Annotated in this window: 50 protein-coding genes, 1 tRNA gene, 2 pseudogenes and 1 riboswitch (1 of these 54 cut by a window edge); of the genes and pseudogenes, 21 read left to right on the top strand and 32 right to left on the bottom strand. The window is 73.8% G+C overall.

Going from position 1 to position 55,807, the window contains the following annotated elements:
• The 3 genes and pseudogenes from ACWFQ8_RS20160 to ACWFQ8_RS20150 form a co-directional block, all read left to right on the top strand.
• On the top strand, positions 1–1,293 hold the 3' end of the coding sequence (locus ACWFQ8_RS20160) for an alpha/beta fold hydrolase (protein ID WP_453787606.1). It extends 1,473 nt beyond the left edge of the window; 1,293 of the gene's 2,766 nt are visible here — the last part of the coding sequence; its start codon lies beyond the left edge, outside the window; it ends in the stop codon at positions 1,291–1,293.
• On the top strand, positions 1,290–2,156 hold the full coding sequence (locus tag ACWFQ8_RS20155; protein ID WP_453787605.1) for an ABC transporter permease: 867 nt from the start codon (positions 1,290–1,292) through the stop codon (positions 2,154–2,156). The genes ACWFQ8_RS20160 and ACWFQ8_RS20155 overlap by 4 nt, the downstream gene beginning before the upstream one ends.
• Before the next feature lie 97 nt (positions 2,157–2,253).
• Positions 2,254–2,571 (top strand): annotated as a pseudogene (locus ACWFQ8_RS20150) (aldo/keto reductase); the annotation flags it as partial.
• A 49-nt stretch (positions 2,572–2,620) separates the two neighbouring features.
• Here ACWFQ8_RS20150 and galK read toward each other — a convergent pair.
• From galK to ACWFQ8_RS20110, 8 genes and pseudogenes are all read right to left on the bottom strand, one after another.
• A complete protein-coding gene (gene galK / locus ACWFQ8_RS20145; RefSeq protein ID WP_453787604.1) occupies positions 2,621–3,778 on the bottom strand; it encodes a galactokinase in 1,158 nt (385 codons plus the stop codon).
• Positions 3,775–4,821, bottom strand: coding sequence for a galactose-1-phosphate uridylyltransferase (galT, locus tag ACWFQ8_RS20140; protein WP_453787603.1), 1,047 nt, complete (start codon positions 4,819–4,821; stop codon positions 3,775–3,777). Before galT ends, galK begins: the two co-directional genes overlap by 4 nt.
• 252 nt (positions 4,822–5,073) lie before the next feature.
• The gene (locus ACWFQ8_RS20135) at positions 5,074–5,880 is read right to left on the bottom strand and encodes a sugar phosphate isomerase/epimerase family protein (protein WP_453787602.1); all 807 of its coding nucleotides are present in this window, start codon (positions 5,878–5,880) and stop codon (positions 5,074–5,076) included.
• Positions 5,877–6,041: a hypothetical protein gene (locus ACWFQ8_RS20130; RefSeq protein WP_453787601.1), complete on the bottom strand. Its 165-nt coding sequence runs from the start codon at positions 6,039–6,041 to the stop codon at positions 5,877–5,879. The genes ACWFQ8_RS20135 and ACWFQ8_RS20130 overlap by 4 nt, the downstream gene beginning before the upstream one ends.
• A 213-nt stretch (positions 6,042–6,254) precedes the next feature.
• On the bottom strand, positions 6,255–7,157 hold the full coding sequence (locus ACWFQ8_RS20125) for an ABC transporter ATP-binding protein (RefSeq protein WP_453787600.1): 903 nt from the start codon (positions 7,155–7,157) through the stop codon (positions 6,255–6,257).
• Positions 7,154–8,176: a FecCD family ABC transporter permease gene (locus ACWFQ8_RS20120; protein WP_453787656.1), complete on the bottom strand. Its 1,023-nt coding sequence runs from the start codon at positions 8,174–8,176 to the stop codon at positions 7,154–7,156. Before ACWFQ8_RS20120 ends, ACWFQ8_RS20125 begins: the two co-directional genes overlap by 4 nt.
• A gap of 89 nt (positions 8,177–8,265) precedes the next feature.
• Positions 8,266–9,255, bottom strand: coding sequence for an ABC transporter substrate-binding protein (locus tag ACWFQ8_RS20115; RefSeq protein ID WP_453787655.1), 990 nt, complete (start codon positions 9,253–9,255; stop codon positions 8,266–8,268).
• A 36-nt stretch (positions 9,256–9,291) separates the two neighbouring features.
• Positions 9,292–9,431: riboswitch (cobalamin riboswitch) on the bottom strand.
• An 82-nt stretch (positions 9,432–9,513) separates the two neighbouring features.
• A pseudogene (locus ACWFQ8_RS20110) lies at positions 9,514–9,852 on the bottom strand (HD domain-containing protein); the annotation flags it as partial.
• Here ACWFQ8_RS20110 and ACWFQ8_RS20105 point away from each other — a divergent pair.
• Both ACWFQ8_RS20105 and tgmC read left to right on the top strand, forming a co-directional pair.
• Positions 9,806–10,687, top strand: a complete 882-nt coding sequence (locus tag ACWFQ8_RS20105) for an ATP-grasp ribosomal peptide maturase (RefSeq protein WP_453787599.1) — start codon at positions 9,806–9,808, stop codon at positions 10,685–10,687. The pseudogene ACWFQ8_RS20110 and the gene ACWFQ8_RS20105 sit on opposite strands and share 47 nt — an antisense overlap.
• Positions 10,684–11,850 (top strand): ATP-grasp peptide maturase system methyltransferase, encoded by a 1,167-nt coding sequence (tgmC, locus tag ACWFQ8_RS20100; protein ID WP_453787598.1) that lies wholly within the window; start codon positions 10,684–10,686, stop codon positions 11,848–11,850. The genes ACWFQ8_RS20105 and tgmC overlap by 4 nt, the downstream gene beginning before the upstream one ends.
• Positions 11,851–12,076: 226 nt before the next feature.
• Here tgmC and ACWFQ8_RS20095 read toward each other — a convergent pair.
• Positions 12,077–12,153 (bottom strand) — tRNA-Trp (locus ACWFQ8_RS20095).
• A 315-nt stretch (positions 12,154–12,468) separates the two neighbouring features.
• On the opposite strand from ACWFQ8_RS20095, the gene ACWFQ8_RS20090 reads away from it, so the two are divergent.
• Positions 12,469–13,803, top strand: a complete 1,335-nt coding sequence (locus ACWFQ8_RS20090) for a glycoside hydrolase family 18 protein (protein WP_453787597.1) — start codon at positions 12,469–12,471, stop codon at positions 13,801–13,803.
• A gap of 222 nt (positions 13,804–14,025) precedes the next feature.
• Positions 14,026–14,949, top strand: a complete 924-nt coding sequence (locus tag ACWFQ8_RS20085) for an aldo/keto reductase (protein ID WP_453787596.1) — start codon at positions 14,026–14,028, stop codon at positions 14,947–14,949.
• Between the two features lie 85 nt (positions 14,950–15,034).
• Here ACWFQ8_RS20085 and ACWFQ8_RS20080 read toward each other — a convergent pair whose 3' ends face one another.
• The 6 genes from ACWFQ8_RS20080 to ACWFQ8_RS20055 form a co-directional block, all read right to left on the bottom strand.
• Positions 15,035–15,322: a hypothetical protein gene (locus ACWFQ8_RS20080; RefSeq protein ID WP_453787595.1), complete on the bottom strand. Its 288-nt coding sequence runs from the start codon at positions 15,320–15,322 to the stop codon at positions 15,035–15,037.
• A gap of 276 nt (positions 15,323–15,598) precedes the next feature.
• A complete protein-coding gene (locus ACWFQ8_RS20075) occupies positions 15,599–15,934 on the bottom strand; it encodes a putative quinol monooxygenase (RefSeq protein WP_453787594.1) in 336 nt (111 codons plus the stop codon).
• Positions 15,935–16,098: 164 nt separating this feature from the next.
• Entirely contained in the window at positions 16,099–16,842 is a 744-nt protein-coding gene (locus tag ACWFQ8_RS20070; protein ID WP_453787593.1) for an IclR family transcriptional regulator, read from the bottom strand.
• A gap of 195 nt (positions 16,843–17,037) precedes the next feature.
• Entirely contained in the window at positions 17,038–17,931 is an 894-nt protein-coding gene (locus ACWFQ8_RS20065) for an SDR family oxidoreductase (protein WP_453787592.1), read from the bottom strand.
• 402 nt (positions 17,932–18,333) lie between these two features.
• Entirely contained in the window at positions 18,334–19,326 is a 993-nt protein-coding gene (locus tag ACWFQ8_RS20060; RefSeq protein ID WP_453787591.1) for a PfkB family carbohydrate kinase, read from the bottom strand.
• Positions 19,320–20,012, bottom strand: a complete 693-nt coding sequence (locus ACWFQ8_RS20055) for a bifunctional 4-hydroxy-2-oxoglutarate aldolase/2-dehydro-3-deoxy-phosphogluconate aldolase (RefSeq protein WP_453787590.1) — start codon at positions 20,010–20,012, stop codon at positions 19,320–19,322. Before ACWFQ8_RS20055 ends, ACWFQ8_RS20060 begins: the two co-directional genes overlap by 7 nt.
• A gap of 89 nt (positions 20,013–20,101) precedes the next feature.
• On the opposite strand from ACWFQ8_RS20055, the gene ACWFQ8_RS20050 reads away from it, so the two are divergent.
• Positions 20,102–20,905 carry an IclR family transcriptional regulator gene (locus tag ACWFQ8_RS20050; protein WP_453787589.1) on the top strand — a complete coding sequence of 268 codons (804 nt, stop codon included), beginning with the start codon at positions 20,102–20,104 and terminating at the stop codon, positions 20,903–20,905.
• A gap of 47 nt (positions 20,906–20,952) precedes the next feature.
• Here ACWFQ8_RS20050 and ACWFQ8_RS20045 read toward each other — a convergent pair whose 3' ends face one another.
• Positions 20,953–23,097, bottom strand: coding sequence for a hypothetical protein (locus ACWFQ8_RS20045; RefSeq protein WP_453787588.1), 2,145 nt, complete (start codon positions 23,095–23,097; stop codon positions 20,953–20,955).
• Between the two features lie 427 nt (positions 23,098–23,524).
• Here ACWFQ8_RS20045 and ACWFQ8_RS20040 point away from each other — a divergent pair, with 427 nt between their 5' ends.
• Positions 23,525–25,231 carry a sigma-70 family RNA polymerase sigma factor gene (locus ACWFQ8_RS20040; RefSeq protein ID WP_453787587.1) on the top strand — a complete coding sequence of 569 codons (1,707 nt, stop codon included), beginning with the start codon at positions 23,525–23,527 and terminating at the stop codon, positions 25,229–25,231.
• Between the two features lie 78 nt (positions 25,232–25,309).
• On the opposite strand, the gene ACWFQ8_RS20035 is transcribed toward ACWFQ8_RS20040, so the two are convergent.
• On the bottom strand, positions 25,310–26,701 hold the full coding sequence (locus tag ACWFQ8_RS20035) for a glutamate decarboxylase (protein ID WP_453787586.1): 1,392 nt from the start codon (positions 26,699–26,701) through the stop codon (positions 25,310–25,312).
• 305 nt (positions 26,702–27,006) lie between these two features.
• Here ACWFQ8_RS20035 and melC1 point away from each other — a divergent pair, with 305 nt between their 5' ends.
• On the top strand, positions 27,007–27,387 hold the full coding sequence (melC1, locus tag ACWFQ8_RS20030) for an apotyrosinase chaperone MelC1 (protein ID WP_453787585.1): 381 nt from the start codon (positions 27,007–27,009) through the stop codon (positions 27,385–27,387).
• On the top strand, positions 27,384–28,238 hold the full coding sequence (melC2, locus tag ACWFQ8_RS20025) for a tyrosinase MelC2 (protein ID WP_453787584.1): 855 nt from the start codon (positions 27,384–27,386) through the stop codon (positions 28,236–28,238). The genes melC1 and melC2 overlap by 4 nt, the downstream gene beginning before the upstream one ends.
• Here the strand turns inward: melC2 and ACWFQ8_RS20020 are convergent.
• Both ACWFQ8_RS20020 and ACWFQ8_RS20015 read right to left on the bottom strand, forming a co-directional pair.
• A complete protein-coding gene (locus tag ACWFQ8_RS20020; RefSeq protein ID WP_453787583.1) occupies positions 28,187–28,915 on the bottom strand; it encodes a response regulator in 729 nt (242 codons plus the stop codon). The genes melC2 and ACWFQ8_RS20020 overlap by 52 nt on opposite strands.
• On the bottom strand, positions 28,912–30,567 hold the full coding sequence (locus ACWFQ8_RS20015; RefSeq protein ID WP_453787582.1) for a sensor histidine kinase: 1,656 nt from the start codon (positions 30,565–30,567) through the stop codon (positions 28,912–28,914). The genes ACWFQ8_RS20020 and ACWFQ8_RS20015 overlap by 4 nt, the downstream gene beginning before the upstream one ends.
• A gap of 105 nt (positions 30,568–30,672) precedes the next feature.
• Here ACWFQ8_RS20015 and ACWFQ8_RS20010 point away from each other — a divergent pair, with 105 nt between their 5' ends.
• Positions 30,673–32,049, top strand: coding sequence for a cation:dicarboxylate symporter family transporter (locus ACWFQ8_RS20010; RefSeq protein WP_453787581.1), 1,377 nt, complete (start codon positions 30,673–30,675; stop codon positions 32,047–32,049).
• 276 nt (positions 32,050–32,325) lie between these two features.
• On the top strand, positions 32,326–34,083 hold the full coding sequence (locus tag ACWFQ8_RS20005) for a S8 family peptidase (RefSeq protein WP_453787654.1): 1,758 nt from the start codon (positions 32,326–32,328) through the stop codon (positions 34,081–34,083).
• A gap of 120 nt (positions 34,084–34,203) precedes the next feature.
• Here the strand turns inward: ACWFQ8_RS20005 and ACWFQ8_RS20000 are convergent, their stop codons facing one another.
• Positions 34,204–34,896, bottom strand: coding sequence for a (2Fe-2S)-binding protein (locus ACWFQ8_RS20000; RefSeq protein ID WP_453787580.1), 693 nt, complete (start codon positions 34,894–34,896; stop codon positions 34,204–34,206).
• A 426-nt stretch (positions 34,897–35,322) separates the two neighbouring features.
• On the opposite strand from ACWFQ8_RS20000, the gene ACWFQ8_RS19995 reads away from it, so the two are divergent.
• Both ACWFQ8_RS19995 and ACWFQ8_RS19990 read left to right on the top strand, forming a co-directional pair.
• On the top strand, positions 35,323–36,009 hold the full coding sequence (locus tag ACWFQ8_RS19995) for a GNAT family N-acetyltransferase (RefSeq protein WP_453787579.1): 687 nt from the start codon (positions 35,323–35,325) through the stop codon (positions 36,007–36,009).
• A gap of 295 nt (positions 36,010–36,304) precedes the next feature.
• Positions 36,305–37,447, top strand: a complete 1,143-nt coding sequence (locus ACWFQ8_RS19990) for an alpha/beta hydrolase (protein ID WP_453787578.1) — start codon at positions 36,305–36,307, stop codon at positions 37,445–37,447.
• On the opposite strand, the gene ACWFQ8_RS19985 is transcribed toward ACWFQ8_RS19990, so the two are convergent.
• Positions 37,425–38,933 (bottom strand): carboxylesterase/lipase family protein, encoded by a 1,509-nt coding sequence (locus ACWFQ8_RS19985; RefSeq protein WP_453787577.1) that lies wholly within the window; start codon positions 38,931–38,933, stop codon positions 37,425–37,427. The genes ACWFQ8_RS19990 and ACWFQ8_RS19985 overlap by 23 nt on opposite strands.
• Positions 38,934–39,032: 99 nt before the next feature.
• Between ACWFQ8_RS19985 and ACWFQ8_RS19980 the strand changes: the two genes are divergently transcribed.
• Together ACWFQ8_RS19980 and ACWFQ8_RS19975 are read left to right on the top strand one after the other, a co-directional pair.
• The gene (locus tag ACWFQ8_RS19980) at positions 39,033–39,383 is read left to right on the top strand and encodes a hypothetical protein (protein WP_453787576.1); all 351 of its coding nucleotides are present in this window, start codon (positions 39,033–39,035) and stop codon (positions 39,381–39,383) included.
• Positions 39,384–39,478: 95 nt separating this feature from the next.
• Positions 39,479–39,760 (top strand): chaplin, encoded by a 282-nt coding sequence (locus tag ACWFQ8_RS19975; protein ID WP_453787575.1) that lies wholly within the window; start codon positions 39,479–39,481, stop codon positions 39,758–39,760.
• A gap of 137 nt (positions 39,761–39,897) precedes the next feature.
• On the opposite strand, the gene ACWFQ8_RS19970 is transcribed toward ACWFQ8_RS19975, so the two are convergent.
• The 6 genes from ACWFQ8_RS19970 to ACWFQ8_RS19945 all read right to left on the bottom strand — a co-directional run bounded on the left by ACWFQ8_RS19970 (position 39,898) and on the right by ACWFQ8_RS19945 (position 45,219).
• A complete protein-coding gene (locus ACWFQ8_RS19970) occupies positions 39,898–40,761 on the bottom strand; it encodes a tyrosinase family protein (protein WP_453787574.1) in 864 nt (287 codons plus the stop codon).
• A 16-nt stretch (positions 40,762–40,777) separates the two neighbouring features.
• On the bottom strand, positions 40,778–41,143 hold the full coding sequence (locus ACWFQ8_RS19965) for a tyrosinase family oxidase copper chaperone (RefSeq protein WP_453787573.1): 366 nt from the start codon (positions 41,141–41,143) through the stop codon (positions 40,778–40,780).
• A gap of 59 nt (positions 41,144–41,202) precedes the next feature.
• Positions 41,203–41,730, bottom strand: a complete 528-nt coding sequence (locus ACWFQ8_RS19960; RefSeq protein ID WP_453787572.1) for a GNAT family N-acetyltransferase — start codon at positions 41,728–41,730, stop codon at positions 41,203–41,205.
• 167 nt (positions 41,731–41,897) lie between these two features.
• Positions 41,898–43,046 carry an acyl-CoA dehydrogenase family protein gene (locus ACWFQ8_RS19955; RefSeq protein ID WP_453787571.1) on the bottom strand — a complete coding sequence of 383 codons (1,149 nt, stop codon included), beginning with the start codon at positions 43,044–43,046 and terminating at the stop codon, positions 41,898–41,900.
• On the bottom strand, positions 43,043–44,239 hold the full coding sequence (locus tag ACWFQ8_RS19950; protein WP_453787570.1) for an acyl-CoA dehydrogenase family protein: 1,197 nt from the start codon (positions 44,237–44,239) through the stop codon (positions 43,043–43,045). Before ACWFQ8_RS19950 ends, ACWFQ8_RS19955 begins: the two co-directional genes overlap by 4 nt.
• Complete coding sequence (locus ACWFQ8_RS19945) at positions 44,236–45,219, bottom strand: NADPH:quinone oxidoreductase family protein (protein WP_453787569.1); 984 nt, start codon at positions 45,217–45,219, stop codon at positions 44,236–44,238. Before ACWFQ8_RS19945 ends, ACWFQ8_RS19950 begins: the two co-directional genes overlap by 4 nt.
• Positions 45,220–45,774: 555 nt before the next feature.
• Here ACWFQ8_RS19945 and ACWFQ8_RS19940 point away from each other — a divergent pair.
• The gene (locus ACWFQ8_RS19940; RefSeq protein WP_453787568.1) at positions 45,775–46,929 is read left to right on the top strand and encodes a hypothetical protein; all 1,155 of its coding nucleotides are present in this window, start codon (positions 45,775–45,777) and stop codon (positions 46,927–46,929) included.
• A 50-nt stretch (positions 46,930–46,979) separates the two neighbouring features.
• Complete coding sequence (locus ACWFQ8_RS19935) at positions 46,980–47,915, top strand: SDR family oxidoreductase (RefSeq protein ID WP_453787567.1); 936 nt, start codon at positions 46,980–46,982, stop codon at positions 47,913–47,915.
• 80 nt (positions 47,916–47,995) lie between these two features.
• Here the strand turns inward: ACWFQ8_RS19935 and ACWFQ8_RS19930 are convergent, their stop codons facing one another.
• From ACWFQ8_RS19930 to ACWFQ8_RS19910, 5 genes are all read right to left on the bottom strand, one after another.
• On the bottom strand, positions 47,996–48,829 hold the full coding sequence (locus tag ACWFQ8_RS19930; RefSeq protein WP_453787566.1) for an enoyl-CoA hydratase/isomerase family protein: 834 nt from the start codon (positions 48,827–48,829) through the stop codon (positions 47,996–47,998).
• A gap of 52 nt (positions 48,830–48,881) precedes the next feature.
• Positions 48,882–49,646, bottom strand: a complete 765-nt coding sequence (locus tag ACWFQ8_RS19925) for a PIG-L deacetylase family protein (protein WP_453787565.1) — start codon at positions 49,644–49,646, stop codon at positions 48,882–48,884.
• 81 nt (positions 49,647–49,727) lie between these two features.
• Positions 49,728–51,038 (bottom strand): alpha/beta fold hydrolase, encoded by a 1,311-nt coding sequence (locus ACWFQ8_RS19920; protein ID WP_453787564.1) that lies wholly within the window; start codon positions 51,036–51,038, stop codon positions 49,728–49,730.
• A 193-nt stretch (positions 51,039–51,231) separates the two neighbouring features.
• Positions 51,232–52,317: an S-(hydroxymethyl)mycothiol dehydrogenase gene (locus ACWFQ8_RS19915; protein WP_453787563.1), complete on the bottom strand. Its 1,086-nt coding sequence runs from the start codon at positions 52,315–52,317 to the stop codon at positions 51,232–51,234.
• A gap of 112 nt (positions 52,318–52,429) precedes the next feature.
• Positions 52,430–53,470: a LysR substrate-binding domain-containing protein gene (locus tag ACWFQ8_RS19910; protein WP_453787562.1), complete on the bottom strand. Its 1,041-nt coding sequence runs from the start codon at positions 53,468–53,470 to the stop codon at positions 52,430–52,432.
• 71 nt (positions 53,471–53,541) lie between these two features.
• Here ACWFQ8_RS19910 and ACWFQ8_RS19905 point away from each other — a divergent pair, with 71 nt between their 5' ends.
• Complete coding sequence (locus tag ACWFQ8_RS19905; RefSeq protein ID WP_453787561.1) at positions 53,542–54,549, top strand: dihydrodipicolinate synthase family protein; 1,008 nt, start codon at positions 53,542–53,544, stop codon at positions 54,547–54,549.
• A gap of 506 nt (positions 54,550–55,055) precedes the next feature.
• A complete protein-coding gene (locus tag ACWFQ8_RS19900; protein WP_453787560.1) occupies positions 55,056–55,715 on the top strand; it encodes a LysM peptidoglycan-binding domain-containing protein in 660 nt (219 codons plus the stop codon).
• Positions 55,716–55,807: the final 92 nt, after the last annotated feature.

The following is a 55,807-nucleotide window of genomic DNA, read 5'->3' as shown; positions in this document are numbered from 1 at the left end:
CAGCAGGTGCTGCCGCGTCAGCTGGTCGCCCCGGTGCGGGTGGAGAACGCGGCGCAGGGCGCGCGCGTGCGGCTCACCCTCCCCGCGATCGACCACTCCGTCGAGGCCGGGCACCGGCTGCGGCTGGTGATCGCCGCGACCGACCTCGGCTACGCGACTCCGGCCGCCCCGGCCACCTACACCGTGTCGGCGCGGGGCCCGCTCGCCGTCCCCGTCGCCGAGGGGGTGCGGACCGCCACGGCCGGCCTGCCCGCCTGGACCTGGGGGCTGCCGCTGGGGGCGGCGGCGCTGGCCGCCGTCCTGCTCGGGATCCGGCGTCCCCGGTCGGGCGGAGTCGGCGCCCGGGCCGGTACGCCGGCACCGGACCCCGCGTCGGCCGACGTACCGCTGGAGATCACGGGTCTGACGAAGCGGTACGCGAAGGCGCAGGACCGGTACGCGGTGCGGGACCTGTCGTTCCGTGTGGAGAAGGGGCAGGTATGGGGGCTGCTCGGACCCAATGGCGCCGGGAAGACCACGACCCTGCGCATGCTGATGGGGCTGATCTCCCCGGACGCCGGGGAGATCCGGGTGTTCGGGCACGCGGTGCGGGCCGGGTCGCCGGTGCTCTCGCGGGTCGGGGCCTTCGTCGAGGGCGCGGGTTTCCTGCCGCACCTGACGGGCCGGGCCAACCTGGAGCTGTACTGGCAGGCCACCGGCCGACCGGCCGAGGACTCGCACATGGCCGAGGCCCTTGAGATCGCCGGCCTCGGTGACGCGCTGGAGCGTGCGGTGCGCACGTACTCGCAGGGCATGCGCCAGCGGCTCGCGATCGCGCAGGCCATGCTCGGGATGCCGGACCTGCTGATCCTCGACGAGCCGACGAACGGTCTGGATCCGCCGCAGATCCGCGAGATGCGGGACGTGATGATCCGCTACGCGGCGGGAGGCCGGACGGTCATCGTCTCCAGCCACCTGCTGTCGGAGGTGGAGCAGTCCTGTACGCACCTGGTCGTCATGGACCGGGGCAGGCTGGTGCAGGCCGGCAAGGTCGCCGAGATCACCGGCGGGGGCGACACCCTGCTGGTGACCCTGGCCGGGCCGGTGGACGAGGTGAGCGTCGAGAAGGTGGCGGCGCTGGAAGGAGTGGGTTCCGTGGTGGCCGTTGACGACGGGCTGCTCGTACGCCTCGAAGGCGCGACGGCCTCCGGTCTGATCGCCGAACTCGTACGGCTGGAGGTGCCCGTGACCGGAGCGGGGCCGCACCGCCGGCTGGAGGACGCGTTCCTCACCCTGATCGGAGGTTCGGCATGACTGCCGTGCAGGAGGTGGCCCCGGGCTACCGGGCGAGCCGTACGCTGCCGCTGCGCGTGGAAGCGCTGCGGCAGTGGCGCCGGCGGCGGACGCTGGTGATGGGCGCGGTGCTGGCCGCGCTGCCGTTCGTCATGCTGATCGCGTTCGCGGTGGGGGGCGGGCCGGACGACGGACCGGGCGGCGGGAACGGCCGGATCACCCTGATCGACACGGCCACGGCGTCCGCCGCGAACTTCGCCGCCACCTGCCTCTTCGTCTCGGCCGGGTTCCTGCTGGTGGTGCCCGTGGCGCTGTTCTGCGGGGACACGGTGGCGTCGGAGGCCAGCTGGTCCTCGTTGCGCTACCTGCTGGCCTCGCCGGTGCCTCGGGCCCGGCTGCTGTGGAGCAAGCTGGTGGTGGCGCTGGGGTTCAGCCTGGCGGCGATGGTGCTGCTGCCGGTGGTGGCCCTGGCGGCGGGCACGGCCGCGTACGGCTGGGGTCCGCTGAAACTCCCGGCGGGCGGATCCCTCGCCGCCGCCGACACGGCGGCGCGACTGGCGCTCGCGGTCGCCTTCATCTTCGTGTCGCAGCTGGTCACGGCGGGCCTGGCGTTCTGGCTGTCCACCCGCACGGACGCACCGCTCGGAGCGGTGGGCGGGGCGGTCGGCCTGACGATCGTCGGCAACGTGCTGGACGCGGTGACGGCTCTCGGGTCGTGGCGGGAGTTCCTGCCGGCGCACTGGCAGTTCGCGTGGGCGGACGCCTTGCAGCCGCAGCTGGAGTGGGGCGGGATGATCAAGGGCGGCGCGGTCTCGGTGTCCTACGCCCTGGTGTTGTTCGCCCTCGCGTTCCGGGGCTTCTCCCGCAAGGACATCGTGTCCTGACCGGGGCCGGCGGGGGCTCGGGCGGCCGGATCGCCCGGGCACCCGAGTCACCCCGGCAGTCCTTACCCCTCAGGCGAAGGCGCCCGCGCGCGCGGCCGCGGCGAGCACCGATGCGCTCGACGAGATCGCCGCGGAGACGGAGCGGACGATCCCCCAGGTCGCCCTCAACTGGCTGCTGCGGCGCCCCACGGTGTCCTCCGTCATCATCGGCGCGCGCGACGAGGCGCAGCTGCGCCAGAACATCGGCGCCGTCGGCTGGGCCCTGACGCCCGAGCAGGTGGCCCGCCTCGACGCGGCGAGCCACCGTCCCGCGCCCTACCCGTACTTCCCGTACGAGCGCCAGGAGGGCTTCGCCCGCCTCAACCCGCCCCTGACCGCGGCGGCTCCTGCTCCGACCGCGACGGCCCGGCGCTGACCGCGACGCTGCGGCCCCGACCGCGGCGCCGAGGCCCCGACCGCCCGCCTCACCGCAGGCGGGTCGCCCCGGCCGACGGGGCCGCCGACGTGATGCGGGGCGGCGCGTACCCCTCCCGTACGAAGGCCTCGGTCACCGCCCGCGCCACCGCCCGCTCGGCGTCCGCGTCGATCAAGGTCAGCGCGGAGCCCCCGAAACCGCCGCCCGTCATCCGGGACCCGTAGGCCCCCGCCGCGTCGGCGACCGAAGCGGCCAGGTCGAGCTCCGGGCACGAGACCTCGTAGTCGTCGCGGAGCGAGGCGTGCCCCTCGGTGAGCAGCGGGCCCGTCTCCCGCAACCGCCCGGCGCGCAGCAGTTCCTCGGTCCGCCGGACCCGCTCGTTCTCGGTGACGACGTGTCGGACCCGTTTGCGGCCGACGGGGTCGTCGAGCCGCGCCAGCGCCCGTTCCAGGTCCTGGTACGGGACATCGCGCAGGGCGGGCACGCCGAGCGCCCTCGCCGCCCGGTGACAGGAGGCCCGGCGCTCGGCGTAGGCCCCGTCGGCCAGGGCGTGTGCGACCCGGGTGTCGATGACGAGCAGGCGCAGGCCCGCCGAGGCGCAGTCGAAGGGGATGTGCCGCTGTTCGAGAGTGCGGGTGTCCAGGTGGAGGGCGTGGCCGTCGACCGCGCACGCCGAGGCCATCTGGTCCATGACCCCGCACGGCACGCCGACGTACGCGTTCTCGGCGCGCCGCGCGAGAACGGCCAGTTCGGGGCGGGTGAGCCCCAGCCCGTACAGGTCGGTGAGGGCGAGCGCGGTGGCGACCTCCAGGGCGGCGGAGGAGGACAGTCCGGCTCCGGTCGGCACGTCGGACCGGACGTACAGGTCGGCGCCCCCGACCGGAAGGCCCGCGTCCAGCAGGGCCCACGCGACACCCGCGGGGTAAGCGGCCCATCTCTCGGCCCCCTGGGGCGGATGCGCCGGGTCGAGTTCGGCGAGGTCGAACCGCACCGCACCGGAAGCGGCGTCGACGGAGTGGACCCTGAGAATCCCGTCAGTACGGCGGGCGGCGGCCACCTCGGTGCGCCGCGGGAGGGCGATCGGCAGGACGAAGCCGTCGTTGTAGTCGGTGTGCTCACCGATCAGGTTGACCCGGCCCGGGGCCGCCCAGACCCCTTCGGGCGGATGACCGTACAGCTCCTGGAAGCCCTGCGCCGTGCCGCTCACGGGCTCGCCACCGCGCGCAGCCGGGCGGCCGCGTCCTCGGGCCGGACGTCGTTCATGTAGGCCTCCATGCCGGATTCGGTGCCGGCGAGGTACTTCAGCTTGTCGGCGGTGCGGCGGACCGTGAACAGTTCCAGATGGAGCGCGAAGTCCGCCCGGCCTGCGCCGAGCGGGGCCTGGTGCCAGGCGGAGATGTACGGGGTCGGACGGTCCGGCCGGTCGAAGAGCCGGTCGAAGCGGCGCAGCAGCTCCAGGTACAGGTGGGGGAACTCGGCTCGGGCCGCGTCGCCCAGCGCGGGCAGGTCGGGAACCCGCTGGTTCGGGTGGAGGTGGACCTCGTACGGCCAGCGCGCCGCGTAGGGCACGAAGGCGGTCCAGTGATCGCCTTCGAGGACGACGCGGGCGCCGTCGGCGCGTTCGCCGGCCAGGACCTCCTCGAAGAGGTTGCCTCCGGTGCTTTCGCGGTGGGCTGCGACGGTGGCGAGCATCCGCGTGGTGCGCGGGGTGATGAAGGGGAAGGCATAGATCTGGCCGTGCGGGTGCCCGAGGGTGACGCCGATGTCGGCGCCCCGGTTCTCGAAGCAGTAGACCTGGCGCACCCCGTCACGGCGGGAGAGTTCGGCGGTGCGGTCGGTCCAGGCGGCCAGGACCAGCGCGGCGCGCTCCTCGTCGAGGTCGGCGAAGGAGGCCCGGTGGTCGGGCGTGAAGCAGATGACCTCGCAACGGCCGGTGTCGCCCGCCAGGGAGGGGAAGCGGTTCTCGAAGACCGCGACCTCGTAGTCGGGGGCCGGGACCTCGCTCGCGCGCCCGTCGGTGGACGGGCACAGCGGGCAGGCGTCGGCGGGCGGGCGGTAGGTACGGTCCTGGCGGTGCGAGGCGATCACGACGGCGTCGCCCAGAAGCGGGTCCCGGCGGACCTCGGAGGCCGTCGCGGTGGCGGACGCGTCGAGGGGCCGGGTGTCGGGGAAGGCGCGGGCCGCGCCGTCGTCGGTGTCGTAATAGAGGATTTCGCGGCCGTCTGCGAGACGGCTGCTCGTGCGTTTCACCTGCGGGCTTCTCTCACTGGAGGATGACGACCTCGGGGGCGGCCGAGGTCGGGCCGGTCGCGCAGCGGCGGTTCGGTGCCGGGGCGGCCCGGTTCCAGGACGATGATCTCGTTCCCCGCGGTCCGCCACAGGGGCCGGGGCGCGTAGAGGGTGCGCTGCGGGCCGCGCGGGGTGTGTCAGCGGCCGGCGAGCCGGAGCGGTACGCCTTTCGGTCCTGGTTTCCGCCACGCGGTCGATCCGGAGCGCGGCTTCCTACTCCGCGTGACCGGTGGGGCCCGTGCCGGACACCAGTCCCGCCAGGTACGCGCGGCCCCGCGCGAGCTGTCCGGGGAGCTCGGCGGCCCCGGGGTACCAGCGCTTCTCGTACTCCCAGCAGAGCCAGCCGTCCCGGGGTGCGGCGGCCACCGCAGCAGCGAGGGGCAGCACTCCGGCACCGAGCCCGAGCGGGGTGAGATCCCGCGCCGACGCCACGTCCTTCACCTGTACGTAGCCCAGGTGCCCGGCCAGGGCCTGCCGCGACGCGGCCGGGGATTCGCCGCCGAGCCAGGTGTGCAGTACGTCCCACAGAGCGCCGGCGCCCCGATGCCCGACGCGGTCCAGCACCCGGGCGGTGGCGGTCGCGGTGCGGTGCGAGTCGTGGGTCTCCAGCAGGATCCGCACGCCGTGGCGCGCGGCGTACGGGGCCCCGGCCCGCAAGCGGCGTACGGCCAGGGCGTCCGCGGCCGCCTCGGGCAGGTCCCCGCCCCCGGGGAAGACCCGTACGTAGGGGGCTTCCAGGTCGTGGGCGAGCCGGACCAGGGCGCGCAGTCCGGCGAGGACCGGTTCGTCGGGGCCCGCGGCGGCCACCTGGACGTAGCCTGCGACACCGAGCACGGTGACGCCGGCGGCGGTGAAGACGCGCAGGCCCGCGGCCCGGTCGGCGGCGGCGCTGTCGGGGTGGAGCGGTTCCTCGGGGTGGGCCCGCAGTTCGAGGCCGGCGAAGCCGTGCTCGGCAGCGAGCGCGACGCTGCGCCCGAGCGGCGTACCGGGCAGCCCGAGCGTGGAGAAGGCGTACCTCACGACCGGCTCCCTCCGGCGGACGGCGGCGCGGTGGAGCCGGCTCCGCCGGCGCGGACGATCCCGCCGGCCCGTTGGCCTTCGAGGAGGGTGGGGCAGGCGCGCGAGATTGGCGCGGACGGGACTCCCGCGGGCGCCGCGACCTCGGCCTTGGTCACCGCCATGCCGCACCCCTCCCTCTCGGTTCCGGTCATCGTCCCATCGGGCGGACCGGCTTCCCCGTCTTGTCCTTCGCGAAGATCCGTGCCGCGGGCCTCGCCTACTACGCCGGGCGTCCGCTTCACCGACCGGCTGGCCGCAGGACGGAGTTCGTCGACCGGCCGTACGGCTACCGGGAGGGCGGCGCCGCGTAGGCCTCCGCCCAGCCCCGGGGCGTGTCAGCGCCGTACCGCGCGCTCCGGGGGTACGGGGAGGTAGACGATGTTCGGCGCGCCGGTCTCGGGGTGGACCCCGATCCGCGTGGCCACCCCGTAGACCTCGGCCAGCACCTCTTCCGTGAGCACCTCCGCGGGCGGGCCCGACGCCGCCACCCGTCCCTCCGCCAGGACGTACAGCCGGTCGCAGAAGGCCGCCGCCAGGTTGAGGTCGTGGAGGACCAGGAGGCCGGTGGCGGGCAGCCCGCGGACCAGGCGCAGGATCTCCAGCTGGTAGCGGATGTCCAGGTGGTTCGTCGGCTCGTCGAGGGCGAGCAGGCCGGGGTCCTGGACCAGGGCCCGGGCCACCAGGGCGCGTTGGCGTTCGCCGCCGGAGAGTTCGTCGAAGCGGCGCCCCGCGAAGGCGCCCGCACCGACCGTCTCCAGGGCCTCGGCGACCCGTCGTACGTCGTCCGCGCCGTCCTGCTCCCAGAACCGCTTGTGCGGGCTGCGTCCCATGGCCACGACCTCGCGGACGGTCAGCCCGGAGGCGCCGCCCGCGTCCTGCGGGACGACCGCCACGCGCCGCGCGCGCTCCTTGACGGTGAGCGCGCCCGCGTCCTTGCCGTCGAGCCACACCCGGCCGGCGGTGGGTCGCAGGGCGCCGTAGACGCAGCGCAGCAGGGTGGTCTTGCCGCTGCCGTTGGGGCCGACCACGCCGACCGTCTCGCCGGGACGGGCGGTGAGGTCGACGCCGCGGAGCAGGGTGTGCCCGTCGACCTCGTACCGCACGCCCTCGACGGCGAGTTGCGCAGGGAGCGCCGCGTACCGCACACGCTCCGTGCGTTCGGCGGGGCGCGCGCGTGCGGCGGGGTCCGTGGGCTTGGCGGGGCACGTGCGTGCGGCGGGGTCCGTGGGCTCCGTCATCCGGCGATCCCCTCGGTACGCGTGGAGCGGCGCAGCATCCACAGGAAGAACGGTCCGCCGACGAGCGCGGTGACCACGCCGACGGGGATCTCCTCGGGCGCGGCGGCCGTACGGGCGAGCAGGTCGGCCAGGGTCAGGAACACCGCCCCGCCCAGTGCGGACACCGGCAGCAGTGCGCGGTGCCCCGCGCCGACGACCATCCGGGCGGCATGCGGAACCATCAGGCCCACGAAGCCGATGGCCCCGCTGTAAGCGACGAGCACGCCGATGACGAGGGAGGTGAGGACGAAGACGGCCGCCCGGAAGCGCGCCGTGTCCAGCCCCAGCGTCTGCGCGCCCTCCTCCCCGGCGAGGAGCAGGTCGAGCGGCCGGGCGAGGGCGACCAGCAGGCCGGTGCCGAGGAGCAGCGCGGCGGCGGGCAGCGCCAGTTCGTCCCAGCGGGCTCCGCCGAGGCCCCCGAGGGTCCAGAAGAGCACGGTCCGCACCTGGTCCGGCTGCGCGGCGAGCACGAGCACCAGGCTGGTCAGCGCGGACAGGACGTACTGCACCGCGACTCCGGCGAGGATCAGCCTGCCGGTCGTCAGGGAGCCGCCGCGGCGGGCCAGCGCGTAGACGGCGACGAGCGCCGCCAGGGAACCGGCGAAGGCGGCGAGCGGTACGCCGAGTTGTCCGGCGACGGCGAGGACGCCGGTACCCGAGCCGAGGACGATCACGAGGACGGCGCCCGCCGAGGCCCCGGAGGAGGCGCCGAGCAGGAAGGGGTCGGCGAGCGGGTTGCGCACGAGCGCCTGCAGCACCGCGCCCGCGACGGCGAGCCCGGCGCCGACGACGGCGCCCAGGATGACGCGCGGCGCCCGTACGTCCCACACGATGGTGGCGAACGCCCCGGTGGGCCTGCGGCCCGACAGGCCGCCGAGGACGATGTCGACGACCTGGCCGGGAGCGATCCGTACGGGCCCCAGCGCCAGGCCCGCGACGGCGGATCCGAGGAGCGCGGCGGTGAGCAGGAGGAGGATCAGGACCGGCGGGAGGCCACCGCCGCCGCCCGCCGGGGCTCCGGCTCCGGGACCGGCGGTGGCCCCGCGGAGGGCCACGGACGGACGGGGCGTCACGCGGCGTCGGGGTGCAGCTGGCCGCCCAGCGCCTCGACGGCGTCGGCGACCCGGACGCCGAGGACGGCCGAGGAGAGCGGCAGGACGACGAACCGCCTGTTCTTGACGGCGGGAACCTCCGCCAGGGCCGGGTCGTTCAACAGCCGCTGCTTCTTGGCGTCGACGGTGGTGCCGCCGTAGTCGTAGATGAGGACGACCTCGGGCTTGCGCTCGATGACCTTCTCCCACGCCACGTCACCGAAGGTGTCGTCGAGGTCGGCGAACACGTTCGCGCCTCCGGCGAGGGAGATGATCTCGGTCCCGATCCCCCTGCCGCCCGAGGTGAAGGCGGATCCCTCGCCGGAGTCGTAAACGAAGACGGTCGGCCGGGCCTTGTCCTTGACCCGGGCGGCGACGGCGTCGACGCGCCGCTGCTCCTCCTCGATGAGCCGCGCGCCCCGCTCGGGTACGCCGAAGGTCCGGGCGACCTCGGTGATCTCGGTCTTGAGCACGTCGAGACCGACGGGGCCCTCGGTGCAGTACTCGACGTTGAGCCGGGTGTTGATCCCCGCCTTGCCGAGTCCTTCGCGGTCGCGGCCCTGCGCCTTGTCGAAGGCGCTCGCGTAGCCGCCGTACACGAAGTCGGGGTCCGCGCCCAGCAGCACCTCCTGGGAGGGGTACTCCCGGGCCAGCACCTTGATCTTGTCGTAGGCCGGACGGTAGGCGGGCAGCACCGCGTCGTCGAGGTAGGCGGAGCCGGCGATCCGGTCCTCCAGCCCGAGGGCGAGCAGCACCTCGGTGGCGTGCTGGTTCATGGTGACGGCGCGTCGCGGCGGAGCCTGATAGGTGGTGCTCACACCGCAGTTGGTGACGGTGTACGGGAATCCGGGCGCGGCGGCCGCGCCGGGGGCCGGCTTCCCCGCGTCCGGTGAGGCACCGCAGGCGGCCACGGGCAGCAGGAAAGCGAGGGGTACGAGTGCGCGCAGAGCGGCGCGGGAACGTGACATGGCGAAGCCTCTCCGGGGGATCCGCGTCCCCTGGTCGACGTGAAGAGGCGGTGCGTCAGTGTCTGACTTCCGGTTCCCCGCGCGGGGAATCCGGTCACAGTGGCGGGACCGCACCGGAATCGCACCGGTTTCCTGTCCTGCACCGCCTGGGCAATGCGCCCCAGCTTGCCACACGTTCCGCCGCCCCGACCCGCACGCCCCCGCCAAACGAGAAAGGCCCGCATCGGCGGGAGTTCCCGCGGGGAGGGGGCGCTTTCGCCCCTGGGCTCGGTACTCGATCCCTTGAAGCAAGCACTCCAGCTTGTCGGCGTCACGCGCGCAGATCGCCTCCGGCGAGTCCTTGGCTTCGTACTCCGCGACCAGATCCTGAATCGTCGATGCCAGAATCTCGGGCATACCCGCCGTCTGGTCGGCGGTCACCGCCGCCGGATCGGCTGCGGTCGAGTACTTCCTGCCCAGGTGGTTCACGTCGCCGGTGCGGGTCTCCTGGGTGTCGTGCCAGACGGCGAGGAACGCGGCCCGCGCGGGGTCCGCGCCTTCCAGTTTCGCGATGATCGAGGCGATGAGCGAGGTCCGCCAGGAGTGCTCGGCCGGCGAGGGCTTGACGGTCTCGGCTCGGTACGGCGTCCGCCCGGCCCACGCGGCCGGGCGGATGCTCACCCCGTCGAGAGCCGCCGACCTGGAAGACGTGGGAGCGGTGTACTGGCGCCGCCCGACATGGCCGTCCTTCACCCACCTGGGACCGGACGACGCCCGGTTCGCGGCCGCGCAGACGCGCTACGGGCTCGGCGGTGTGCTGCACGCGCTCCACGGCCCCCTCTGGGTGAACCACCCCATGCGGAACGCCGAAGCCGCCTACAAGCCGCACCAATTGGCCTGCACTCTTCGCCTGGGGCTGACCGCGCCACCCACCCTGATCACCAACGACCCGGCCGACGCGCGCGAGTTCGCCGCCGCTCACCCTGCAGTGATCCACAAGACGCTCCGGGCCACGCCCTACGAGCGGGACGGCGTCCCTGTTGTGTCGTGGGCGGAGCAGGTCACCGCAGACGAGATCGACGACCGGATCCGAGTCGTCCCGCACCTCTTCCAGGCACGGGTCGACAAGGTGTGCGACGTCCGCGTCACGATCGTAGGCCGCCAAGTCTTCGCTGTGCGCATCGATTCCGAACTCCTGGACTGGCGGCGGGACTACGCTGCCCTGGCGTACTCGGTGGCCACGCTTCCCGCCCCGCTGGAGGAAGCCCTGCTCGCCTTCCTCGATGCCTTCGGCCTCGTATCCGGAAGCTTCGACCTCGCAGTGGACCGTGCCGGCGCCTACTGGCTGCTGGAGCTGAATCCGAATGGTCAGTGGGGCTGGCTGGAGGAGCACACCGGGCTCCCCATGGCGGCCGCCTTCGCTGACCTGCTCTCCCGAGGAGGTACCCGGTGATCGATACCAGCCCCCAGCGGCAGGCCCTCGCCGATGGGCTCGAAGCCGCGGGCGCGATCCGCACCCCGGCCTGGCGGAAAGCCGTTGAAGCCGTCCCCCGTGAGGTGTTCCTGCACCCCGGCGTCTTCCTCCCCACCGGCGGGGGACTCTGGAAGCCCGTAACCGCGGCCGGCACGGACCCGGCCGAGTGGGCCCGGATCGCGTACACCGACGACTCCCTCGTCACGCAGCTCGACGGGCACCTCACCCCCGACCAGGCTCCCGGCCCGGTACCAGGCACCCCGAGCTCGTCATCCACGATCCCGCGGCTGGTCCTGGAGATGATCGAGGAGTTGGAGGTCGAGGACGGGCACCGCGTGCTGGAGATCGGCACGGGCACCGGGTACTCCGCTGCCTTGATGTGTCACCGCCTGGGCGAAGACAACGTCACGACGATCGAAGTGGATCCGGGCGTCGCCGCCCGCGCCGACACGGCCCTGGAGGCCTTCGGCTTCTCCACCTGGACCGTGACGGGGGACGGGCTCCTCGGTCTGCCCCGGCGCGCCCCCTACGACAGGGTGATCGCCACCTGCGGAGTCCGACGCATCCCCTACACGTGGGTACGGCAGACCCGCCCCGGCGGCGTCATCCTCGCCACCATCGGGTCGCTGCTCAGCGGGACCGGCCTCGCGAAGGTCACCGTGGGCGATGACGGGACGGCCGAAGGGCGGTTCATCGCCCACGCCAGTTTCATGCAGGCACGCTCCCAGGCTGTCGTGCCCATCGCCGGAGACCTGTCCTCCCGCGTGGCGTACCCCAGTTCGGAACGGCCGGCCTCGGTCGCTCCGACCGACCTCGACGAGCCGATGCAGGCCGTCCTGGCGCAGCTGGCAGCACCGACAGCCCAAGTCCTACGAGCCCGGACGGCGACGGGCGCACCGCTCTTCTACCTCTTCGACCCGGACCGGGAGGCCTTCGCCGAGCTGGTGAACGACGACGACGGATGGCTCGTGCGTCAGGGTGGCCCCGTATCCCTGTGGGACGACATCGAGCGCGCCCTTCTCGGATGGCACGACCTCGGCCGGCCCGGCATCGCCGAGTTGCGGCTGCGGGTGACCGAGCGCGCGCACACGTACTGGATCGACGGTTCGCCGAACCTGCACTGGCAGCACCCGCTTGGCTGACACCCGCTGACTGCCTCGGCCGGTCCCCTTCCAGCCTGGGCTTTTCTCGCGACTCCCCACCCGGCAGCCGACTCCAGCGTCGGGCAGGGCTTCCATGGCCGGATCGTCAGGCGTTCGGGCCGGCGGGGGGCCGGCTGGCGATCCTGAACGCAAGAGAGCCCCGCCGAATCATCGGCGGGGCTCGTACCTTTTCCCAGCACAGGAGGCTCGCGCGTCCCGTTCTGCGTGGCAGGGGCGGCAGGATTCGAACCTGCGGCCTTCGGTTTTGGAGACCGGCGCTCTGACCAGCTGAGCTACACCCCTTCGGCGAGACCAACCATGACACGGCTCGGGCCGAAGATCCACTCATTACATCGATCAACCGGGTGGAAGTTCCGATCCGCCACGGGCGCCGAATCCTTTCGGGCGGCCGATAGGTCCGGCGTCCGCTCCGGCCCGGCCGCGGCACCGCGGCCGGCTGCTCCCGCGCCCGGAACCCCGTTCCTGACGTGTCCGGGGCGGGCCGTCCGACCTGGCACTTTCCGCCACCCCCTTGACCACTCTGGTCCAGACCAATAGTTTCCGGCTTGCACCGCGCACGCGCTCACGCCCCACTCCCCGCATCCGCAAAGGAAGCCCATGCGCCGCAGCATGCTCGGCAGGCTGGTCATCGCCGCCTGCTCCCTCTCCCTGCTGACCGCCTTCGCACCCGCGGCCGGCGCATCGCACGACAAGGAGCCGGGCGCCCACGACCGTTCGTACAAGAAGGTCGGGTACTTCACCCAATGGGGCGTGTACGGCAGGGACTTCCAGGTCCAGGACCTGGATGCGAACGGCTCCGCCGGCAGGCTCACGCACATCAACTACGCCTTCGGCAACGTCAGCCCGGAGGGCAAGTGCTTCACCGGCAACGTCCCCGGTGAGGCCGACGCGTGGGCCGACTACGTCCGCCCGCTCGACGCCGAGAACTCCGTGGACGGGGTCGCCGACACCTGGGAGCAGCCGCTGGCGGGCAACTTCAACCAGCTGCGCGAGCTCAAGGCCAAGCACCCCGGCCTGAAGGTGCTCATCTCGCTCGGCGGCTGGAGCTGGTCCACCCACTTCTCGGACGCCGCGCTCACCCCCGCCTCCCGCAAGGCCTTCGTGGAGTCCTGCATCGACCTCTACATCAAGGGCAACCTGCCCCAGGACGGCACCCGCGGCGGCGCGGGCGCGGCCGCGGGGGTGTTCGACGGGATCGACCTCGACTGGGAGTGGCCCGGCTCCGCCGGTGACACCGACACGAAGTTCCGTCCGGAGGACCGGCGCAACTTCACCGAGCTGGTCAAGGAGTTCCGCACACAGCTCGACGCCTACGCGAAGAGCCGGCCGAAGAAGACCGCCTACGAGCTGACGGCCTTCGTACCGACCGCCCCGGCCAAGATCGACGCCGGCTTCGACGTCCGCCGGATCATGCGCGACCTCGACTTCGTGACCTTGCAGGGCTACGACTTCCACGTCTCCGGCGAGCCCGTCACCGCCCAGCAGTCCGCGCTCCGCGCCCGGGGCGACTTCAGCGTCCAGGGCACCGTCGAGGCCTGGCAGCGGCGCGGCGCGCCCGCGCACAAGCTCGTGGTCGGCCTGCCGTTCTACGGCCAGGGCTGGACCGGTGTCAGCGGCGGCGGCGACGGGATGGGACAGCCCGCCACGGGCCCCGCACCGGCCACCTGGTCCGCGGGGTACGAGGACTACAAGGCGCTGAAGAAGCTGGCCGAATCCGGGACCTACCGGCTCCACCGCGACGTGCGGGGCGGCCACGCCTGGCTCTTCGACGGCACCACCCTGTGGACGTACGACGACCCGCAGGTGCTGCGCGCCAAGACGCGCTACATCCGCGAGGAGGGCCTGGGCGGCGCCATGTTCTGGTCGCTGGACGCGGACACCGCCGACGGCGAGCTGATGACGGCCGTCGACCGGGGCCTGCGCGGCCGCTGACCGCACCGGTCACCACCCGCACCGGTCACCACCCGCACCGGTCCCTACCCGCACCACGCACACCCTCCGCACGACAAGCCCCACCCTGACCATCCACTCCACCGGCACCACCCGCACCACCCCCGACCGGCGCCGCCGGGCCGCGCCTTGTGATCCGGCCCGGCGGCGTCCCACCACCTACCGGCTGGCCTGTCCGGCCCATGGGCCGGATACGGTCGCGCCATGAGTACCGAAATGATCGATGCCGCGGCCGCGGGGACCTGGCGGCTCGGCGACCTGAGCGTCAAGCGGATCGGTTTCGGCGCGATGCGACTGCCGCAGAGCGGCCGGGCGTTCGCCGCCGACGCCGTGCCGCGCGACCGGGACCGCGCCGTGGGCGTGCTGCGCCGCGCCGTGGAGCTCGGTGTCGACCACATCGACACGGCCGCGTTCTACTTCTCCCGGCTGCGCTCCGCCAACGAACTGATCAACCGCGCGCTCTCCCCGTACGCGGACGACCTGGTCATCAGCACCAAGGTGGGACCCGGTCGCCATCCGGACGGGAGCTGGTGGTGGGCCGAACCCGGACAGCTGCGCGGGCAGGTGGAGGAGAACCTGCGCCAGCTGGGCCGCGACCACTTGGACCTGGTCAACCTCCGCATCCGTCCCGCCCGGGCGGACGGGCCGATCGCCGAGCACTTCGGGGCGCTGGCCGAGCTCCGCACGGCCGGCCTGATCCGGCACCTGGGCATCTCCTACGCCCGCCCGCAACACCTCGCCGAGGCCCGGGCCATCGCGCCGGTGGTGTGCGTGCAGAACCCGTACGGGATCGGCTCGCCGGCCGAGGACCACGCGTTCGTGGACGCCTGCGGGGAACAGGGCGTCGCCTTCGTCCCCTTCTTCGCCATCGCCGGCGCGGCCAAGGAGTCCGGGGCGGTCGCGGACGACAGCGGGCGGGTGCGCGCGGTGGCGCGGGCCCACGGCGTGTCCCGGGCGCAGGTGCGCCTCGCGTGGACGCTGAGCCGCGGGCCGCACGTGCTGGCGATCCCCGGTACGGGTGATCCCGACCACCTGGCCGAGAACATCGCGGCGGGGGCGCTGCGGCTGTCGGCGCGGGAGGTGGAACTGCTGGCCTCGCCCGACGGACAGGACGCCTGCGACGCGTAGGGCGTCACTTTCGGATCGTGCCGGTCAACAGGTCATCCCATGGGACGTGTTCGGCTTCGCCGCGGACCGCCCTGGGGGTGAGGAGTCACTCCTCACACTGCCTGATGCACCCCGCGCTGGGCTTCCATGCACAGCAGGCGCGGCGACGCGGCGTGGCGTCGTCTCGATCGTGGAACTCCGTGATGATGCGACCGTCCTCGATGCGCGACACCCCTTGCTGCTTGCTGAAGTCGATCTTCAGTGTTTCGAGCTCCATCCTCAAGCAGGTCACCGCATACCTGTCAGCGGCCTCGGGGTACTTGGCGAACACGCTGTCGAGTTCGCGGAAGAACTCGGGGTCGCGCTCCGGCCCGCATGCGGGCTTTGCCTTCATGGCTACGCTCCCAAGCGTCGAAGAATGCACAAGTCCCCCGATTGAGATGGTCTCGCAGCCTCAATACCGGCGCCACTCGGCCGGCACTCGCACCCGCGGGAAGAAGTGCGCCTCCGCAGCGGATGGCCCGCGCGGACTCCGGCCGGACCGCCCGGCGCCCTACCGTTCGCCGACCGCCGCGTTGCCGTGACGGAGCGGTGCCACGCCCATGGCCGGCTGAGGGCGGTCGAACTCCCCTTGAAATAAACGGAACAAAGGGAGGAGACGACCTCTGAGTCAACCTATCGGGGGCGGGGGGGACAGCTCGGCCATGGCGCTCCAGCCCTGGCCGGGGACCTCGACGTGGATGATCTCCGGGGTGGCGGCGATGGCACCGGCCAGCGTCTCCATACCGGCCTTGAAGTGCGCGGACGCGACGTGCGCGGCGCCCGCCTCCGCATCGGCGAAGGCCTCCAGCAGCGTGTACTTGTTCGGGTCGTCGACGCTGCGCGACCAGTCGTAGAAGAGGTTCCCGGGCTCGCTCCGGGTGGCGCGGGTGAAGTCGTCCACGAGGGTGAGCCAGTTGTCGCTGTGCTCCGGACGGACGTCGAACCTGACGGCAATGAAGATCATACGGACCAGCTTGGCACCGCGGCCCGCACCCCGCACGCCGGGTACGCGCCGATTCCGGCAGGGCCGGAAAACGCAGGGCCGGGAAGCGCCGGGAGGGGAAGCGCCGGGAGGAGAGCGCCGGGACGGCAGCGCCGGGACGGACAGCGCACCACGGCGCCGCGCCGTCAGAGCAAGCCGGCCGCCGCCCGGGACAGCGCGGTACGGATCTCCCCGGGACGCCGCCGGAACTCCGACGCCGGCAGGGCCACGGACAGGGCGTGCACCGCCGCGTCCTCGCGCGGCCGCTGCCCCGACAGGGCGACCGCCGCACAGGTGAACGCGGGGTCGGCCTCCCCGACGGAGACGGCGAAGCCCTGCCCGCGCACCCGGGACAGCTCCGCCTCCAACCGGTCGGCGCCGGTGATGGTGGCGTCGGTCAGGCGCGCCATGCCGTGCTCCGCCAGGTAGCGCCTGCGCGTCTGCCGGGGGAGCGCGGCGAGCAACACCTTGCCGTGCGCGGTGGCGTGCGCCCGTGTCTCCCGTCCCGGCGTGAAGGGGTTTGCGGTGTCCGTGACGGGCGCCGTCGTGTCGACGACCGTGATCAGCCCGTCCCGGTAGGTCGTGCAGTACGCCTCCCCGCCGGTGGCGCGGCGCAGCCGGACCAGCAGTTCGGCGGTGCGCGGCGCGGGCTCCAGCTGCCGCAGGAAGCTCCGGTGCAGCCGCGGCACGACCGGGCCCGGTACGTACCCCCGCGCCGTCCTGAGCAGGTAGCCGCGGCCCGTCAGCGGGGCCAGCAGATGGTAGGCCGTGGACAGCGAGCACCCCGTCCGGCGCGCCAGCACTTTGGCGCTGACGGGGCCGTCCGCCGCTGCCACGGCGTCGAGGAAGGCCAGCGCCCGGTCGACGGACTGCGGACCGGTGTGCGGCATGAGGGGATCCCCGGGGCGGCGAGTGCGGTACGAGACGTCCCGAGCCTACAGCGACAGACAGCGACACCGGCCCCCGCGGCATGCGTCCGCGCCCGCCGTACCGGAACCGTGGAATTCCCGACCGCCGCCGCCCGGTGCAGGGTCGGTACGCATCCTTTGACCGGCCGGTTCGAACCGCATCCGGTGGCGAACGCGTCAGTCCGCTTGGGACGTGGACCTCGTGGCGTGCCGGTCGGATCGTCCGCCGGCGCCCAGCAGGCCGGTGGGCTCCACCCGGCCGCGTTCGGCCAGGCGCGGCAGCGCCCGGCGCGAGACCGCGGTCACCACCATGGGCAGATAGGGCCGCAGCGGCTGGACGTAGCGCAGTCGGGGTGGCGCGTACACGGTGGGCGACCGGTGGTCGACGCTCCGCGCGATCCAGCCCGCGACTTGGGCCACCGGGTAGGTGCGGCGGGCCCCGGGTGGCATGTGGGCCCGCAGTTCCCTCAGCACGGTGTGTGCGTCGGCATCACGGATCATGTCCGTGTCCGTCCAGTGGACGTAGGCGATGCCGACGGCGACGTGCTGGTGGGCGAGCTCGGCTCGGAGGGATTGGGCGAACGATTCCACCCCGGCCTTGGAAGCGCAGTAGGCGCTCATGAGGGGGGCCGAGCCGAACGCGGCGGTGGAGGCGATCTGCAGGAAGTAGCCGCGCGTGGCGAGCATGCCGGGGAGGAAGGCGCGGGCGGTGACGGCGCTGCCCACCAGGTTCACCTCGATGACCCGTCTCCACGTGGCCGGGTCCGAGGTGGCAAAGGGACCGCCCTCGGCGATCCCGGCATTGGCGATCACCACGGACGGCGGACCCAGCGTGTCCGAGACTGCCCGTGCGGTGTGGTCCATCGCCTTGTCGTCCGTGACGTCGACCGCGTAGCAGCGGGTTTCGACCGGCAGGGTACGGGCGATCTCTTCGAGGCGCTCGCGTTCGCGCCCCAGCAGTGCGACCCGCATCCCGCGCGCGGCCAACTCGCCGGCCAGGCCCGCACCCAGACCCCGGGCAGCGCCCGTGACGACAGCCGTACGGCCCCGCAGAACATGTTTTCGACTCATGGACGTCCTCCCCGTGGGGCGCCCTCCTCATCGGCGCCAACAGATGCACATATCACCACGAAAAGACCCATAAAGCTTGCACGATGCGGTCGGCTGTCCCTGCCGGAAGTCGTCCAACGACAGCACGCTTGAGAAGCCGCCCGTCCCATTGAGGGCGTCTCGTCGCAAGAGGCGTCGCCGGCCGCACCAGGGCGAACACGCCAAGGAGCCGGCCGACGTCGAGGCCGGTCGTCGCTTCCGGTCCAGGTGATGTACAAGTCGCCGCCGGTGAGGGCAGGTGGGTGGCTCGATTCCTGAACCGGGTGCTCTCGGGGGCGAACGCTCCTGATCGATACACCTGGGACGGGCGCGTCAGGGCGGTGGCAGCACGGGGGCCGGGGCGGGGCCGGGGCGGGCCGCGGGTTACCGGGTGCCGTTCCGGTGGGCTGCGGCCAGTGCCGCCGTTTCGGTGAAGGAGGGGACGCGGCCGGTGCCGCCACGGCCGGAGACCGAGAGCGAGGCGGCGGCGGCGCCGTAGGCCACGGCTTCGGCGAGGGAGTCCCCCAGGACGAGCCGCGCCGTGGCGGTGCCGGTGAAGCAGTCGCCCGCGCCCGTCGCGTCGAGCGGCGCCGGGTTGACGGGCACGGGGTGGTGGGTGACCGCGCCCCCGTGGTCGAGGAGCAGCCGGTCGGCGCCCGAGGTGACGGCGACCGTACGGGCGCCGAGCGCGCGGAGCCGGACGGCCGCGGTGCGCGGGTCGTCGGTGCCGACCAGCGCGCGGGCGTCGGCGGGGCACGAGGCTTTGAGCAGGCCGGTGAGCGGGGCGATCCGGGTGAGCAGCTCCCTGGCCTCGGTCCGGCCGGACAGCCGGGGACGGAAGTTGGGGTCGTACGAGAGGTGCCCGCCCGAGGCGTGCACCGCCCGGGCGGCGGCCAGCACGGCGGCGCGGCTGCTGAGCGAGAGGGCTCCGGTGACGCCGCTGGTGATCAGCGCGCCGGAGCCGGTCAGCAGCTCCCGCCAGGATGCGACGTGGCGCGGGGAGAGCGTGGAACCTGCGCTGCGGGCCCGCCAGTAGACGAACTCGCGGTCGCCCTCGGTGTCGGCGGACAGCAGGTAGGCGCCGTTGGGGTGCGGGGCCCGGCGGACGTGGGAGACGTCCACGCCGAGCTCTTCGGCCCGGCGCAGGAGCGGCACGCTCAGCTCGTCGTCGCCCACGACCGCGAGCAGGGCGGTGCGGGCCCCGGCGGCGGCCGCGGCGGCCGCCGCGTTGAGGGCGTCGCCGGAGTAGGAGAGCCGGGCCGGGGTGCCGTCGGTGGCCTCGCGCAGGGCGGTACCGGCGTGGATCTCGACGAGCACCTCGCCGAGGACGAGCACGTCGTAGCGGTCCGCCCCGGGCCGGCCGCTGCCGTTCAGCACGCGGACCCCCGGGGCCGGGCGGGGTCGGCGCGGTCGGCGCCGTCGGCGCGGTGTGCCCTGTCGGCGCGGTCGGCGCGGCAGGGCCGGTCCAGGGCGGCGAACACGGCGGCCAGTTCGTCCGGTTCGGTCGGCAGGCCGTTGCCGATGCCCACGGCGTCCGCGCCGGCGGCGAGCCAGTCCCGGACCTCCGCGGGGCGGATGCCCCCGGTCGGCACGATCAAGGCCCCGGGCAGCACGGCCCTCAGGGAGCGGATGAACCGAGGGCCGCCGACGTGGGCCGGGAACACCTTGGCGGCGCCCGAGGCCCGGACGGCGGCGGCGATCTCCCCGGGGGTGAATCCGCCCTCGATGAAGACCGCTCGGCGGCGTTCGGCGACGGCGCGGACCTCGGCGGCCGGGTAGGGGGAGATCAGGAAGCCGGCGCCCGCATCCAGGGCGGTCTCGGCCTGCTCGGCGGTGGTGACGGTGCCGACGCCGATGAGGGCGGGGCGGCCGCGTGCGTCGGCCAGCGCGGTGGTGCGGGTGACGGCCCCGGCCCAGCCGGGGGTGGAGGTGGTCAGTTCGACGGCCCGGCAACCCGCGGCGAGCAGAGCGGTGGTCCGCCGGACGGCCGCGTCCGCGTCGGTGTCGCGCAGCACCGGCAGCAGCCGCTGGGCGGCTATCACCGCGTACGGGTGGCAGGACAAGGAACCCTCCTTATTTGTTCCACGTAGTGGAACGGAGTATCGTATGCCGGAACCAGCTGGTCTAGACCCTACACACCCGAGGAGACTCCGTGTCAACGAACGGGGCCGACGAGGCCGAGCAGTCGCAGGACGGCGGCGTCCGCGCCGGACGGACCTCGGCGGCCGGTTCCGCGCTGGAGAAGTCCCTGCGCGTCCTGGAGGCGGTGGCCGCCCCGGGCGGGCCCCACCGGCTGGCCGACGTGACCGCGGCGGCCGCGGTGCCCAAATCCAGCACCTACCGGATCCTCGCCTCGCTCGTCCAGCAGGGCTTCGTACGCCAGGAGAGCGAGAGCCGGTACGGGGTGGGGCCCCGGCTGCGCGGGCTGTCCGCGCTGGTCAGCGGCGGGGAACCGGCCAGCATCGAGCGGATCCTGGGCGACCTCCGGCAGGCCACGGGCCAGACGGTGCACCTCGCCCTGCACAGCGGGGAGACGATCACCTACATCCGGAAGCTGGAGAGCGAGCAGCCCTTCCGGACGGCCTCCCGGACCGGTATGCGCATGCCCCTGCACACGACGGCGATCGGCAAGAGCATCCTGGCGCACCTGCCGGCCGAGGAGGTGGAGGCGCTCGTCGCGGCCACCGGGCTGCCGCGCCGCACGCCGAGGACGCTCACCACCGCGCGGGCCCTGCGGGCGCAACTGGCCGAGATCCGCACCCGCGGCTTCGCGCTGGACGACGAGGAGAACGAGCCGACGATCCGCTGCGTCGGCGCCGCGATCCTCGCTCCGAACGGCCGGCCGGTCGGCGGGGTCAGCGTCACCACCGTCACCTTCCTCGTCTCCCGCGAGGAGATCGAGGCGTACGCCCCGGCCCTGCGCATCGCCACCGAGGCCCTGGCCCCGCTGCTGTGAACGCCCGCGCCGCCCGAACGGGCCGGGCGGCACCGCCCGGCACGGGATCACTCGGTCGTGGCCCGGAGTTCGCGCGCGCGGCGCAGGTGGCGGTGGCCGGGCTCCAGGAACCGGGCGGATTCCGTAAGGACCCGATCCAGCACGGCGGCGGCGTCCTCCCGACGGCCGCCGGCCAGCAGGGCGCGGGCCAGTTCCAGGCGGGTGTGCACCACGTGCGGATGTTCGGCGCCCAGCACCCGGGCACGGTCTGCGGCCAGGTCCGCCCAGGCCCGCCCCGCCTCCTCGGTGCGGCCCGCCCGGGCCGCCAGCGCGGCGCGGGTCGCCCGGACGGCCAGGGTGTGCGGGTGGTCGGGGCCGAGCTGCTCGCGCGTGTCCGCGAGGAGCCGGGCCGACTCCCGTTCGGCTTCGGCCTCTCCGGCCGATCCGTACCAGATGAGGCCGCGACGCAGGGCGAGCACGGCGGCGCGGTCCGCGGCCGGGTCGCCGCCCTCCCCCGGGCCGCCCGGCCGGCCGTCCGCCGGACGCGGGCGCAGCCGGTCGGACAGCAGCGCCGCCAACTGGCGGGCCGCCGTGCGACGGTCACCCGCCTCGCCGGTGAAGTAAGCGGCTTGGTGCCGAGCGGCGAGGGCGTCGGGATGGCCGGGACCGAGCGCCGCCGCCGCGTCGGCGGCGAGGTCGGCGAACCGCGCGGCGGCGGCCCGGAAGTGGCCCGCCTCGCCGGTGAAGAAGGCCAGTTGGTACCGGGCGGCGAGGGTGTCGGGGTGCCGGTCCCCGAGCCGGAGCTCGCACCGGCGGGCGAGGGCGGCGAGATCGGCGGCGGCCCGGCGCGGCCGACCCGCGTCACCGGTGGCGACGGCCAGGGGCAGCGCGGCGGCCCCCACCCCGCCGGCCAGCGCGCGGGAGAGGGCCTGGACCGCCCGGTCGGGTCGCCCGTCGCGGTGCGCGCGCAGTCCCAGGTCGTACGCGTCCTCGGGCGCGGCGCGAGCCAGCAGTCCCCGCCACAGGTGGTCCGGGGCCGGTCCCGCTCCGGGTAACCCGTGGAGCAGGTGGTCGCCGGCGGTGCAGCCCCGGTCGGCACTGCCCTCCAGCAGGCCGCCGGTCGTGGGCCCGGGTTCGGACCCGACCGCCCAGTCCCATGCCTCGGCGAAGGGTTCGGGGCGGATGTCCGCGCCGCCGCGGCCGGCCAGGTAGGGCGCGTGCAGGTCCCGCAGCCACGCCTGCGGTACGGGGCGCCGCAGCCCGGCGCGGCGGCAGTCCACCGCCGCCGCGACCAGGGCGGCGCCGCGCGGACGGGCGCCCGGAAGCCGGGCGTCCTCCCACCGGGACAGCGACCGCGGGCCGCCCGCGAGGACTTCGGCCACCCCGGCGTGGTCCCCGGCCCGCAGGGCGGCGCCGATCCGCGGGTCCGCGCGGTGCTCCCCGGCCCGGCGGCGTTCCCCGGGGGACCAGAGCCGGGCGACCTCGACCACGGCGGACGTGCGGCCGAGCAGCTCGTGCGGGGTCCGCCAGGAGTCCCGGTCGGAGCCGGTGAGCCGGGTCTCGTCGCGGCGGCGGTAGCTGCGGTAGGCGTCGGGCCGCATCGTGGCGAGCACCACGACCGCGCGCAGCTCGTCCAGGTGGGCGGGGGTGAGGCCGCGGGCGCCGAGGTGGTCCTCCAAGCCGTCCAGCCACAGCACGGCGCGCCGCCGGCGCGCGGCGACCCGCACGGCCTCGGGCAGCGCGGCGCGGGACAGCGGGCGCACGAACGCGTGGCCGGGGAAGCACGAGCGGGTCACCTCGTAGGCGAGCCGGGTACTGCCCGCCAGGGGCTCGCCCAGCAGCAGCACGAAATGGGGCCCGCGCCCCGACAGGGCTGCGCGCAGGGCCGGTTCGGCGTCGCGTCCGACGAAGGCCGGAGGCCCGCCCGGGGCTGCGGCAGGGCGGACTCCGGCCTGTTCGGGGTGCAACCGGCGCATCCGGGGGATCCGCCCGGACGGGGTGCGCGCGAGCCGCCCGTCCGCACGGTCGGCGCCGTCGGGTCCGATCGCCGTCCGCCCGGTGGACGGCGTCGCGGCCTCCGGTGTCCACGGTGGCGCCGACGCGGACCCCGTCGCGCCCGTCACCGCGCCGGCCCCGGTCGCGCCGGTCGCCCCGCCGGTCCCGGTCCCGGTGGCGCCGAGCGCGGCGGTCCACAGGGCGGCGACCCAGAGCATCGCGGTCCCGTTCCCGGAGTCCGGGGCGCCCGCGGCGCACGCACCCGCCAGTGCCAGGGTCAGGGCTCCCGCGCCCAGTCCGACCGCGACCGGATGCCCCGTCCGGGCGCGCGCGCGGCCGGACGCCCGTAAGAAGCTCGGCGGGAACCTTCGTGAGAACCGGACCGACATGTCGCCCCCAACACGCCCTTGTCGCTCTATTGTCCCCCGTGCGGGCGTTCGGGAACCGTGTCGCGGCCCGGGTCGCGCGCAGGCGGGGTGGGCGGGGAGGTGCCCCGCGCCGGGGGATGCGATGCTGGCGCCCCGGTGGCCGCTCGCCACGCGGACGTCCGGAAACGTCTTGCGGATAAGTGTTATCGAGGCTCCTCTCGACGGTCTCCCAGGTATTGGGCATCATCGACCGCCGGTACGGACAGGGAAACATCACATGAGTACTCAGCACACGGCAGCTCTGGTTGCAGCGGCCCGCGCGGGCGATCCCCGCGCGCAGGACGAGCTCGTCAGCACCCATCTGCCGCTCGTCTACAACATCGTCGGGCGGGCCCTGAACGGGTCCTGCGACGTGGACGACGTGGTGCAGGACACGATGCTGCGGGCGCTCGACGGGTTGGGCGGCCTGCGGGCGGACGAGAGCTTCCGCTCCTGGCTGGTGGCGATCACGATGAACCGGGTACGGGCGCACTGGCAGGCCCGCATGAGCGGCTCCGGCGAGAGCGGGCTGGAAGCGGCCGAGGACGTGGCCGACCCGGGAGCCGACTTCGCCGACCTCACCGTCGTCCGGCTGAACCTGTCGGGCCAGCGCCGCGAAACGGCCCGGGCCACCCGTTGGCTGGAGCCGGACGACCGGGCCCTGCTGTCGCTGTGGTGGCTTGAGTGCGCCGGGGAACTGAGCCGGGCGGAAGTGGCCGCGGCGCTGGAGCTGTCCCCGCAGCACACGGCGGTGCGCGTACAGCGGATGAAGGCGCAGCTGGAATCGGCGCGGGTGGTGGAGCGGGCGCTGGAGGCGCAGCCGCCGTGCGAGGGGCTGCGGACGGTCGTGGCGGGCTGGGACGGCCTGCCCTCGACCTTGTGGCGCAAGCGAATAGCCCGGCACGCGCGCGAGTGCGTGCGCTGCTCCGGCCTGTGGAGCGGGCTGGTTCCGGCGGAGGGGCTGCTCGCCGGGCTGGCCCTCGTCCCGGTCTCGGCAGCCCTGCTCGCCGGCGTACGGACGGCCGCCGCGGGCGGCTTCACCCCTGTGGGCTCCGCGCACGCCGCCGCTGCCCCCCACGCCGCAGACAGCGCCTTCGCGGACGCGGCGACGCAGCTCGCTTCGACCGTGTCCGGCCCCGACCGGGCGGCCCGCCGTCGCGCGGGCGACCTGGGCGCGGAGGCCGGGGCGGGCCCTGGCGGGCGGGGCGCGCTGCGCAAGCGGCGCCGGAACCGCCGTCGGGTGATCGGGGGCGCGGTGCTCGCCGCGTGCGTGGCGGGCGGCGGTCTCGCGTACCTCGGCACGCTGCCCGGTGCGGGCGACGCCGAGGCGGGCGGCGCGGCGCCGGCCGCCCCGCTGGCCGCGCTGTCGGCGACCGAGTCCGGTGCGCTTGCCTCCGGTTCGGCTTCCCCCTCGTCCTCCCCCTCCCCCGCGGCCTCGCCCTCGCCCTCCGCTCCGCCGAGCCCGACCGCGGCGAGCCCCACCGCGACCCCCTCCCCGACCCGTACCCGCGCCGGCTCGCCGACGCCGCGGACCTCCGCGCCCGCGCCGGCGCCCGCCCCGCAGGGCACGGCGGGTCAGGTCGTGGCCCTGGTCAACGCCGAGCGCGCGGCCGCCGGCTGCGGGCCGCTGAAGGAGGACGCCCAATTGCGGGCGGCCGCCCAGGGGCACTCGGACGACATGGCGCAGCGGGACTTCTTCTCGCACACGAGCCCCGACGGCTCGGATCCCGGTGGGCGCACGACGGCCGCCGGGTACCGGTGGTCGACGTACGGGGAGAACATCGCCAAGGGCCAGCAGACCCCGAAGTCGGTGATGGACGCGTGGATGAACAGCGAGGGGCACCGCAAGAACATCCTGAACTGCGCGTTCAAGGACATCGGGGTGGGGATCCACCAGGGTCCGGGCGGTCCCTGGTGGACGCAGAACTTCGGGGCCCGGCAGTAGCGTCGGTCGCGACGGCGAGGGCGGCGGGAACGGCGGCCGTCCGCACCTCCCCGCGGGCCCCGGCCCGCCGGACACCCCTCAGTGGTGGAAGCCGGAGCGGGGCTGCGCGGCGGGGACGGGCGGGGGCGTCGCCGCCAGGTGGTCCACGGCCTGCCGCAGATCGTCCGCGAGCAGCGCGATCTGGTCGCGGGTGACCCCGTGCCGGACCAGGACGCGCTGGATGACCGTTTCCTCGCGGTCGGCGGGCAGCGGGTACGAGGGCACCTGCCAGCCGCGCATCCGCAGCCGGTCGGAGAGGTCGTAGAGGCTGAACCCGGCTCCGGCCGGGTCGGTGAGCGTGTAGGAGACGGCGGGCAGGGCTCCCTGGCCGTCGTACAGGAGGGTGAAGGGCCCCATCTCCTCGATGCGGCCCGCCAGGTAGCGGGCGGTGTCGGCGCAGGCCTGCTGGACCTTCCGGTAGCCGCTGCGGCCGAGGCGCAGGAAGAGGTAGTACTGGGCGATGACCTCGCCGCCGGGGCGGGAGAAGTTGAGGGCGAAGGTCGGCATGTCGCCGCCCAGGTAGTCCACGTTGAAGACGAGGTCCGCCGGGAGGAGGTCCGCGGTGCGCCAGACGATCCAGCCGACGCCGAGGGGCGCGAGGCCGTACTTGTGGCCGGAGGTGTTGACGGAGGCGACGCGCGGGAGGCGGAAGTCCCACACGACGTCGGGGTGGAGGAAGGGCGCGACGAAGGCGCCGCTGGCCCCGTCCACGTGGATGGGGACGTCCCAGCCCCGTTCGGCCTGGATCCGGTCGAGTTCGGCGGAGATCTCGGCGACGGGCTCGTAGTCGCAGGTGTACGTGACGCCGAGGATGGCGACGACGCCGATGGTGTTCTCGTCGATGTGCGCGGCGAGCTGGTGTGCGCGCAGTCCGGTCGCGCCGGGCTCCAGGGGGACCTGGCGCAGCTCGACGTCGAAGTACCGGGCGAACTTCTCCCAGCAGACCTGGACGGGTCCGCAGACCAGGTTGGGCCGGTCGGTGGGGAGGCCCTCGGCTCGGCGGCGTGCGCGCCAGCGCCACTTGAGGGTCAGGCCGCCGAGCATGGCGGCCTCGCTGGAGCCGGTGGTGGAGCAGCCGGCGGCGGGTGTTCCGGCGGGGGCGTTCCACAGGTCGGCCAGGATGCTGACGCAGCGGGACTCGATCTCGGCCGTCTGCGGGTACTCGTCCTTGTCGATCATGTTCTTGTCGAGGCACTCGTTCATCAGGCGGTGCACGCCGTCGTCCGACCAGGTGGTGCAGAAGGTGGCCAGGTTCTGGGCGGCGTTGCCGTCGAGGAGTAGCTCGTTGTGGAGCAGCTCGTAGACGACCTCGGTGGGCGAGTGGTCTTCGGGCATCCGGTACTTGGGGAGGATCTGGCCGCTCAGGGCGGACGCGAACACGTCCGTGCCGGCGTCGGGGGCGTGTTCGTCCTTCGTCTCATGAAGAGCCATATCCGGACTATAGGTGTGGAATCCGAAAATCTGCTGCATACCGTGATCGAACGAACGGGACACGCAGCGGGGCCCGTGTCGACACGCACGGCTTCCGGCCGTCTCCGGACTGTGACCCCTCACATAGGGACCCATGACCAGCAATAAAAACTACTGTCAGATAAAGTTCTTTCTGGAGATCTTCCCGTCACGACCACTGGAGCCGGTACGGACGGGAAGATCACTCATCTGGTTCTACGCACAACTTATCCGCTGATGTCCGGATAGCCGCCAACTGTGCCCAGGGCCCTGGTAGTTCTTCCACCATGAACAAGATCACCCGACGGCAGGCCTTGAGCACCACTGCCGGCGCACTCAGCGTCCTCGGCCTCGCCGGCGCCACCGCGCACGCGGCCGTCACCGACTCCCGCGCCGCCGCACCCGCCGGCACGGTCGACGAGGTCTACCAGGGCCGTCGCATCCAGATCACGCCCGGCGGGGGCGGCCACCACGGGGGGCACCACTCCCCCGGTCAGCCCACCGTCCGAATAGACGGCCGCGAACTGCACGTCATGCGCAACGCCGACGGCACCTGGATCAGCGTCGTCAACCACTACGAGACCTTTTCCGACCCCCTCCCGCTGGCCCGCGCCGCGGTCCGCGAGCTCCAGGGTGCCGTCCTCGCCCCGTTCGGCGGTGCGGCATGACCGTCCGCAAGAACCAGGCCTCGCTCAGCCCCGAGGAGAAGCGGGCCTTCACCGCCGCCCTGCTGGAGCTCAAGCGCACCGGCGCCTACGACCGCTTCGTCACCACCCACAACGGGTTCATCATGAGCGACACCGACTCGGGCGACCGGGTCGGCCACCGCTCGCCCTCCTTCCTGCCCTGGCACCGGCGCTTCCTGCTGGAGTTCGAGGCAGCGCTGCAGAAAGTGGATCCGGCCGTCACGCTCCCGTACTGGGACTGGACGACGGACCGCACCGAGCGCTCCTCCCTCTGGGCCCCCGACTTCCTCGGCGGCACCGGACGGGCCCGTGACGGGCAGGTCCTCGACGGACCCTTCGCCTACGCGACGGGCAAGTGGAACGTGAACGTACGGGTGGACGGGCGCGCGTACCTGCGGCGCGCCCTCGGCGTCGGCGTGGCCCAGCTGCCGACCAAGGCGGAGGTGGACTCGGTGCTCGCCATGCCGGTCTACGACATGGCCCCCTGGAACAGCTCCTCGAACGGCTTCCGCAACCACCTGGAGGGCTGGCGGGGCGCCAACCTGCACAACCGGGTGCACGTCTGGGTCGGTGGGCAGATGGGCACCGGCGTCTCGCCCAACGACCCGGTGTTCTGGATGCACCACGCCTTCGTCGACAAGCTGTGGGCCGACTGGCAGGCCCGGCATCCGCAGGGCGCGTACCTGCCGGCCGCGGGGACGGCGAACGTCGTGGACCTGCACGACACGATGCGGCCGTGGAACGACGTGACTCCGGCGGACATGCTGGACCACCGGAAGTTCTACACCTTCGACACCGAACCGGCCGCGCCCGCCCCGGCCAGCCAGCGGTAGTGCAGTTCGGGACGGCCGACCTGGCCGTACCGGGGCGTCCGGTCCGCGCGACCGGTGTCCACGAGGTGCTCCAGGTAGCGGCGGGCGGTGATCCGGGAGATCCCGGCCGCCCCGGCCGTGCCCGCCGCCGTCAGCCCCTCGGGCGCCGCCCGCAGCAGGGCGGCGACCCGGTCCAGGGTGGGCGCGCTGAGCCCCTTGGGCAGTTCGGCGGGGCGGGGCGCGCGCAGGGCCGCCATCGCCCGGTCCACGTCGTCCTGGCCGGCCGCCTCGCCGACGGTGGCGCGGAACTCTGCGTAGCGCAGGAGGCGTTCGCGCAGGGTCGGGAAGGCGAAGGGCTTCAGCACGTACTGGACCACCCCGAGCGAGACGCTCTCCCGGACCACCGCCAGGTCGCGCGCCGAGGTCACCACGATCACGTCGACGGGGTGCCCGGCGGCGCGTAGCCCGCGGGCGAAGCGGAGCCCGTGGCCGTCGGGCAGCCCGAGGTCGAGGAGCAGCAGGTCGACGCGGGTCCGCTCCAGGACGCGGGTGGCCTCGGCGAGCGAGTGGACGGCTCCGACGGCCGTGAAGCCGGGCACCCGCCCGACGTAGAGCGCGTGCGCGTCCGCGGCGACCGGATCGTCCTCGACGACCAGGACCCGTACGTCGCCCCCGCCCTCGCCGCCGGCCCCGCTCACGCCGGGCCGCCCGGGTGGGCGCCGAGCGAGGCGCCCGGATCCGGGGCCTCGGGCGCGGGGCCCGGCGGCGGTGTCGCCGGCAACAGCACGGTGAACTCCGCGCCGCCGCCCGGGCCGTCGGTGGCGACCGCGGTTCCGCCGTAGCGCTGCGCGACCTGGCGGACCAGGGCGAGGCCCAGGCCCCGGCCCTCGCCCTTGCCGGACCAGCCCCGGCGGAACACGTCCACCCCCGGCGGCAGTCCGGGACCGTTGTCGGCGACCCGCAGCAGGAGCCGGCCGCGGTCGGGCCGCAGGGTCACCGCGATCCGCGCCCCCGGGACGGCCGTCACGGCGTCGACCGCGTTGTCGATGAGGTTGCCCAGGACGGTGACCAGGTCGCGGGCCGGCGGCAACCCGCCGCCGTCGGCCAGGCTGCGGCTGTCCGAGGTGACGACCAGCTCCACACCGCGTTCGTGGGCCTGCGCCGCCTTGCCCAGCAGCAGGGCCACCAGAACCGGCTCCCCGACCGCACCGACCACCTCGTCGGTGAGGGCCTGGGCGAGCTCCAGTTCGGCGGTGGCGAAGTCCACCGCCTCTTCCGCGCGGCCGAGTTCGATGAGCGAGACCACGGTGTGCAGGCGGTTGGCCGCCTCGTGGGCCTGCGAGCGCAGGGCCTGGGTGAAGCCGCGCTCGTGGTCCAGTTCGCCGGTCAGGGCCAGGAGTTCCGTGTGGTCCCGGAGGGTGACCACGGTGCCCCGACGGCCGCCGCCCGCGACGGGCGAGCTGTTGACGACGAGCACCCGGTCGACGGTGAGGTGCACCTCGTCCACCCGGGGCCGGTCGGCGAGCAGCGCCCCGGTCAGCGGGGCGGGCAGTCCGAGGTCGGCGACGCCGCTGCCGGTCATCTCGCCGCTCAGGCCGAGCAGTTCCCGCCCCGCGTCGTTGATCAGGGTGATCCTGCGCTGCCCGTCGAGCATCAGCAGCCCTTCCCGGACGCCGTGCAGGGCCGCCTGATGGTAGTCGTACATCCGGCTCAGCTCGTCCGCGTTCATGCCGTGCGTATGGCGGCGCAGTCGGGCGTTGACCACGTACGTACCCGCTCCGCCGAGGACGAGCGCCCCGGCCGCGACCCACGCGAGGGACGAGAGCTGCGCGCCCAGCCGGTCGCTGATCGCGCGGACGGTAATGCCCGCGCTGACCATGCCCACGATGCGGTCGCCGTCGGCGAGCGGGGTGACGACCCGGATCGACGGGCCCAGGGTGCCGGTGTAGGTCTCACTGAAGGTCTCGCCGCGCAGCGCGGGGGCGGTGTTGCCGAGGAACGGCTCGCCGATGCGGCCCGGGTCGGGGTGGGTCCAGCGCCGCCCGTCGGGAGCCATGATCGTCACGAAGTCCACTCCGGAGTCCGTGCGGACCCGCTCCGCGTACGGCTGGAGGGCGAGCGAGGGGTCGGTCCCGGCCGCCGCGCCCCCTACGGCCTCCCGCACGGACGGGGAGTCCGCGACGGCGCGGGCCACGGCTCCGGCCTGGCGCCGGGCGGAGTCCTCGGCCTGGCCGCGCGCGGTGGCGTACGCGAAGACGGCGCATCCCGCCACGACGACGGCGACCAGCAGGACCTGCATGGCGAAGAGCTGGCCGGCGAGGCTGCGGGGCGGGCGGGGGATGCGGAACATGGCGTTCAGTGTGCACCGGGCCATGAACTCAATGAACGCAAGGGTGACCGGGGTCACAGCGTCGGGCGATGGTCTCCCGGGACGTATTCACCACCAGGAGGCATCGTGGCCGCCAGACGCGACAGAACGCACTATCTCTACATCGCGGTGATCGCCGCGGTGCTCCTCGGCATCGCCGTCGGCTTCGCCGCGCCCGGCGTGGCCGTGGAGCTGAAGCCGCTCGGCACGGGCTTCGTGAACCTCATCAAGATGATGATCTCCCCCGTGATCTTCTGCACGATCGTGCTGGGCATCGGGTCGGTCCGCAAGGCCGCCAAGGTCGGCGCGGTGGGCGGGCTCGCCCTCGGCTACTTCATGGTGATGTCCACGGTGGCCCTCGCCATCGGCCTGCTGGTCGGCAACCTGCTGGAGCCGGGCAGCGGACTGCACCTCACCGAGGCGGCCCGCAGTGCGGGCGAGGCCCAGGCCAAGGCCGGCGGGGCGGAGAGCACGACGGAGTTCCTGCTGGGGATCATCCCCACCACGATGGTGTCGGCGTTCACCGGGGGCGAGGTGCTCCAGACCCTGCTGGTGGCCCTGCTCTGCGGGTTCGCGCTGCAGGCCATGGGCGCGGCGGGCGAGCCGGTGCTGCGCGGGATCGGGCACGTGCAGAAGCTCGTGTTCCGGGTACTGGCCATGATCATGTGGGCCGCGCCGGTCGGCGCCTTCGGGGCGATCGCGGCGGTGGTCGGCGCGACCGGCATCGACGCGCTGAAGTCCCTCGCCGTCATCATGATCGGCTTCTACACCACCTGCCTGCTGTTCGTCTTCGTCGTCCTGGGCACGCTGCTGCGGGTGTGCACGGGGGTCAGCGTCTTCGCGCTGCTGCGCTACCTGGGCCGGGAGTTCCTGCTGATCCTCTCCACCTCCTCGTCGGAGTCGGCGCTGCCGAGGCTGATCGCGAAGATGGAGCACCTGGGCGTGTCCCGACCGGTCACCGGGATCACGGTGCCGACCGGGTACTCCTTCAACCTGGACGGGACCGCGATCTACCTGACGATGGCCTCCCTCTTCGTCGCGGAGGCGATGGGCCAACCGCTCGCGCTCGGCGAGCAGATCTCGCTGCTGCTGTTCATGATCATCGCCTCGAAGGGGGCGGCCGGGGTGACCGGCGCGGGGCTGGCCACGCTCGCCGGCGGACTCCAGTCGCACCGGCCGGAACTCGTGGACGGGGTAGGCCTGATCGTGGGCATCGACCGGTTCATGAGCGAGGCCCGGGCGCTGACCAACTTCGCGGGCAACGCCGTCGCGACCGTGCTGATCGGCACCTGGACGAAGGAGTTCGACCACGGACGCGCCGCCGAGGTCCTCGCGGGACGGCTGCCGTTCGACGAGTCCACGCTGGTCGACGACGGACACGGCACGGCGTCACCCGGGAAGGAGTCGATGCCCGCCGCCGTTCCGGTCCAGTCGGACAGCGACAAGGACGGCGTGCCGGTGTAGCCGGCCCGCCCTCGCGGGCCGACCGGTCAGGGCTCGCCCCCACGGTGCCCAGACCGGTCGGCCCGGCGCATTCTCCCCAGTTGTCACCCATAGTCGGTTTTCCGCCACCGATTAACGAACCCCCATGCTGCAAAAGGTACTTCCGTAACAGGCCGTGTGCATGACATCTTGCGTCCACCACTTGTTTCGTACGACCCGGCGGGTGCCGCGTGCACCACCGGGTCTTCGGAGGACGCATTGATACCCCACATATCCAGCCGACCTCGACGTACCCTGGTGCTGGCCGCCACGCTCGGCGCCGCACTCGCCTTCGGGGCCCCCGCCGCACTCGCCGGCACCGCTCCGGTCTCCCCTTCCGCGCCCGCCACGGCCATGGCCGCGGCGCCGACTTCCCAGAGTGCGACCTGGGCCGCCGGCACCCGCGCCTACCTGGTGATCACCGCTCCCGGTGACACCACGGCGGTGCGCAACGCCGTCACCGGCAACGGCGGCACTGTGTTCGCCCACTACGACGCCATCGGCGTGATCGTGGCCCACTCCACCTCCGGCACCTTCGCCACCACGATGCGCGGCGTCAGCGGCGTGCAGAAGGTGGGCGCGACCCGCACCTCGGACGTGCCGGCCGACGCCTACAACCCGGCTCTCCCCGCGAACCCGGCGCAGTCCGCGACCGGTTCGGGCGAGCCGGTCCGCGCCGACATGACCCAGATCAAGGCGGACCAGGCCTGGGCCGTCACCACCGGCTCCGCCACCGTCAAGGTGGGCATCCTCGACACCGGTGTGGACGACCAGCACCAGGACCTCGCCCCGAACTTCAACGCGGCGGACTCCGCCTCCTGCGCCTACGGCAAGGCGGACACCCGCGCCGGGGCCTGGCGCGACGTCGGCACCCACGGCACGCACGTGGCCGGTACGGTCGCGGCCGCCAAGAACGGCAAGGGCGTCATCGGCGTGGCCCCGGGCGTGAAGATCTCCTCGGTGCGCATCGCCGAGCCCGGCTCCTCGCTCTTCTTCGCCGAGAACACCATCTGCGGCTTCATGTGGGCGGGTGACCACGGCTTCAAGGTCACCAACAACAGCTACTACACGGACCCGTGGCAGTTCAACTGCCCGGACAACCTCGACCAGGCCGCCATCATCGAGGGCACCCGGCGCGCGCAGGAGTACGCGGAGGGCAAGGGCTCGCTCCAGGTCGCCGCGGCGGGCAACTCCAACTACGACCTGGCCAACAAGACGACGGACTCCGAGAGCCCGAACGACTCGACGCCGGTCACCCGCACCATCACCAACGCCTGCATCGACATCCCGACCGAGCTTCCGGGCGTCGTGACGGTCTCCTCGATGGGCACTGCCACGGCCAAGGCCTCGTACTCCAACTTCGGCCGGGACGTCATCGACGTGGCGGCCCCGGGCGGTGACGCCGTGGGCATCTACAGCACCCTGCCGGGCGGCAAGTACGGCAGCATGAGCGGCACCTCGATGGCCTCCCCGCACGTCGCGGGCGTCGCGGCGCTGCTGGCCAGCACCAACCCGGGCATCACACCGGCGCAGATCCGCGAGAAGCTGGCCACCCAGGCCACCGACATCGCCTGCCCGTCGGACGGCCGCTGCACCGGCACCACGGCGAAGAACGCGTTCTTCGGCGAGGGCCAGGTCGACGCGCTCAAGGCGGTCGGCGCCACGCCGCCGCCCGGCAAGTACTTCGAGAACCTCGGTGACGTCGCCATCGGCGACAACACCACCGTGGAGAGCCCGATCACCGTCTCCGGCGTCACCGGCAACGCCCCGGCCACCCTCAAGGTCGGCGTGACCGTCGTGCACACCTACATCGGTGACCTCAAGGTCGACCTGGTCGCACCGGACGGCTCCGTGTACACGGTGCACAACCGCTCCGGCGGCAGCACGGACAACATCAACCAGACGTACACGGTCAACGCCTCCTCCGAGGTCGCGAACGGCACCTGGAAGCTCCGGGTGAACGACAACGCCGGTGGCGACATCGGCCGCATCGACGCCTGGAACCTCACCTTCTAGCGCACGGGACGCCGCCGCGCCGGGGCCACAGGCCCGGGAGCGGCGGCGTCGTCGCGTCGTCGCTGCGTCCTGTCGTCGCTGCGTCGCTGCGTCGCGTCGTCGCTGCGTCGCTACGTCGCGCTACCGGGTGCGCAGTACGCAGTCACCGCAGTACCCGCCGCCGGGCACCCGGTAGTAGAGGCAGCAGCTGTTGCGCACGAAGGCCACTCCGAGCCCCTCCTCGTGGACGAAGGTACCGGCGCCGGCCAGCGCGCCCCCGTCGGCCAGCAGAGCCTCGGCCAGAGCCACCGCGGCGCCCCCCGGAACCCGGTCGATCAGCACCCGCAACGCCCCGACCAGCGCCGAAGCGGCATTGCCCCGCAGGACCTTCGGCGAGACCCCGAACCGCTCGCGCAGAGCGGAGTCGAGGACGGCCAGGTTCCCGAGGACGTTCTCGCCGAGCGTCCCGGCCGGCAGCCAGGACGGCTCGGGCAGCCAGAGCTCCAGCGACCCGGCGCCGGGCAGCCGCCACCGCACCCGGTCGGCGCTCAGGTCCGGCACCCGCCCGGCCAGCGCGGCGCATCCCAGCCCCAGCGACCACAGCCGCGAGGCGATCCCGAGCTGCGCCGTAGAGGCGGCGACCCGCCCCGGCCCGCTGCGGGTGCGCCGGCCCACCTCGTCCACGTACGGGTCGAGCTGCTCCCCGTACAGCGCGGACAGCGGCCGGAAGCCGGGGCCGGGCGGCTGCTTCCCGTACGGCACGGCGAAGAAGGGGCCGACGGAGGCGAGTCGGCGCAGTACGTCGTCCGCGTCGGGTTCCGTCACGAGGTCCATGCCCGAGATGATCTCAGGCCGCCCCCACGCCGGTGCGCGCGGGCGGGGGACCGGCTGCGGGGCCAGCACGGTGCCGATCACCTCTTCGGCGTAGGGGCCGCAAGCCCTCCCCGAGCAGCCGGTCGGCGAGCTCGCGGGGAGCACCGGGGCCGGTACCGGACCCGGGTGGCTCGACCTCGTCGCCAGGGCGACCCGCCCTCCGTGGATCAGGGTGACGGGTGCTCCGCCGCGGGGACCGACATCGTCGAAAAATCTCTGCCGCGCCGTTGCCGGCAAGGGGGTTCATGGGAGCACGGTGAGGGGCTACATTGAGCCACTCGCGTTCACCTGACCGCCTGTTGCCTTTCACTCGTGTTTTGCACGGGGGGCGACGTCAGAAACGCAGACTGTGCAACCACCCCACCGCCCAGAAGGACCGAAGGCTCCGTGCCCGTACCCGTACTCCTCGCCGGCCGCACCGTGCGGCTTGAGCCCCTCGCCCCCCACCACACCGAGGCCCTGGCCCTGGCCGGGGCCGAGGATCGTACGACGTACGCCTTCACTCCCGTACCCCACGGCGTGCAGGCGTCCCACGAGTACATCGACCGCGCGCTCGCCGATCAGGCGGCGGGGCGATCGCTCCCGTTCGCGGTGGTCAGAGCCGCGGACGGGCGGGTCGTCGGTTCGACCCGGTTCCTGGACCTCGACTACTGGCAGGGGCCTCTGGTGTGGCCCGCCGTGCCGGGCGTCCCGTTCGGCGATCCGGCGACCGCGATCCCCGATGCCGCCGAGATCGGCAACACCTGGCTGTCCCCGGGCGCCCAGGGCACCGGCATCAATACCGAGGCGAAGCTGCTCATGCTCCGCCACGCCTTCGAGACGTGGGGGGTCCGGCGCATCTCCCTGCGCGCGGACGCCCGCAACGGCCGCTCCAGGGCCGCGATGGAACGTCTCGGGTTCACCTGCGAAGGGGTGCGCCGGGCCCATTCCCGGGGACTCGACGGAGCGGTGCGCAGTACGGCCTTCTACTCGATCCTCGACGAGGAGTGGCCGGCCGTGCGGTCGATCATCGAGCTGCGGCTGTCCCCCGCCGCTCCACGCAAGCGGCGCCGCAAGACCCTGGTCCCCGCCTGATCGGCCCCACGGTCCTGCTGCGGCCCCCGCCCCCGGCTCCCTCCTCCCAGGAGCCCGGGCCGGGGGCCGCCGCCATGACCGGCGGGCCGGGCGGGCCGAGCGCCGGCCGAGCGGACTTCCGGGCAATCAGATCCCCCAGACCATCCCAAGAGAAGTAAAAGCATGGAACCCGGACATCCGGCCGGTCATCCTTGCGACCGTAGGACCAGTCGCGAACCGCTCGCAAGACCGCTCGCAGGACCACCCGCCAGGTCCCCGCCTCCGCGGGGCAGCACCAGCCGGAGAGCCACCGCACATGTCGTACACACCCGACGGGCAGCAGTACCAGCCGTACCGGCCGGAAGGACAGCACCCACCGCAGCCTGGTGCCCGGGCCCGGCGCAGGTCCCGGATGCGGCGGTGGGTGATCGCGGGCGCATCCGTCCTGGCACTCGCCGGCACGGCCGCCCTCGTGCTGGACCACTTCGAGATACCCCCGTTCACCGACAAGGGCGCCGCGGTGTCGTTCGGGCCGTCCGCCGGGGGTGCCGGCGAGGACGGCTCCGGGGGCGGGCAGCCGGCGAGCTCCAGGATGCTGATGCCCACCGGCCCCGCGGCCGAGTTCAAGAACTCGATGACGCTGCCCGACGGGACGCACGTCGCCGTCACCACGCTGGACGGCAGGAAGTCCGGCTTCAAGGGCAAGGTGTGGGTCTGGGCGCCCAAGGAGTACAACGACCCGAAGTTCGCCAAGAGCGGCTTCCCGGTCATGATCGCCCTGCCGGGCGGTGCCGGATTCCCCAACAACTACTGGATGGGCACCGACCTCGGCCTCCAGACGAGCATCGCCAAGTGGTACGCGGAGGGCAAGAGCAAGCCCTTCATCCTGGCCATGCCGGTGCTCAACCCGGGGCCGGACGACAAGGGCGTCTACTGGGACGGCTCCGACATACCCGGCCAGCCCAAGATGGGGACCTGGCTCACCGAGGACGTCCCCGACCTGATGAAGGCGAACTTCCGCACGGTGAAGTCGCGTGACGGCTGGGCTTTCATGGGCTCCTCCACCGGCGGCTTCGCGGGCCTCAAGGCCGTGCTGAAGCACCCGGACCGGTTCAAGGCCGTGATCGCCTCGGGCCCGGACATCGTCCCGGATTCCTCCCTGTGGAAGGGGCACGACCAGGAGAAGGCCGAGAACAACCCCGAGCTGCTGGCGAAGCGGCTCATCGACGGCAAGGGCCCGGACGTGTACCTGGCCTTCCAGGTCGGCGACAGCGAGAACAACAAGAAGACCCTGCCGGACGTCGAGAGGTTCATCGCGGCCTTCGGCAACAAGGGGCCGGTCCACACCGACCTGAGGATCATCAAGGGCGGTCAGCACAACGCCAAGACCTACGTTCCGAACATGGGCGAGGGGCCGATCCAGTACATCAGCAAGGTCATGGAAGGACCCGTCGAGTAACGTCCGGGCTCCAGGCCGCCGCGGCCGCGCCCCGGTCCCCCGACGGCGGCGGCCCGCCGAACGCCTTCGGCCGGTCGCCGGGCAGCCAGGGCGCCCACCCCGGGTCGCCGCCGGCCGCGAAAGCCACCCAGGCCGCGTGCATCTCCTCGGCGAGCGCCTGCGGGGCGTCGGGGCCCGCCAGCCAGGAGGACTCCGGCACCTGGAGGGTGTCGAACACGAAGCCCAGCTCCAGGGCGTGGCAGGCGCCGAGGCCCGGGACGCCGGAGGGCCAACCGAACTCGTACAGGTGGCTCGGCGCCGCCCGGCGCGCCCCGGCCAGCCGCCGCAGCGGGTCGCGCAGCAGCCGGTCGGTGAGCAACTGCCCCGCGAGGTCGGCCGGTCCGATCCCCGGCAGGGCCGAGCGCAGTGCCCGTACGTCGGCCCGGTCCTTGCCGCTGCGGCGCCGGGCCAGGGTCACGGCCATGGGGCCCAGCCGCTCCAGCATGCGCATGCCGCCGGTGGGGGCGAGCCAGAGCCGGTACTCCTGCGCGGTCCATCCCATCAACAGCGGCACGTCCGCGGAGGCCGGGTCCGGGCCGGCCAGGGCTTCGAGGGGGTCGACGGGGAGCGTGTCCGGGTCGATGACCAGGCCGAAGGCCGGTCCGCCGAGGAGCGGGCCCGATCGGCGCAGCACCGCGCCCTGGGCGGCGAGCAGGTCGCGCAGGGACGCGGCGGCAAGGGCCTCGGCGGTGGCCCGCGTCTTCAGCAGCGAGGCCATCCGCCGGACCGTGGCGCGGACCCGGTCGCGCGGCAGCACCTCGGGGGCGCCGCTCTGCAGGACGGCCCGGGCGAAGAGTGCCCCGGCGCGCGGGGCGGCCAGGAGGGCGCCGACGCTGATGGCGCCGGCGGACTCCCCGAAGACGGTGACGCGGCCGGGATCGCCGCCGAAGGCATCGATGTTGTCGCGGACCCACTCCAGGGCGGCGATCTGGTCCAGCAGACCCCGGTTGGCGGGGGCGTCGGGGAAGAGTCCGTAGCCGAGGACACCGAGGCGGTAGTTGAAGGAGACGAGCACGACGCCGTCGCGGGCGAAGGCGGAGCCGTCGTAGACGGGCACCGCCGCGGAGCCCCGGGTGAGCGCCCCGCCGTGGATCCACACCATGACGGGCAGGGCGGCGCCGGGGGTCGGGCTCGGCGTCCAGACGTTGACGTTCAGGCAGTCGTCCCCGGGGATCTCCGGGTCGGGCAGCAGCGCCGCGAACGTCTCCGGGTACGGCACTTTGGGCGCGGTGGGGCCGTACGCCCCGGCGTCGCGCGCGCCGACCCAGGCCGTCGGCGGCGCGGGCGCGGCGAAGCGGCGGGCGCCGACGGGCGGGGCGGCGTACGGGATGCCCCGGAAGGAGGCGATCCCGCCGGCGCCGGTCCGACCCTCGACCACGCCGTACCGGGTCGCGACCCGGGGCCGGCCGCCGCCGCTGCTCTTGCCGTAGCCGCCCGCTGCGCTCATCGCGTGTCCTCCTGGGTCCCGTGTTCCGCGCACCGTCGCACAGCCGTCCAGCGGGTGACAAGGCGTGACCGTGCCTCGGCCCGGCCCGGTTGGACCGGTATGCGAACCCTGCGTATCCACCCCACCGTACGAACCGCGCTGCGGACCGGAGCGGTACCCGCCGTGCTCCTGGCCGCCGCCGCGCTCGCCTCCGGCCCGGCCGGGGCCGCCCCCGGACCGGACTTCCAGTACGTCGGCCAGGACGACCGGGTGCACGGCCTCGGCGCCCCCCGGGGCTGCGTCGAGGCGGAGGGCGGTGGCGCCCGGGCGGTCACCAACGCGACCCGGGGCACCGCGACCCTCTACCGGGACCCGGGTTGCGCGGGCCCGGTGGTCGAGGTGCTGAGGCCCGGTGCCGTCACCCAGGTGCGGCCCTCCTTCGCCTCGATCCGATTTCCCGTAACCGGTTAGGCGCAGCAGCCGTGACCCTTGGGCCATCGCTGCGTTGTATGCCATGTCAAATGCCGCAGATCCTGCGGCGCCCCATATCTCACGAGGAGATCTTGATGTCGCGTATCGCGAAGGCATTCGCCATCACCGCTGTCGCCGGTAGCGCCGTGGCCGCCGGCGCGGGTCTGGCCGTCGCCGATGCCGGAGCGCACGGTGCGGCGGTCGGCTCCCCCGGTGTCCTGTCGGGCAACCTGCTCCAGGTCCCGGTCCACGTCCCGGTCAACGTCTGCGGTAACACCGTCAACGTGATCGCCCTGCTGAACCCGGCGTTCGGCAACACTTGCGTCAACGCCTCCGGCGGCGGCGACAAGCACCACACCGACGGCTACGGCGGCTGATCTGCCGTACGAGGGAAGGGCCCCCGCCGTTCGGCGGGGGCCCTTCCCGTGTGCCGTGGGGGCGATTGACGCCGGGCAACCTCCGGGCCGGTGCCGCGCGGTTGCCGGTGACCGGGCCCGCCCGCGGGCGGGCCCGGTCACGCGTAGCGGTACAGGCCCTGGTGTCCGAGCATCTCGCGCGGCGTGACGTCCCACGGCGGCATCGGCTCGTCGAGGGCGATCACCCGGCCGCGCTGAAGGTCCCCGGGCGGAAGGGGGGCGGCGGGCAGGTAGCCGGACCGGGGGTGCTTGCGCTGCCAGCGGTCCCAGATCAGGTCGACGAAGGCGTGGTGCAGCCAGAACGCCGGGTCGTTCGGCGCGGTGCCCCCCGTCATGTGCCCGCCGATCCACTGGTGGACCTTGTTGTGGTTGCGCCAGCGCTCGCTCCTGGGGGCCGCCCAGCCCTCCAGCTTGTTGCGGAAGCCGCCGGCGGCGGCCGTGGAGTCCCAGGGCGCTACGTCGTAGACCGGGTCGTCGAGCGCCCACTGGAGTTCGGCCCGGGTGGGCAGGCTGATCGGGTTCTGCGGGCGGCCGAGGTTGCGCGTGAGGTACTGCGACTCGGTGATGCCCACGGTGACGGTCCAGTTGCCCCGGTCGTAGGCGAACGGGCCGGTCATGACCCGGCGGTCGCCCGCCCGGCCGGTGCCGCCCAGGAAGTCGTCGGCCCAGAGGGAGGAGACCGGGCTGGTGTCGGTGGTCCAGTCCCAGTACGGGATGGAGACCCCCGGGTCGAGCTTGCGCAGCTCCTTCTCGAACTCCAGCAGGTAGCGCCGGTGCCAGGGGAAGAAGGACGGGGACATGTGCCCGACGCGGAGCCGGCGGTCGCGGTCGGGCACGAAGTACTTGTCGTGGGTGCGCACGAAGGAGTCGTAGGTGCCGTTGCGCTTGAGTTCCAGCACGGCGGCCGTGAACCGCTTCTTCTGCGCGCTGGTCAGGTCCTTCTGGTTCTGCCGGGTGTACACCTCGGGGCTCCTCCCGTCAGCCGTGGTGCGGGGTGGACGCCATGGCGAGCTGGGCCGTGCCCAGTTCGTCGACGGCGGCGCGGGCCAGTTCCAGCGGGGTGCCGAAGGACTCGAAGTGGTTGATCCCGCTGAGGTAGCTGCCGTCGGCCCGGCGCATCACGTGCAGCGACCGGCCGTCGATGCGGACCCCGGCACGGTCGACCGCGATGTGCCGGCCCCGGTACGTCTCCTCGGCGAACGGGGCCGGCGTCAACGTCTGGCGGGGCCGCCGGGCCCGGAGTACGGGCGCCAGCGCCGCGGCCGTGCCGGCGAGCACGGCCGCGGTGAAGGCGGTACGGATCACCGCTCGGCGGGTCAGTGGTGCGGCGGGTACTGCGGACATACGGTCTCCCTCGCTCGGTGGCCGGTGCCTACGGGTCTAACGCGGCGTGGCGGGCGAGGTCACCCTTGAGGGTGCTTGTAGAAGAGGGTGGTGGGGTGCAGGCGCCCGGCCGGGTCGGCCGCGTAGTCCGGGATGGTGCCGGCCTCCGTCCAGCCGGCGGAGCGGTAGACGTGCTCGGCGCCGCTGCCGGTCTCGGTGTCCAGGAAGAGCAGCACCACACCGGCCCGGGCGGCGGCCGCCTCGGCTTCGGTGAGCAGGGCGCGGGCGGTGCCGCGGCCCCGGGCCCGGGGGTGGACCATGAGCTTGCGCAACTCGGCGCGGTGCCGGCCGTTCGGCTTGGACTCCCGGTACCAGCTGACGGTGCCGTCGATGCGGCCGTCGTCGCCCCGGGACACCCACAGCGCGAGGGAGCCCTCCTCGACGGCGGGCAGCAGCGAGTCCCACCAGGCGGCCGCCCCGGCGTGGTCGAGGTCGGCGAGGAAGCCGAGGGAGGAGCCGGCGCGGACGGTGTCGAGGAGCAGCGCGGCGAGCTCGTCCCGGTGGGAACGCAGCTCGGGGGCCGGGAGCGGGGTGATGGTGGCGGTCATCGGCCGAGGATACGAAACGGCCCGCCGGGTGGCGGCGAGGGCATCGGGACGCGGGCGCGCGGGCGCCCGCCCGTTCCCGGCGCCCTGGAACGGGCGGGCGGAACCGAGCGGGCGGAGCGGCGGAGTGGGGTGGGGCGGTGCGGCGGTCCGGTGCCGCCGGACGCGGGTCAGGGTGTCGGGAGTTCCGCGAACTCGGCGACCAGGCCGCGGTGGTGGCCCGCCGTGCCCAGGGCGAGGGAGTCGGCCTTGGCGCGCTTGAGGTAGAGGTGGGCCGGATGTTCCCAGGTCATGCCGATGCCGCCGTGCAACTGGACGCACTCCTCGGCGGCCCGGACGGCCACGCCCGAGCAGTAGGCCTGGGCGACGGCCACCGTGAGGGGCGCGTCCGCGGCTCCGGTGGCCAGGGCGTCCGCGGCGGCGCGCGCCACCGCGCGGGCGGAGGCCACGTCCAGCCAGAGCCGGGCGAGCCGGTGCTTGAGGGCCTGGAAGGAGCCGACGGGCCGGTTGAACTGGTGGCGGCCGCGTACGTACCCGACCGTCTCCGTCAGGCACCATTCGGCGATCCCCACCTGCTCCGACGCGAGCAGCCCCGCCCCGGACAGCAGGGCGCCGGCCACCGCCGCGCGGGCGGTCCCGGGGTCGGCCAGCCGGGTGCCGGCGGCGCCGTCGAGGGTGACGTCGGCGAGCGGACGGGTCAGGTCCAGCGGCACCCGCGCGGTGAGCCGCGCCGAGCCGGCCGGGACGGCGTACAGCCCGGTGTCGGCGAGCACGAGCAGCACGTCGGCGGCCGCCGCGTCCGCGACGGAGGTGACGGTGCCACTGAGCACGCCGCCGCCGGTGTCCCGGAGCGCTGCCGGCAGCGGCGCGCCGGGGGCCAGGGTCAGGGGTACGGCGGGGACGCAGACCTGCCGGCCGGAGGCCACCTCCCGCAGCAGCGGCGCCACTTCGTCCGGGTCGCAGCCGAGCAGGATCTCCGTGGCGAGCACCGCGCTCGTCAGGTACGGGACGGGCGCCACGGCCCGGCCCAGCTCCTCCAGGACCACGGCGGCCTCCCGGTGGCTCGCGCCCTGGCCGCCCAGCTTCTCCGGTACGAGGAGTCCGGCGGCGCCGATCGCGGTCGCGAGGGTGTCCCACAGGGCGGGGTCGTGCGGCCGTCCGCTCTCCGCGCGGGCCAGGACGCCCGCGGGGGCGCACCGGTCCCCGAGCAGGTCCCGTACGGCGGAGCGCAGTTCCTCCTCGGTCTCGGAGTAGAGCAGGTCCAGGGGCGCACTCGGGGCGGCGGCGGCCGCGTCGGTGGCGGGGGTGGCGTGGTTCATCGCGCGAGGTCCTTCCAGGCCAGGTCCTTGTCGTCGCGCGGCTCGGAGGGCAGGCCCAGCACGCGTTCGGCGACGATGTTGAGGAGGATTTCGCTGGTGCCGCCCTCGATGCTGTTGCCCTTGGCCCGCAGGTAGCGGTAGCCGGCGTCGCGGCCGGTGAAGTCGACCAGTTCGGGGCGGCGCATCGTCCAGTCCTCGTACAGCAGGCCCTCCTCGCCGAGGAGTTCGACCTCCAGTCCGCTGATCTCCTGGTTGAGGCGGGCGAAGGTGAGCTTCATCCCCGAGCCCTCGGGGCCGGGCTGTCCGGCGACGAGCTGCTGGCGCAGCCGCTCGCCGGTCAGGCGCGCGACCTCGGCCTCCACCCACAGTTCGAGCAGCCGCTGGTGGAGGGCGTGGGTGCGCAGCGCGGGGCGCTCGCGCCAGGCGGCGGCGACGCTCGCGATCATGCCGCCCTCGCGCGGGATGCGCATGCCGCCGATGGAGACGCGCTCGTTCATCAAGGTGGTGCGGGCGACCGCCCAGCCCTGGCCCACGGCGCCGAGGCGGTGCGCGTCGGGGATGCGGACGCCGGTGAGGAACACCTCGTTGAACTCGGCCTCGCCGGTGATCTGGCGCAGCGGCCGGACCTCGACGCCGGGGGCGTGCATGTCGCAGAGGAAGTAGGTGATGCCTTGGTGCTTGGGCAGATCGGGGTCGGTACGGGCGATCAGGATGGCCCAGCGGGCGCTGTGGGCGCTGGAGGTCCACACCTTCTGGCCGTCGACCACCCATTCGCCGGTGGCCTCGTCCAGGACGGCGCGGGTACCGAGCGCGGCCAGGTCGGATCCGGCGCCGGGCTCGCTGAACAGCTGGCACCACACCTCCTCCCCGGTCCACAGGGGGCGCAGGAAGCGGCGCTTCTGCTCCTCGGTGCCGTACGCGAGGACGGTCGGCGCGGCCATGCCGAGGCCGATGCCGATCCGGCGGGGGTCGTTGTCGGGGGCTCCGGCGGCCTCCAGCTCGGCGTCGACGGCGGCCTGGAAGGTGCGGGGCGCGCCGAGGCCGCCGAGGCCCTCGGGGTAGTGGACCCAGGCCAGTCCGGCGTCGAAGCGGGCGCGCAGGAATTCGGTCCGGGGCGTCCGCGCGGGCGGGTGCGCGGCGAGCAGCTCGCGCACCCGGGCGCCGAGTTCCCCGGCGGTCGGGGCGGCGGTCATCGGGTGCCCCCGTCCCGGGCGGGTACGACGACCAGCCGGCCGGTGGTGGCGCCGTCGGCGAGGCGCTGCACGGCGTCGGCGGCGCCGGTGAGCGGGACGCGTTCGCTGACGAGGGGTTTGATGGCGCCCTCCGCGGCGAGCCGGGTGAGTTCTGTGTGGCAGGCGAGGACGGCGGCGGGGTCCTTGGTGGCGTAGAGCCCCCAGTGGAGGCCGAGGATGGCGTAGTTCTTCACCAGGGCGTGGTTGAGGGCGGGGGTGGGGACGGTGCCGCCGGCGAAGCCGACGACGACGATCCTGCCCTCGAAGGCCACGCATTTGGCGGAGGCGGCGTAGGCGTCGCCGCCGACCGGGTCGTAGACGACGTCGGCGCCGTGGCCGCCGGTGAACTCCTTGACGCGGGCCGCGATCCCGGCGGTTCCCTCCGTCGCGCGGTCGATCACCAGGTCGCAGCCGAGCTCCTCGGCGGTGCGCGCCTTGGCCTTTCCGCCGACGACCCCGATGACGGTGGCGCCGGCGGCCTTGCCGAGCTGGACGGCGGCGCTGCCCACCCCGCCGGCGGCGGCGTGCACGAGGAGGGTTTCGCCGGACCGGAGCCGGGCCCTGCGGTGCAGGCCGAACCAGCCGGTCTGGTAGCCGATGTGGAGGGCGGCGGCCTCGGCGTCGTCGAGGGTGTCGGGGGCCGGGAGCAGGGCGCGCGCGGAGGCGGTGACGTACTCCGCGAAGCCGCCGTGCGGAAGGCTCGGGGTGGCGATGACGCGGCGGCCGTCCTCGGTCTCGCCGCAGATCTCGACCCCGGGGGTGAAGGGCAGCGGCGGCCGGATCTGGTACTGGCCCCGGACGAGCAGCGCGTCGGGGAAGTTGACGTTGGCTGCGAGCACCCGGAGCTTCACCTCGCCCTCGCCGGGCACCGGCTCGGGAACCTCTTCGAGGCGCATGGCCTCTCGGGGTTCGCCGGGGGTATGTACGCGCCATGCCTGCATCCGGGGCCTCCAGCCGCCGTCGAGGAACCACACTCTGCGGGCATACTAAGCGGTCGCTTGACGCTGTGGGAACCAGTCGGTCCGCAAGAGTCGGCGGATACCCGCGCCGGAAGGCCCGGCGCGGGCCCCGCGGGAGGCCCGGTGGACCCGCGGGCGAGGCCCGGCGAGGCCCGACGACAGGCCGGCAAGACCGCGCCCGAAGTCCCGGCGAGAGGCCCCGGGGGCCTCGGGAGGGCGCGGGAGAGGCTCAGGGAGGCTCGGGTTGGGAGCCCGGGAAGGCCGGCGGCAGCCCGGCGCGAGCCCGGGAAGACCGGCGACAGCCCGGGAAGACCGGCGAGAGCCCGGGGAGCCCGGCGGCAGCCGCCCCCGACGAGCCCGCCCCCGGCATCGCGCGCCGGCGGGGCCGGCCCGGGCACCGAGCGTGCCGATCCGTCCGCCGCGCGTGACATTCCGTCACTCCGGCACCAGACTGATCATGGTGCGAGCGCCCGTCCGCCAACGGCACGGGCGCGCGTGCCGTGCCGCAAGCACATGACACACAGGGGGACTTGCCCGATGAACAGCAACCGCATCAGACGCTCCACGTGCACCGCCGCCGCCGCGGCCGTCCTCGCGGGCCTCGTCACCGCCGCCGGCCCCGCCGCGGCGGCCGAGAGCGCGTGCACCCCGGAGATCGTCGCCCTGCCGTCCCTGACGGCGGACGGCAGCAGCGAGGTGACCGGCTTCGGACCGAACGGGCTGGCGGTCGGCGCCAGCGGCGGACTGCCCGTCTACTGGACCGCCGACCGTACCGTGCACGCCGTCCCGGTGCCGGCGGGCTTCCAGTCCGGCGCGGTCCGGGCGGTGAACGGCAAGGGCCTGATGGTCGGCACCCTCGTGAGCGGCGGCCCGGGCTCCGCCCGTGCGGCGTTCACCTACCGGCCGGGGGCCGCGTCGGTCCAGCTGATCAGCGGCACCGCTTCCGCGTCCACCGCGGCCGCTGACGTCAATGACGCGGGCCACGTGGTGGGCGTCGAGGCCGGTGTGGCGAAGGAATGGCTGGACGGCAAGGTGCTGCGCGAGCTCCCGCTGCCGCAGGACGCCCACCCGAGCACCACGATCAGCTCGGTGCGGGCGATCAACAAGCGGGGCGACATCGTCGGCACCGCCCGGACCGAGTACTGGGACGAGCCGAACGACCTGATCGTGGTCAAGAGCTTCCCGGTCGTCTGGCCCGCCGGCGGCTATCCGACGTACAGCCTCCCCATCTGGACCGAGGACGACCGCACCGTCGGCAGCCACGCGACGGACATCGACGACAAGGGGCGGGTCGTGGGGTACGAGCAGGAGAGCTACCGCGACGTCCAGCGCCGGACCCCGGCCGCCTGGAAGCGCCCCTATGACGCCCTGCCCACCGCCGTCGCCCCCGTCGCCGGCTACGCGAACGCGACGCTCGACTCCGTCAGCCCGACCACGAACGTGTCGGTCGGCACGGCCATGAACTACGTAGAGGGCTACGCCAACTACATCCACGCCGCGTACTGGCCGGGCCGGGGTCCGATGCTGGCCCTGCCCCTCCCGAACGGCGGCGGCCCGGACTGGCGCAGCGAGGCCACCGCGGTCTCGGACGACGACCGCGTCGGCGGCTGGTACCTGAACTGGCAGACCGGCGAGTCCAAGGCCCTGATCTGGACCTGCGCGGCCCAGCAGGCGTACGTGCCGCAGGGTTGATCCTGTCGCGGGCATGGTGATCTGCGCGTCCGCGCGCTATCGATGCCCGCATGACGGACGACATCCGGCGCGGTCTGCCCGCGCCTCCCCCGCTCGGCGCCGCCGCCCTGCCCCCCGGTACGTACGCGGGGCAGGTGGTCCTCGTGACCGGCGGCGGCACCGGGTTGGGCAAGGCCATCGCCGCCGAGTTCGCCCGGCTCGGCGCCGATCTGGTGATCGCGAGCCGGCGCGCCGGGCAGCTCCAGACCGCCCGGGAGGAACTGGCCGCCGTCCCCGGCGCGGGCCGGGTGCGGGCCGCCGTCTGCGACATCCGGGACCCCGAGCGGGTCGCGGACGTCTTCGACGCCGCACAGGCCGCGCTCGGCCTGCCGGACGTGCTGGTCAACAACGCGGCGGCCAACTTCCCCTGCCCCGCCGAGGATCTGTCGCCGAACGCCTGGCGGGCGGTGGTGGACATCACCCTGACGGGCACCTGGTTCATGACCCGGGAGTTCGGCCGCCGCCATCTCGCCGCGGGCACTGCCGGGTCGATCGTGAACATCGGCGCCTCGTACGCCTGGACCGGCGGGCCGGGCTTCGCCCACAGCTCGGCCGCCAAGGCCGGTGTGAAGAACTTGGTGGAGACGCTGGCCGTGGAGTGGGGCCCGTACGGGATCCAGATCAACGGACTCGTACCCGGGCTGTTCCCGCACGCCGACATGGCCGAGGACATCAGGGACGGTCTGGAGCGCGCCTCGCGCGGTGAGGGCTCCGGAGGCGGGGACTCTCCCCGTTCCGATCCTCAGGACCTGCGGCAACCCGCCCTGCGGGTCGGGGCGCCGCGCGAGCTCGGCTGGGCCGCCACCTTCCTGGCCTCGCCCTACGCCCGGTTCGTCACCGGCCACACCCTGGTGGTCGACGGCGCGAACTGGCAGCGCCGGTCTGTGGTCAACCCCGAGGTCGTGCCGGTGCGGGAGCAGTTGGGGCGTGCGCCGTTCGGCGGCTGACTCCAGGGGCACGTCCCGGCGCCGCCCGGCCGCGCCCGGCTTCGGGACCCGGGCGTCCCTCGCGTCCCGAGCGCCCCGGGTCAGCCTCCGGTGAAGTGCGGCGGGCGGCGGGCCGCCTTGGCGCCGTAGCCCTCCCGAGCGTCCTCGGAGGTGAGGGTCAGGGCCGCGGTCATCGCCACGCGGTCCAGCGCGGCGGGCAGGGCGGCGTCGGCGTAGGCGTCGACCGCCCGCTTGATGCCCTGGACCGCCAGCGGGGCGTTCGCGGCGATCTCCGCCGCCAGGGACCGCGCGGTGGACTCCAGCTCGGCTCCCGGCACGACCAGTTGGACCAGGTTCAGCCGCTCCGCCGTCGGGGCGTCGATGCGGCGGCCCGTGAGGGCGAGGTACTTGGCCCAGCCCGCGCCCGCCTCGCGGGCGATCCGGAGGTCCCCGCCGGCGTCCACCGCCACGCCCAGCCGGGCCTCGGGCAGGGCGAAGACGGCGTCCTGGGCCGCCACCCGGACGTCTGCCATCAGGGCCAGCTCGAATCCGAAGCCCAGGCAGTAGCCCTGGACGGCGGCGACCACCGGCTGCGGGAGCCGGGCGAGGACCGCGAACCGCTCGTGGACCCAGCGGATGCCCTCGTAGTAGTTGCGGGTGCGCTCGGCGGGCGACCCGCCGGTGATGGCACCGCCCGGCGCCGTGACGTCGATGCCCGCGCAGAACGCGCGCCCCTCGGCGCGCAGCAGGACCGCCCGCACCGACGGGTCGAAGCGGATCCGGTCCGCGAGCAGGCCCAGCTGGCGGGTGGACTCCCAGCTCCAGCCGTTGAGCCGGTCCGGGCGGCAGAGGGTCAGGGCGGCGATCCCGTCGGCGACGTCGAGCCGGATGCGCTCCTCACCCTCCGCGATGTCCGTGGACACGGTGTCGATCATCCGGCCCGCCCCTTCCCGCGATCTGACGAGCCGTCAGCCTAAGGGTGCCCGGTCAGCGGGGGAAGACCTCGAACGCCACCGCCGGACGGCCGCCGAACCGGGCCGCGGCCCGCCGCGCGTTGCCGGTGAGGAAGGTGCGGACGTACTCCTCGGGGTCCTCGTCCGTCAGCACCTCGACGTACGCCTTGTGCTCCAGGAGGGACGCGACGGAGCGCTCCATCCCCGGGCCGGCGTCGGTCGCGTGCGTGGGCGTGTCGGAGCCCGCCACGGCGACCCAGCGGACGCCGTCCCAGGGCTCCAGGCCCTGCTCCATGAGGAGTTCGGGGAAGATCCATCGGTTGCCCGCGTCGGCCGCCGCGTCCAGGGTGGCCCGGCCGACGGCCTTGTGGTCCGGGGTGTTCCAGAAGCCGCCGCCACCGGCCCCGCCCCACGTGTCGCGGTGGTTGAGGGTGACCACCAGCTCGGGGCGGTACCGACGGATGGCCGCGGCGATGTCCCGGCGCAGATCGAGTCCGTACTCGACGATCCCGTCGCGGTGGTCGAGGAACTCCACCTGCGACACCCCCACCACGGCCGCGCTCGCGCGCTGCTCGGCCTCCCGCAGCGGGGCGCAGTCCTCGGGGGCGATGGTGTCGATGCCCGCCTCACCGCGTGTGGCGAGGAGGTAGACGACCTCCCGGCCGCCGTCCGTCCAGTCCGCGATGGCGGCCGCGCAGCCGTACTCCAGGTCGTCGGGGTGGGCGACGACGGCGAGGGCGCGCTGCCAGTCGGTGGGCATGGGAGCCAAGGGCGCGGACTGATCCACTTCTTCGGTCATGTCTCGCAACCATAGGCCAACGGGCCGTCACGGGCAGGGTGGCGCTGCCGGTCCGCGGCCGCGCCGGGCGGTGGGGTGGGGTCAGGCCTCGTCCCGTACGAGGGCCAGCAGCCGGTCCAGGACCCGGGAGCCGCCCGCCCGGACGCCGTCGTGCTCGAACTCGTCCGTCACCCAGGTCCGCAGCCCCCGGATGGCGCGGGCGGTGCGCAGGGAGTGCTCGGTGTCCACGTAGAGGTCGTCGTGGTAGACGGCCGCCGCCACCGGCACCTCGTTGGCGGCGAGCCGCGCCGGGTCGTACAGGGGGCCCCAGCCGGTACGGGCCGCCAGCAGTTCGGCGGTCTCGCGCAGCGGGGCGAGGGCGGGATCGACGCCGAAGTGCCAGGGGTGCACGGTCTCGCCGGTGAACAGGAGCGGCTCGTCGCCCGCCAGGGTCTTCGCGGCGTCGAAGCGGGAGTGACCGGCGCGCACCCGGTCGGCGGCCCAGGCGGTGGGGACCGCCGGGTCCTGGGCGTAGATCGACTCGTGGATCAGCGCGTAGAGCGGGTGGCCGGCGAAGGAGAGCAGTCCGCGGGCCGCCTCCAGGAAGGCGTCGGAGAGCTCCGGGCCGGAAGGGGTCGGGACGAAGGCGTCCTCCAACAGGTAGTGCAGTTGGTGGCTGCCGTCGCCGGTGCCGAGCAGGATGCCCAGGGACTGGAAGGCGTCCGCGGTCAGGCGGTGGCCGCCGGGGAGTTCGGCCGGGTGGTGCGTGAGGTGTGCCGCGATCCGGCGGGCCCGGTCGACGTCCATCGGGTAGCGGTCGTAGTGGGCGCGGTTCTTGCGCTCCATGCGGACGTACGCGGCCTCGTACACCTCCTCGGCGGTGGCCGTCAGGGACGGGAGTCCGCCGGTGATCAGGGCCGCCGTGAGGCCCTCGGGGGCGGTGGAGAGGTAGTGGGTGGCGCAGAAGCCGCCGAAGCTCTGGCCGAGCACGGTCCAGGGCGCCCCGCCGGTCAGGAGGGGGCGGACGGCCTCGGCGTCGCGCACGATGGAGTCGGTACGGAAGTGCGCGAGGTAGTCGGCCTGCTGGGCGGGGGTGCCGCGCAGGGGCAGGGTCTGCCGGTTCACCGGCGTGGAGCGCCCGGTTCCGCGCTGGTCGAGCAGGAGCACGCGGTACTCGGTCAGGGCCCGGTCCAGCCACGCCTGCCGGCCGATGAACCGCCGGGCGCCGAAGCCCGGGCCGCCTTCGAGGTAGAGCAGCCAGGGGAGCGTCGCCGGGTCCTTGCCGGCGCCGACGACCTCGCGCGCGTACAGCTCGATTTGCTCCCCGTCGGGGCGGGTGTGGTCGAGCGGCACGGTGAAGTGGTGGTCGGTGAGGACCGTACCGGGCTGGCGGTAGCTGTGGGCGGTGGTCACGGACGTCCCTTGGGGTGCTAGGTGAGCGGGCTCCGCGGCCCCGGCCGGATCACGGACGGGGCCACGGACGGGGCAAGGGTGAGGCAGTGGTTTGGGTGAGGCCGGGGTGCGGGTGAGGCGGTGGTGCGGGTGAGGCCGGGGTGCGGGTGCGCACCGATCTTGCCGGGCGGTCGCCCGCTCCCGGTCTGCGGGATCAGAACGCGACCACCGAGCGGAGCACCTCGCCGCGTTCCATCCGCGCGAAGGCGTCCTCGACCCCGTCCAGCGGGATGGTCTCGGAGACGAAGGCGTCCAGGTCCAGCCGGCCCTGCAGGTAGAGGTCGATGAGCAGCGGGAAGTCCCGCTCGGGCAGGCAGTCCCCGTACCAGGAGGACTTCAGCGCGCCGCCCCGGCCGAAGACGTCGAGGAGGGGCAGTTCGAGCTTCATCTCCGGGGTCGGCACCCCGACGAGGACCACGGTCCCGGCGAGGTCGCGGGCGTAGAACGCCTGCCGGTAGGTCTCGGGCCGTCCCACCGCCTCGATGACCACGTCCGCGCCGTTCCCACCGGTCAGTCCCCGGACGGCCTCGACCACGTCCTGGGTGCGGCCGTTGACGGTGTGGGTGGCGCCGAGGCCGCGCGCCCACTCCAGCTTCCGGTCGTCCAGGTCCACCGCGATGATCCGGGAGGCGCCGGCCAGCCGGGCGCCCGCCACGGCCGCGTTGCCCACTCCCCCGCAGCCGATGACCGCGACGGAGTCCCCCCGCCCGACGCTGCCGGTGTTCAGGGCGGCTCCGAGGCCGGCCATCACACCGCAGCCGAGCAGTCCCGCCGCGGCCGGGGCGGCGGCCGGATCCACCTTGGTGCACTGTCCGGCCGCGACCAGCGTCTTCTCGGCGAAGGCACCGATACCGAGCGCCGGGGAGAGCGGCGTGCCGTCCTCCAAGGTCATGGGCTGTGTGGCGTTGTGCGTGGCGAAGCAGTACCAGGGCCGACCGCGCTTGCAGGCGCGGCAGTTGCCGCACACCGCACGCCAGTTCAGGACGACGAAGTCACCGGGCGCTACGGAGGTGACGTCCGGGCCGACCGATTCGACGATCCCGGCCGCCTCGTGGCCGAGCAGGAAGGGGAACTCGTCGTTGATGCCGCCCTCCCGGTAGTGCAGGTCGGTGTGGCACACGCCGCAGGCCTGTACCCGGACGAGGGCCTCGCCGGGTCCCGGGTCGGGCACGAGGATCGTCGTCGTCTCCACCGGTGCGCCCTTGCTCCGGGCGATGACCCCTCGTACGCGATGCGTCACTGCTACCCCGCTCTGGTCGGATCGGATCCCATGGAATCGATTCGAATCGAACCGAATCGAATCAGTCTGGATCACCGAACGTACACGGGCGGCACCCGGTACGGGAGTTGTGTCACGTCGCGGCGCGCGGCCCGGCCAGATCCCGTGGTACGCAGGCGCGAAGTGCCGCTCCGAAGGCGGCCACCGCGGGGTGGGAGGAGGCACCGCTGCGGAAGGCGAGGTTGGTGCGGCGCTGCATGTGCAGGCGGGTGAGGACGACGGCGGGGTCGGCCGGCCCCACGATGCCGAGCTGGGGCACCACGGCCACCCCCAGGCCGGCCGCGACCAGGGCGAGCACGGTGGCGAACTCGTCGACCTGGTGGCGTACGCGCGGCGTGAATCCGGCGGCCTGGCAGGCCCGTACGGTCATGGCGTGGCACAGGGTGCCGGGTGTGGCCGTGATCCAGGGCGCGCCCGCGTGGGTACGGAGGACCTCGCCCTGGTCGGGGGCGAGGGGCAGGCCGGGGCCGGCGGACCGGGCGGGTGTTCCGTCGGCGGATGGCGGCGGGGCGGGGGTCCGGGCCGAGGCGAGGGAGCGGACGGCGGGCCGGGCGTCGGCGGCGGGCCGGGCGGGGATGCCGGACGCGGGTGCGGCCAGGTACATGGCCTCCCCGTACAGCGGTTCGGTGGCGAGTCCCGGTTCCCGCGCCGAGGGCACGAAGTCGTACTCGTGGACCAGGGCCACGTCCAGGTCCCCGGCGCGCAGGGCGTGCGCGACGGCCGCCGGGTCGGTCTCGGACACCATCGGCTCCAGGCCCGGGTGGCGGCGGGCGAGGGCGACCAGGGCGGCGGGGACGATGGCCCGGGTGGCGGTGGGGAAGGCCCCGATCCGCAGCGCTCCGGCCAGGCCGTCGCGCGCCTCGGCGAGGTCGGCATCGGCCTGTTCCAGCCGTTCGAGGACCGCCTCGGCGTGCCGCACCAGGTTCTCGCCGGCCGGGGTCAGCCGGACCCGGCGGCCGGTGCGTTCCAGCAGGGGCAGACCGGCTTCGCGTTCGAGGACGCCGAGTTGCTGGGACACCGCCGAAGGGCTTAAGGCGAGGGCCTCGGCCACGGCGGCGATGGTGCCCCGGCGGGCGAGTTCACGCAGCAGGCGCAGGCGTCGTACGTCGAGCATCGGCTCAGCTTACGTGTCGGGTAAGAAATGCGAACTGGATTCGCGGCTCGGGGCAGGCCAGGCTCGACGGCATGGCACAGGACGCGAACGCGGCACGACCCACGACAGGCCCTTCGGCACGGACCGCCCCCCAGGAACCGGAAGCGCGCGGGGCACGGGACACGCCACGCCACGCCGGCGGGCCCCTGCCCCTGCGCGGGATCCACGTACCACTCATCACCCCCTTCACCCGGGCGGGCGACATCGCCGCCGACGCCTTGGAGGCGCTCGCCCACGAGGTGCTCGACGCGGGCGCCACCGGGATCGTCGCCCTCGGCACCACCGCCGAGGTGGCGACCCTCGACGAGGCGGAGCGCGATCTGGTCACCGACGTCTGCGCCCGGGTCTGCCGGGAACGGGGTGCGGCGCTGACCGTGGGCGCCGGGGCGAGCGGGACGCGCGCCGCCGAGGCCGCGCTGGCACGGCTGGCCCGATGGCCGGAGGCGCGGGCGGCGCTGGTGACCGTACCGTCGTTCGTCCGGCCTTCGGCGGCGGGCGTGCTGGCGCACTTCACGCGGCTGGCGCAGGTGAGCCCGCTTCCGCTGATCGTCTATCACATCCCGTACCGGACGGGGCAGTCGCTGGACGCCGCCGCGCTGCGGGCGCTGGGTTCGCTCCGGGGGGTGGCCGGCATCAAGTACGCGGGCGGCGGCGTCGACCAGGACACGGTGGCGCTCCTCGGTGACCTTCCGCACGGGTTCGAGGTGCTGGCCGGCGACGACGCGTACCTGTCGCCGATGCTGGCTCTCGGCGCGGCGGGCGGGATCCTGGCGTCCGCGCACCTGGCGACGGCCCGGTTCGTGGAGCTCGACGCGGCCTGGCGGGCGGGCGACGTGCCGCGGGCACGGCCGCTGGGGCACGCGCTGGCGCGGATGTCGGCGGCGGCCTTCGCCGAACCCAACCCGACGGTCGTCAAGGCCGTCCTGCACGCCCAGGGGCGCATCCCGACTCCGGACGTACGGCTGCCCCTGCTGCCCGCATCGGAGGCGGCGGTGGCACACGCGCTGAAGCGACTCGCGGAACTCCCGGGCGGCTCGTAGCGCCCCCTGCTCCCGTGCGGGCGGGAGCAGGGCGCTGCGCGCGGGCGGGCGGGCGGGCGGCTGACAAGGCGGGAGGGGACGGACGACGACAAAAGGGGCGGTCGCGGCGGTAACGAAGGGCGGCCGGCTCGATCGAGACGCCGGAAAGCGTCCTGGATGGGCGATTCGCCACCAACGCGCGAGTCGCCCCAAAGATGCATACGGAGAGCCGACTTGCCCGTAATGGGCACTGCGCTGCGCGCTCGTGATGTGAGTCACGCCGGGCGCGCCAACATCATTTCTTCCGGAACGCGGATTCCCTTTTCCCGGAAAGAAAGTTGGCCTTTCCCCGAGGATCCGACCAAGGTCATTCCTCGGGCTGATACCAAGAAGTCGATCTCTTTATGGAATTCGGCCCTTGTTCCGGCCCGACGAGCTCGCCTACGGTCACCCTCGTTCCAGGTGGCCCGCTTCCCGAACCGGCCGCCGCCAGGACTCTCCCGTCCCCCCACGTGAGGAATTCCGCCATGCCCGCACAGGGTAAGCACCGCCGGCCGAAGCACCGCCCGATCACCCGCAAGCTGGCCCTCGCCGGCACCGGCGGCGTGGCCCTCGCCCTGCCGCTGATCAGCACGACCCCCGCCGGCGCGGTGGAGAAGGCCGCCGCCCCGACGACGTACTCCGTAGTCGCCGGGGACACCCTTTCCAAGATCGCGGCGGCGCATTCCCTGACCGGTGGTTGGGAACAGCTCTACGCGGCCAACCGGGCCGGCGTCGGTGACAACCCGTCGGTGATCCGCCCGGGCCTCAAGCTGTCCTTGGGCGCCAAGGCGAAGGCGGCCGCTCCGGCCAAGACCACCGCCTACGCGAACAATCTCGACGGCTGGATCCGCGAGTCCCTCAGCGTGATGGCCAAGCACGGGATTCCCGGCACCTACAACGGAATTCACCGCAATATCATGCGGGAATCCTCGGGCAACCCGAACGCGATCAACAACTGGGATTCCAACGCCGCTGCCGGTATCCCGTCCAAGGGGCTGCTCCAGGTCATCGATCCGACCTTCCGCGCCTATCACGTGCCGGGCACCTCGATGAACTCGTACGACCCGGTCGCCAACATCACCGCGGCGTGCAAGTACGCGGCCGCGCGGTACGGCTCGATCGACAATGTGAACGGGCCCTATTAGTACTCCAGCTGTAGATCGTGATCTTTGCGTTGTTGGGCTGCTTGGCGCTGGTAGTGGCCGGCACGGGCTGGCTCGGTCTGGTGCGGTCGCGC

The organism is Streptomyces sp. NPDC055254 (genome assembly GCF_053606025.1).
This window is presented reverse-complemented; position numbering and strand designations above follow the sequence as displayed.

Bases quoted from the DNA above. Each gene is read 5' to 3' on its own strand.
- ACWFQ8_RS20155 (WP_453787605.1), top strand. From the start codon at position 1,290: ATGACTGCCGTGCAGGAGGTGGCCCCGGGCTACCGGGCGAGCCGTACG.
- ACWFQ8_RS20130 (WP_453787601.1), bottom strand. From the start codon at position 6,041: ATGGCGGTGACCAAGGCCGAGGTCGCGGCGCCCGCGGGAGTCCCGTCC.
- ACWFQ8_RS20125 (WP_453787600.1), bottom strand. From the start codon at position 7,157: ATGACGGAGCCCACGGACCCCGCCGCACGCACGTGCCCCGCCAAGCCC.
- ACWFQ8_RS20115 (WP_453787655.1), bottom strand. From the start codon at position 9,255: ATGTCACGTTCCCGCGCCGCTCTGCGCGCACTCGTACCCCTCGCTTTC.
- ACWFQ8_RS20105 (WP_453787599.1), top strand. From the start codon at position 9,806: ATGATCGAGGCGATGAGCGAGGTCCGCCAGGAGTGCTCGGCCGGCGAG.
- ACWFQ8_RS20090 (WP_453787597.1), top strand. From the start codon at position 12,469: ATGCGCCGCAGCATGCTCGGCAGGCTGGTCATCGCCGCCTGCTCCCTC.
- ACWFQ8_RS20085 (WP_453787596.1), top strand. From the start codon at position 14,026: ATGAGTACCGAAATGATCGATGCCGCGGCCGCGGGGACCTGGCGGCTC.
- ACWFQ8_RS20080 (WP_453787595.1), bottom strand. From the start codon at position 15,322: ATGAAGGCAAAGCCCGCATGCGGGCCGGAGCGCGACCCCGAGTTCTTC.
- ACWFQ8_RS20075 (WP_453787594.1), bottom strand. From the start codon at position 15,934: ATGATCTTCATTGCCGTCAGGTTCGACGTCCGTCCGGAGCACAGCGAC.
- ACWFQ8_RS20070 (WP_453787593.1), bottom strand. From the start codon at position 16,842: ATGCCGCACACCGGTCCGCAGTCCGTCGACCGGGCGCTGGCCTTCCTC.
- ACWFQ8_RS20065 (WP_453787592.1), bottom strand. From the start codon at position 17,931: ATGAGTCGAAAACATGTTCTGCGGGGCCGTACGGCTGTCGTCACGGGC.
- ACWFQ8_RS20045 (WP_453787588.1), bottom strand. From the start codon at position 23,097: ATGCTCTGGGTCGCCGCCCTGTGGACCGCCGCGCTCGGCGCCACCGGG.
- ACWFQ8_RS20040 (WP_453787587.1), top strand. From the start codon at position 23,525: ATGAGTACTCAGCACACGGCAGCTCTGGTTGCAGCGGCCCGCGCGGGC.
- ACWFQ8_RS20035 (WP_453787586.1), bottom strand. From the start codon at position 26,701: ATGGCTCTTCATGAGACGAAGGACGAACACGCCCCCGACGCCGGCACG.
- melC1 (WP_453787585.1), top strand. From the start codon at position 27,007: ATGAACAAGATCACCCGACGGCAGGCCTTGAGCACCACTGCCGGCGCA.
- melC2 (WP_453787584.1), top strand. From the start codon at position 27,384: ATGACCGTCCGCAAGAACCAGGCCTCGCTCAGCCCCGAGGAGAAGCGG.
- ACWFQ8_RS20015 (WP_453787582.1), bottom strand. From the start codon at position 30,567: ATGTTCCGCATCCCCCGCCCGCCCCGCAGCCTCGCCGGCCAGCTCTTC.
- ACWFQ8_RS20000 (WP_453787580.1), bottom strand. From the start codon at position 34,896: ATGGACCTCGTGACGGAACCCGACGCGGACGACGTACTGCGCCGACTC.
- ACWFQ8_RS19990 (WP_453787578.1), top strand. From the start codon at position 36,305: ATGTCGTACACACCCGACGGGCAGCAGTACCAGCCGTACCGGCCGGAA.
- ACWFQ8_RS19985 (WP_453787577.1), bottom strand. From the start codon at position 38,933: ATGAGCGCAGCGGGCGGCTACGGCAAGAGCAGCGGCGGCGGCCGGCCC.
- ACWFQ8_RS19980 (WP_453787576.1), top strand. From the start codon at position 39,033: ATGCGAACCCTGCGTATCCACCCCACCGTACGAACCGCGCTGCGGACC.
- ACWFQ8_RS19975 (WP_453787575.1), top strand. From the start codon at position 39,479: ATGTCGCGTATCGCGAAGGCATTCGCCATCACCGCTGTCGCCGGTAGC.
- ACWFQ8_RS19965 (WP_453787573.1), bottom strand. From the start codon at position 41,143: ATGTCCGCAGTACCCGCCGCACCACTGACCCGCCGAGCGGTGATCCGT.
- ACWFQ8_RS19960 (WP_453787572.1), bottom strand. From the start codon at position 41,730: ATGACCGCCACCATCACCCCGCTCCCGGCCCCCGAGCTGCGTTCCCAC.
- ACWFQ8_RS19955 (WP_453787571.1), bottom strand. From the start codon at position 43,046: ATGAACCACGCCACCCCCGCCACCGACGCGGCCGCCGCCGCCCCGAGT.
- ACWFQ8_RS19950 (WP_453787570.1), bottom strand. From the start codon at position 44,239: ATGACCGCCGCCCCGACCGCCGGGGAACTCGGCGCCCGGGTGCGCGAG.
- ACWFQ8_RS19945 (WP_453787569.1), bottom strand. From the start codon at position 45,219: ATGCAGGCATGGCGCGTACATACCCCCGGCGAACCCCGAGAGGCCATG.
- ACWFQ8_RS19940 (WP_453787568.1), top strand. From the start codon at position 45,775: ATGAACAGCAACCGCATCAGACGCTCCACGTGCACCGCCGCCGCCGCG.
- ACWFQ8_RS19935 (WP_453787567.1), top strand. From the start codon at position 46,980: ATGACGGACGACATCCGGCGCGGTCTGCCCGCGCCTCCCCCGCTCGGC.
- ACWFQ8_RS19930 (WP_453787566.1), bottom strand. From the start codon at position 48,829: ATGATCGACACCGTGTCCACGGACATCGCGGAGGGTGAGGAGCGCATC.
- ACWFQ8_RS19925 (WP_453787565.1), bottom strand. From the start codon at position 49,646: ATGACCGAAGAAGTGGATCAGTCCGCGCCCTTGGCTCCCATGCCCACC.
- ACWFQ8_RS19910 (WP_453787562.1), bottom strand. From the start codon at position 53,470: ATGCTCGACGTACGACGCCTGCGCCTGCTGCGTGAACTCGCCCGCCGG.
- ACWFQ8_RS19905 (WP_453787561.1), top strand. From the start codon at position 53,542: ATGGCACAGGACGCGAACGCGGCACGACCCACGACAGGCCCTTCGGCA.
- ACWFQ8_RS19900 (WP_453787560.1), top strand. From the start codon at position 55,056: ATGCCCGCACAGGGTAAGCACCGCCGGCCGAAGCACCGCCCGATCACC.